Genomic DNA, 53,615 nt, shown 5'->3' with positions numbered 1-53,615 from the left:
CGGCCGTGCAGGATCAGCCCGCCGCCGATACCGGTCGAGACCACCATGCCCATCAGGTTCTGCGCCCCCTGCGCTGCACCGATCCACTGCTCGGCGAGCGTGATGCACAAGCCATCCATGCGCATCGTCACCGGCGCATCCGTCACCACGGACGTGATGGATGCTACGAGCTCGACGAGCGGGTAATCGCGCCAAGCGGGAAGGTTCAGCGGCGAGACAAGGCCGGCCTGCTCATTGAGCGGACCCGCGGCGCCGATCCCGACACCGGCGATTTCGGCGCCATCCGGAACCGCGGCCAGAGCATCGCGGACGACGGACTCGACGCTCGCCGCGATGGCCGCCGAGTCGCTGTCACGCCCGGTCGGGCGGCGGAATCGGGTGCCGGCAAGCAGCATCCCGTCCGGGTCGACAAGGGCCGATTCGACCTTGGTTCCTCCGAGATCGATAGCAAGAGCTAGAGACTGCGCCATGTCATGATCCTAAAGTGGGCGGCGGCGCGTACAGTTGCGCGCATGGACGCCGTGGACCTCGAGTTCTCCCGCGAGTTCGGGGTGTCGCCGGTCGTTGTCTGGGACGCCCTCATCGACCCGGAGCTGGTCATCGGGTGGCTCGGCGAAGCGCGCATCGAGGCGGAAGTCGGCGGCCGCTACGACCTGGTCTGGCTGCACAGCCAGAGCTTTCCGCCGACCACCGGCACCATCACCCTGCTCGAGGAGCCGCGCGCGCTGACCGTCGAGTCCGACAATCGCGGTACGCTGCGCTACGGACTCGTGGCGACGGAGTTCGGTGCGCTGCTGCACGTGGGGATCTCGGTCGTGATCGAGCGCGCCTTCATCCCGCGCATCCGCGCCGACTGGCAGAGCAACCTCGACCAGCTCGAGGAGATGCTGCGCGGCCATCCGGTGGATTGGGCGAACTGGGACCGGGACCGCGCTCCGGTCTGGCAGCGCTATCTGCGGTCGTCCTGACCAGCGAGCCGTTGGCTACACGACCCCGAAATGCTCATATGAGCAATATCGGCAACGGATGTTGTCGTTTGCGCGTGCTCTGCCTACCCTTGAGGCGTGGCCGTTGCAGAGACTTTCGACACGCGAGCGCAGGACTCTGACCTGCTGACCGTGCGCGTCGCCGAGCTCTACTACGACGAGGACAAGACCCAGGACGAGATCGGCGCGCTCCTCGGCATCACCCGCTGGAAGGTTGGGCGCCTGCTCACTCGCGCCCGCGAGAGCGGCATCGTGCGCATTGAGATCGTGCACCCGCGAGCGAGGCGGCTCGGCCTCGAGCGCGACCTGAGGGAGCGCTTCGGCCTCAAGGACGCTGTCATCATCCCCGAATCAGCGGATGCGCGCGCGGACGTCGCGCAAGCGGCATCCGACTACCTGAGCGCGCTCCGGCCTGTGCCGCGCACGCTCGGCGTCAGCTGGGGCCGCACACTTGACGACGTCGCCGAGCGGCTGCCGAATGGTTGGGCACGTGGCGTGCATGTCGTCCAGATCAATGGGGGAGTGAGCCTCAACCGTCGCGCGAGCACGGCGGCGACGACGGCGGCGACCATCGCCCAGAAGTCATCCGGCGAGGCAACGCTGCTGCCGAGCCCCGCGATCCTCGAGCGGCTCGAGACCAAACGCGCCATCGAAGCCGACCGGACAGTTGCGGGTGTGCTCGAACTGGCGCGGGGAGCATCCGTCTACCTGTTCAGCGCCGGTGTCGCGGATGCCAGTTCCGTGCTGGTCGAGAGCGGCTACCTGACGGCGGACGACGTCGCGGAGCTCGTGCGTCGCGGTGGGGTCGGAGACGTCGTCGGGCGGTACATCGATGCCAACGGAAACCCGGTTGATCCCGGACTCAATGAGCGTACGGTGGGACTGGAGCTTGAGCAGCTGCGGTCCGCCGACACTGCGATCCTGGTGATCGCGGGCGAACAGAAGCATGACGTCGCGCGAGCGGTCGTCGCCAATGGACTGTGCAGCGTCGTCGTCACCGACGAGGGAACTGCGCGGACCCTCCTGGAGGAAGAGAAATGACAATGGAACAGTCAGCGGTGGCGCTCGCGCCGGCCGAGCGCGCGGTGAGCCTGCTCGGCGGCGACCTCACCGAGAAGAGCCTCAAGCTGCATCTGGATGGCCTCTCCGGTGTTGACGCGGTCGGCTTGGAGGCGCGTGCTGCCGGGCTGTCGACGCGCTCCATCAAGACCACGTCGAAGGCGTGGGCGCTCGACAAGATCATCAGCCTCATCGACCTGACCACACTCGAGGGTGCCGACACCCCTGGCAAGGTGCAGTCCCTCGTCGCCAAGGCGGTCAACCCTGACCCCACCGACCAGACCACCCCCCGGGTCGCGGCCGTGTGCGTCTACGGGGACATGGTCCCGATTGCGATCCAAGCGCTGGGCGCCCACCACGCGGCGGGTACCGACAAGGGCATCAACGTCGCCGCGGTGGCAACCGCGTTCCCCAGCGGGCGCGCTTCGCTGGCGGTGAAAATCGCCGACACCCGGGATGCCGTGCAAGCGGGCGCCGACGAGATCGACATGGTCATCGACCGCGGCGCGTTCCTCTCCGGTCGGTTCGGCATAGTCTTCGACCAGATCGTCGCGGTCAAGGACGCGTGCCGCCGAGTGGACGGAAGCTACGCACACCTCAAGGTGATCCTCGAGACGGGTGAACTCAACACCTACGACAACGTGCGCCGCGCCTCGTGGCTGTCGATCCTGGCCGGCGCGGACTTCATCAAGACGTCGACCGGCAAGGTCCAGCCGGCCGCGACCCTGCCTGTGACGCTGCTCATGCTGCAGGTCGTCGGTGACTGGTACCGCCTCACCGGCGAGAGGATCGGCGTCAAGCCGGCCGGTGGCATCCGGACGTCGAAGGATGCCATCCGCTACCTCGTGACGGTGGCCGAGACGGTCGGCGAGGAATGGCTGCAGCCGCACCTGTTCCGGTTCGGCGCGTCGAGCCTGCTCAACGACGTGCTGCTGCAGAGTCAGAAGACCAAGAGCGGCAACTACAGCGGCGCCGACTACGTGACCATCGACTGAGCCGAACGCTTACAAGGAGAACCCCATGAACTTCCTCGACTACGCACCGGCTCCCGAGTCGCGTTCGATCCTGAACCTGAAGCCCACCTACGGACTGTTCATAGGCGGCGAGTTCGTCGACGGCCACGGCACGCCGTTCACGACCATCTCGCCCGCCGATGAATCGGCGATCGCCGAGATCGCACACGCCAACGAGCACGACGTCGAGCTCGCGGTCACTGCCGCTCGCCGCGCGTACGACTCGGTGTGGTCGCGCATGTCCGGCGCCGACCGCGGCAAGTACCTGTTCCGCATCGCGCGTCTCATTCAGGAGCGCTCGCGTGAGCTGGCGGTCGCTGAAAGCCTCGACAACGGCAAGCCGATCAAGGAAGCGCGTGACGTCGACGTCCCACTGGTCGCGGCGTGGTTCTTCTACTACGCCGGATGGGCGGACAAGCTCGACTACGCCGGGCTGGGCCCGGCGCCGAAGTCGCTCGGCGTCGCCGCGCAGGTGATCCCGTGGAACTTCCCCCTGCTCATGCTGGCCTGGAAGATCGCGCCCGCACTCGCATCCGGCAACACCGTCGTGCTGAAGCCGGCCGAGACCACGCCGCTGTCCGCGCTCATCTTCGCGGAGATCCTGCAGCAGGCCGACCTGCCGCCGGGTGTCGTGAACATCATCACCGGAGCGGGGGAGACCGGGCAGGCGCTGGTGAACCACCCGGATGTCGACAAGGTCGCATTCACCGGGTCGACCGCTGTCGGCCGCGCGATCGCCCGGTCCACCGCAGGCACCGGCAAGAAGCTGACCCTCGAGCTCGGAGGCAAGGCCGCGAACATCGTGTTCGACGACGCGCCGCTGGACCAGGCGATCGAGGGCATCGTCAACGGCATCTTCTTCAACCAGGGCCACGTGTGCTGCGCCGGATCGCGGTTGCTCGTGCAGGAGAACATCCACGACGAGGTGCTCGACCGGCTCAAGCAGCGCCTGTCGACCCTGCGCCTGGGGGATCCGCTGGACAAGAACACCGACATCGGTGCGATCAACTCGCAGGAGCAGCTCGACCGCATCAAGCAGCTGACCGCCGTCGGCGAGCAGGAGGGCGCCGACCGCTGGACCGCCGATTGCGTCATCCCTGACCGCGGGTTCTGGTTCGCACCGACGATCTTCACCAACGTCGCGACGAGCCACCGCATCGCGCGGGAGGAGATCTTCGGACCGGTGCTGTCGGTGCTGACCTTCCGCACCCCGGCTGAGGCGATCGCGAAGGCCAACAACACGCCGTACGGCCTCTCGGCTGGAGTGTGGAGCGAAAAGGGCAGCCGCATCCTCGGCGTCGCCGACAAGCTTCGCGCCGGCGTCGTGTGGGCGAACACGTTCAACCGGTTCGACCCGTCGAGCCCGTTCGGCGGGTACAAGGAGTCCGGCTACGGGCGCGAGGGTGGCCGTCACGGGCTAGCCGCTTACCTGAACCCGGCTGGCACGCCCGCCCGGTCGGCCGTGACGGCAGGCAAGCCGTCGCCGGTCACCGTGAAGTCGACTGACACGCCCGTGATCGAGGGCATGAAGCCGAGCTCACCGCGCAAGACAACGCGGGCAAAAACCAAGAAGGCCACTACCAAGGGAGCAACCAAGTGACCCCGACCCGTCTCGCCGTCCCGAAGACCTACAAGCTCTACATCGGGGGCGCGTTCCCGCGCAGCGAATCCGGCCGCACCTACGAGGTCGCCGCTCGTGACGGCTCGTTCCTGGCGAACGCGGCGAAAGCCAGCCGGAAGGACGCGCGGGATGCGGTAGTCGCCGCTCGCAAGGCGCAGTCCGGCTGGGCGGGTGCCACCGGGTACAACCGCGGCCAGGTGTTGTACCGGATCGCCGAGCTGCTGGAGGGGCGTCGCGCGCAGTTCGTCGACGAGCTCCGCCGCAGCGAGGGGCTGACGGATGCGCAGGCGAACGCGCAAGTGGACTCGGCCATCGACGTGTGGGTCTGGTACGCAGGCTGGGCCGACAAGTACCTGCAGGTCGCGGGCAACGGGAATCCGGTCGCCGGGCCGTACTTCAACATCTCCACACCGGAGCCGACAGGCGTTGTCGCCGTCATTGCGCCGCAGGAGTCGTCACTGCTCGGGCTCGTCTCGGTTGTCGCCCCGGCCCTGGTCACGGGCAACACGGTTGTCGTGGTGCCGAGCGAGCAGGCACCGTTGAGCGCCATCAGCCTCGGTGAGGTGCTCGCGACCAGCGACGTTCCGGGCGGTGTCGTGAACGTGCTGACCGGGTCGCCCGCCGAGCTCGCTCCGTGGCTCGCGGCGCACGCCGACGTCAATGCGCTCGACCTGACCGGCGCGGGTGACCTCGACTGGGTGGACCTGCAGATCACGGCTGCGGACACGCTGAAGCGCGTTCTCCCGCCCGAGCCGGGTGTGCCTGCGCCATCCGTTGATCGCATCACGTTCTTCACCGAGACAAAGACGGTGTGGCACCCGAAGGGCATCATCTAGCTCGCTGGAGTTTCGGATGGCGGCTGGGGAAGGCCAAGGTCACCGGCAACTACAAGCGCGGCAACGAGCGCTGAAAACCTCCGCCTTAACCCGTTTCAAGGAGATTTGACTGAGTCGACTTGGCTCTATTCGGATTCAACCGGTCTAAGCCCGGATCTCCTTGAGACGGGTTGCGCGCGAGGCGACGTTGCCTCAAATGAACCGATTTCCCAGCATCGCCCGCGTTAGCATCCCCTGATGGTTGATGCAGCACTCACCGCAAGTCCGCACGCGCAAAACCGCCGGGGGTCAGCTCGCTGGACCCGACGCGCTCGCCGCTGGATAGCGGGTGCGGTTGCCGGACTGGTGGTCGCTGCTGGCGCGGTGTTCGGGATCGCGGACCCGGCATCCGCGTACGACGAGCCGGCGATTCTCTCTCACGCGAACCAGAGTCGGGCTGACGCCGGGCTCGGGCCGCTTCGAATGAACTCGTCGATGAACTCTGTCGCCCTCGCGTGGGCGCAGCAGATGGATGCGGCCAACTCGATGTCGCACAATCCCAGCTACTCGTCGCAGATCCCGGGGGGCTGGAGCAAGGCGGGCGAGAACGTCGCTCACGGTTACGCGACCGGCGCCGCGGTGCACGCGGGCTGGATGAGTTCGCCCGGTCACAAGGCGAACATCCTCGGCGACTTCACTGACATTGGCATCGCGCACATCTCCGGAGCCAACGGAACCTGGTCGGTGCAGGTCTTCGCGAAGTATGGGGCCACGGTGCCGCCGCCGGCGCCGCCCGCACCAGCACCTGCGGCACCGGCTCCGGCACCGGCTGCGCCGGCACCGGCCCCCGCGCCACCGGCGGCCGATCCGGAGCCCGCGCCCGCTGCCGAGCCGGAGGCGACGCCGACACCAGAGCCGACCGCGAGCGCAACTCCGCGGGACGACGCCGCCGCCGAGCGAGACAGCACTGCCCGCCAGGCGGGGGACGCTGCGGATGACGACGTCACGACGCTCGACGACGCTGAGCGAGTGGACGCATCCTGGCTGTGGCCGGGCATGGCGATTGTGTTCCTCGCGGTCGCGGCGATTGCAGCGGTGCTGGTGATTCTGATCCGGCGGAAGCGACGCGGGTAGGGATCCGCGCTGGGCGCGTGAGCGGAGACGGCGAGACGAGGATCTCGCGTGCTGGCGAATAGGTAACAAAACGGTAACGAACTCGCTATAGTGAGCGGAACCGCTTCGGCGGCGATGGTTCCCGTTACCCGATTTGGCGGTGTCAATGTCGACAACGCGTCGCGGCCTCTTGGCCGCCGCAGCCGTGTTCGCGTTCGCGTTCAGTCTTGTCTTGCCCCCGGAGTCGTCGAGTGTTGACGCCACTGGCCTGTTTGGCGCTCGCGGTCCGGGGGACGCCGGCTTCGTTGCCGGCCACCGTGGTGATCGCACTTCCGCTCCGGAGAACACGCTCCCGGCGCTTCGGGCCGCAATCGAAGGTCCGATGGACGTCGTGGAAACCGATGTGAGACTGTCAGCCGATGGCGTCCCGGTGCTGTTCCACGATCATTGGCTGGATCGTACGACCGATGGTTCTGGTCGGATGAGCGACTTCACGCTGGCCGAGTTGCAGGGGCTCGATGCCGGATCCTGGTTCTCGGAGGAGTTTGCCGGTGAGCGAATCCCGACCCTCGAGTCGTTCCTTGAGCTTCTTGCGCGTAGCGATAAGCGCAGTCTGATCGAACTGAAGGCGTTTTGGACGCCGGAGGAGGCGACGATCGTGACGGACCTCCTTCAGCGTTACGGTGTCGCAGAACGGGTGATCGTTGCTGCGTTCGACCGCCACACACTGATGAGCGTGGAGTCGGCGGATCCTACGATTCGGCGTGCGCTTCTGGCGTCGAAGCTTCCGAACGACCCGGTCCAGCTAGCGGAACGGTTCGGTGCGGTGGCGATCGTGACGAGTTTCGCGGAGGTGCGAAAGAACCGGTGGATCGTGGAACGCACGCGCAGAGCCGGTATCGGGCTGATCTTGTACACGTTGAACAGCGAGGAGCGTTGGGAGACGGCCTTAAAGCTTGGTGTGGACGGAATCGTCACCGACAAGCCGCTGAAGCTCGGTCGGTGGCTGGATGCGGCGACCTCAGCCTCCCGCTGAAACCTCCGGCGGTTGAGCGCCGAACCACCCCTGCGGGTCAGAAAGAGGCCTTAAAGCTCACCTGAAGGGCTGTTTGCGACCCCTCGGAAGAAACGCGCGCCGAGCTACGGCAGGTTCACACCCGGCTTGAGCCGCACCAGGCGGGTCTGGTTGCTTTCGTCCAATTCGGCAACGTCTGCGCGCGACTTCACGAACTCGGAGAACGACTTGAAACCCAGCGCCGACTCCTGGAACGACGGGTCCATACGCTTCATCTGGGTCTTCACGGCCGAGTTGTGCAGCCAGTCCTCGTCGTCCTTGGCATGCCCCAGTCGGAGCGCCCGCACGAGCAGATCAGTTGCGGCTCGCTGCGGGTCGGCTGGCGCATCCGCGTCGGCCTTAGCCGAGGCATCCGGCGTCTTCTTCTTGGTCGCTGCTGGTTTCTCTTTCTGCTCGTCGGCGACGGTGGGGCGCGGCGCCGTCGGGTTCTTCCGCGGCTTGATTCCCGGCAGCGCGTCGTAGTCGGCGAACTCGTCGCAGGCTGCTGCGAGGGAGCGACTGGTGCCGCCCGCTACTCCGATCCCGACGACGTAGCGCCCGAGCCTTTTGCTCTTCTGCGCGAGGGCGATGTAGTCCGAGTCGCCCGCGACGATCACGACGTGAGTGAGGTCGGGCAGGCGGAACAGGTCCTCGACGACGTCTACCGAGAGCCGGATGTCCGCACCGTTCTTGATGCCGGCTGTGGTCGGGAAGAGCTGGGTGAGGTCCACCGCGCGCTCGATCAGCTGCTTCTGATAACCGGCGTTCACCGGCACGGACCAGTCCGCGTACGCGCGGCTGATGACGATCGAGCCGAAGGATGACGCGAAGTCGATGATCGCGCCCACATCGATCGTCGCATCGTGCAGTTTCGTCGCCACCTCCGACTTGGAGCGCGCCGGTGAGAAGTTGCGCGCCTTGTCTCGATGGAAGCGCTGGTCGCCGTGCAACTGGTCGTAGCGGGAGATGACGATGTTGTCGAAGTCGATGTAGACGGCGACACGTGAGTCGCTGGGTTCAGCCATGCGCCCAGTCTGTCGCTAATCGCGCGGCTTGAGTAGTGCCGGATGCCTGTGGCGACCGCCTCGCGCGGGTCGACCTTCCACGCGCGCGTCGAATCAGACCCGCGCTGGGAAGTTCGACCCGCGCGCGACCCCTAAATCCACTTGATCGAATCCTCCGAGATGAGCCACACAAGCGTCACGAGCGCCGCCACGTTCAGCACGACCGTCCACCAGAACGCCGCCCGGAAGCTGGCCTTCTGAGTCTTGTGCCGGAAGGCGAGTTGCGCGATGAGGCCACCGGGCCATCCGCCCAGCAGTCCCAGGCTCAGCAGCGTCGATTCTGGGGTGCGCCACCCGCCGGCGCCGGCCGCGCGCTTGTCCTTCCAGTAAGCGACAAAGCAGAGCAGGCTGGCGATCGCGTAGGCAGCCGGGATCCAGGTCGGCAGTGGCATCAGGGGGGCGGCGATCGCGTACGCTCCGGCGAAGACGACGAGCGGGATCAGGGTCGCGGCGCTGGCGTAAGGCGCCACCGAGGGCGTCCGAGTCGCTGGCCGAACGGCAGCAGCGCCATCCACCAGCACACGCTCCGCCCGAACCCGGCCATCCGGTGCATTCCCCACCGTGAACGTCATGGTGTCGCCAACCTGCGGCCGACCGACACGCGCGTCGAATGCGCTGATGTGCACGAAGACGTTACGGCCGCCATCCGTTGGCGAGATGAATCCGAAGCCGCGGTCGTCATTCCACGACGTCAGCGACCCAGCTACTCGTTCACCCCTCGAAGGCATGGGCCAATGATATTGACATGGCGGTGCCGCTATCCGGGTTCCGCGGAATGATCCGGAGCACAATTCGCAGCGGGCAGGCTAGTTGGCCGCTAGAGCAGTTCTTGATGCTCCCTGCGGCGTGCTTTCGTCGTCTGTGGGGGGAAGATCCTGATCTTGCGAGGACAGCGCCGCGGAACCCAGCGACGGGCTGACAGAGGGATCGAGGATCACCTCGTCCTCCGAGCGAACTCGTGGGGGAGAAGCCGTCCAGGCCTTCAACCGTTGTCCAATATCGCCGTAAGTCGAATCGATTCCGTTGAGAACCGAATCGATGAATGATCCGCGTCCCACTCCGCGTTTGGTGCCGAGCGGATGCGATTGTGCAACACGGAACGACCTAATTTCCTTGGCCGGGTCGACGACTAGCTTCACCGGACTCTCGCGGACGTCCTTGAGTAGTTCGGCAGCGCCTTCTCGTGATCTGGCGGCGAAAGCTTCAACACGCACTGACTCCGGAGCATCCTTGAGCTGTCGAAGGAGCCAGTTGACCCGAGTGGTGGCTTTGCCTTCCTTGGGGGCGTCTAGATCGATGTGGCACGTGACCTTGTTCGACCTGAGGTTGGCACTGATCTCGATCGGGGCGATCGTGTTCGGTACACGGATCGCTGCGAACAATGTGCCGTTGTCCACCAGCGAACGGACGAGCTTGGAGGTTCTTACCCCTGGATCGTTTCGTTCTTCTCGGTTCAATACCGGAGTGACTTCTGTGCCGAGCTTTCGCCCTAGCTGCAGGCAAGCGAAACGAATCAAGGCATCAAACCGACTAGCGACCTCGCCAGCAGACTTGTCAGTGGGGCGCAACGTGCCGGCCGCAACCGCCTCGCGCACGCTCACCCAATTTGGTCCCATGTCATCGAACGACAGCGCGCCCGATCGCGGATGCTCGAGATAGCGAATGAGTTCGCCAAGGATCCACGCTTGATCAGGGTCCGCTACACCCCGAAACTCCTTCTGCATGACCGCGTGAGTGAGTACCTCACTCCACGACCAGTGGTGAAGGGCGACCTTCTTCAATTTTCGTTTGTCGACTGAAGTGGGATGCTGACCAACTGCCGGTGGAATCTCGTTAGAAATGGTGATCAGTGCGTTGAATGAGTGCTCGCGCGCCACGTCTAGATAGTCCCCGAGCTGCTCAGCGGCGAGCGCGTTCGTGCCGGTCTTCACCTCGACAAGCGCCGTCCACACTCTTGACCCGCGACGAACGCGGATAAGCCCGTCCGGAAATACTTTTCGATCACCGAGAACAAAGGGCACCTCGATATACGTGTCCAACTGTCCCGCCGGAGCTCCGAGAGGGGTTGTCAACACACGCCCAAACTCCTTCACCGAAGCCATAACGGAGAGCAGGGCAGAGGTTGCACGGCGTTCCTGCTCGTCGGCTCCGTTGATGCCGGACGTGGGTATGAGTCGCGCAACATGCCAGGACTGTTCGGTCACGTATCTACTCCTCCAGAGCGTGGACCCATTTCGATACACCGTATCTAGAAGGTCCTCAGACTCGGGGACGACTCGCATGGTTCTCCGCGTAGCGGCTCATAGGCCGCACCGAGTTCCGGATGCGCCGTTCGCTCGCTGACTAAGTCGCCGGGTCTACAGGCCGCCGCAGAGGTGACCCCACTGACCGCCGGTGCCGGGGAGCCCCCACTGCAACAGATCGACCACGCTCGAACCGGTCGTCAGCGCGAAAACGTACTTGCTGTCGCTGTCTGGATCTTCGACCGTAATCGTCGTGAGGTCACCGCGAGTTATGTCGGCGTACGTGCCAACCACCGCATCCGGGTACGCGGCAACGACCTCGGCCTGAGTGCTGCCGAGTCCGACGCCCTCCGCGTTGCGTGGGAAGTGCGAGGCCGGGTCAGCGATTCCAATCTCGGAGTAGAACAGGAACGTGCCGGCAGCCATGTCGGAGCTGTCCATCATCGCGTGCGTGTACATTGTGTCGGTCTGCCAGACGACGCCGTAGTGCGGGCAGACCTCGTAGCCGGTGACCGGATAGTTCAACTGGTCGCTCATCTGGGCCCAAGTCGCGCCGATCTGCGCCTCCTCGAAGAAGGTGAAACCGAAGTCCGGTCCTTCTCCGGGCTCTTCCGGCGCAGGGGTCACGGTCACCGTGACAGTGGGGGCAGGATCTGCGCCCGGATCGCCCGCAGGAGTGGGGGTGCACCCGCTCACCAGGAACGCGGCCGCCACCGCGATGACTCCGACAGACACGAGCTTGTTCACGGGCTTCTCCTCTGCTCTTGCCGAGAAAACTAGCAGAAGGCGAGTTATCATCGCGGGATGCGCGACGCTTTCCTTTTCAGCGCGGAACTCTGGCAGTGGGAGGGCAAGAGCGCCTGGCACTTCGTGTCGGTGCCGCCAGACGAGTCAGAGGAGATCCGCGAGCAGCCGCGCATGCCGCGAGGGTTCGGCTCCGTTCGGGTCAGCGTGCGGATCGGCTCATCGACTTGGAAGACCTCGATCTTTCCCGATTCGCAGCGCGGCAGCTACCTGCTTCCCGTCAAGAAGTCGGTGCGGGAGTCCGAGGGAATCAGCACCGGCGACGTAGTGCAGGTCGAGCTCAAACCGCTCGAGTGATCGGCGCCCGTCCAGCGTCGACTGACAGAATTGGATCCCGATCAAGGAGCAGCAAATGGGACTCTTCGACAAGATCTTCGGCCGGCCCGAGCAGCCTCCGCAGCGCCGCAACGAGGATGAGGTCGCGGTCGAGCGGTACGAGTACCTCCTTCGCACGGCTCCACCAGAGACCATCGAGCAGGTCCACACCGAGGCGTTTGCCAAGTTGACGCCCGAGCAGCGGGACATTTTGTTCCAGAAGCTGACCGAGTCTGCACCCGAGGGCGAACGGCCGGCCGACAACCAGCCGAGCACGCTGGCCCGCACCGCGACTCGCACAGAGCTGCGTCAGCCGGGAACGCTCACGCGTGCGCTGGGTGACGGCGATCAGCGGGGCGGCCCCAGCTTCGGCGCGATGTTCGGCAGCTCGCTGCTCGGCACGATCGCCGGTTACGTGATCGGCTCCGCGATCGTGGGCTCGTTCTTCGATGGCGGCGGGGCGGATGCCGGTGCTGACCCCGGCGCGGATGCCTCGGGCGACGCCGGTGCAGACGGCGGGGACTTTGGCGGCGGTTTCGACGGTGGAGGCTTCGACTTCGGCGGGTTCTAGCAACGCCTGAGGAGCCAGCAACCGCCCTTCCCGTGCAGCAGGAAGGACGGTCACTGACCCCTCGGGACTGTTAGACGCTCGGCGTCACCGACAGCACGATCTTGCCGCGCGCGTGGTTTGAGCCGACGTGGCGGAGCGCATCCGCCGCGGCCTCCAGCGGATAGACGGTGTCAATCAGCGGTCGCAGCGCTCCCGCTTCGACGTGCCGGCGCAGCACTTCGAGGTCGTCCTTGCGCACCATCGCGAACATCCCCAAAAGCCGCTGCTTCACGAAGGGCGCCTGGGCAGCGATGGTGAGGTTGCGCGTCACTGCGCCGAGAATGTTCCCTCCACCCTCGCCGCCGACGAGCACGAGCGCGCCACGCTCGGCCAGCATCCGCCGCAGGACTGACACCGACCGGCTGCCGGCAATGTCCAGCACCAGATCGAAGTCGTGCGCGGTCGCCTCCAGGGTCTGTGTCGTGTAGTCGATCACCTCGTCAGCGCCGAGTGCTCGCACGCGCTCTATATTCCTGGTGCTGCATACGGCCGTCACGGTGGCGCCCATGCTCTTGGCGAGTTGGACGGCGAACGAGCCGACGCCTCCGGATGCCCCGATCACCAGCACCCGCTGGCCCTCCTCGAGCTTCCCGTTGCGGAGCGCCTGGAGTGCCGTCACCGCTGACGTTGCGATGGTGGCCGCCTCCTCGAAACTCACGCTGGCGGACTTGCGGACCAGCCACCGCTCCTTCGAGACGGCGTACTCGGCGAACGAGCCGGTCGCGACGCCGAAGACCTCGTCGCCGACCGCGAACTCCGTGACGCTTGCGCCGACCGCGACGACTGTGCCGGAGACATCCGAACCCCGCGTCTTCTGCTTCGGGCGGGTGAAGCCGACGCCGAACAGACGCATCAGGTAGGGCTTGCCCGTCATCAGGTGCCATGCTCCCGGGTCGACGCCTGCGGCGTGCACCTTCAGCAGCACGTCCTCGTCACCGACCTCCGGCACCGGCACGTCGCTGATCGTGATCACATCGGCGTCGCCGTAGCGATCCTGTGTTGCGGCTTTCATCATCCGCCTCTCGTGGCGCTCGGCATCTGGCTTCTTGTTCGTGGTCGAGGTGTTCATTGCAATTCTCCTTACGTGGTGGGGTACTGGAACACGTCGTCGAGCGGGATGCCGAAGACATGCGCGATCTGGAATGCCATCTCGAGTGAGGGGGAGTACTTGCCCTGCTCGATGGCGATGATGGTCTGGCGGGTGACGCCGATCCGTTTCGCCAGGTCGGCCTGGGTCATTTCGCCGTGCTCGAAGCGCAGCTGCCGGATGCTGTTCGTCACGAGCGTCGGTTTCACCATTGCTGGAACCCGCCCCGGTAGGCGACGATCCGCGCGGTGCACGAGGTGATGGCGGAGAGCGTGAACGCGAGGTAGAGCGCGTTGGCGATCCAGAAGTAGTCGACCTCGAACGCTGCCATGAAGATTGAGCCGAGTGCGCCGGCGATCAGCCAGCCGTGTCCGATGAACTCGCCGTACCGGAAGATCTCGCGGTCGCGCCGGTCTTTCTTGCCGCCATCCCCGGACACGATACTGGCGATGATATTCAGCACGATGGCCGAGACGATGGAGATGCCGATCGTCCACAGCATCGTGACGAAGTAGTCGACTTGCGTGATGGGGGTGACTGCCGCGCGGGACAGGATGATGATCAGGTAGGCCGAGTAGGTGACCACAGATACCAATGCTTGGATCCACGTTTCTTTTTCTGCGGATGTCATTTTGCTTGTTCTCCAATGTCAATAAGTCTTTACACGAGAAATGTAAAGCAGCATTCACACCGTGTCAAGCAAACTAGACATCGACTTTCACCGGGCACACCAGGGATGTTCTGCATAACAGGGCGTGTCAGTCGAACTCGGCGGCCCGCTCGCGAGCACGATCTGCCGCGGCCGCAGCTCGTTCCGCGTCGCGCTCGGCTCGCTCCCGCCGGTGCTGCAGGGTGGTCGCATCCCTGGCGGAGGAAGCCAGTTGCTCCTCGAGCTGATCCAGCCGGGCGATCAGCTCCTCCCGCTGCGCCTCGAGCCGGTCGCGCGCAGCAAGCGCCTCGTCGGCCTCACCCTCAAGCCGGTCGAGCTCGTCCTGCACCTCACGCGCCGCGGCCTCGGCTTCTTCCGCCTTCTTCCGAGCCTGATCCTTCAGCCGCTTCACCGGCTTCGCCGCCGCCGCGCCGGCTGACGGCTTCCGCGCTGGGGCGGCGGGCGCATCCGGCTCCCCGCCGGCAACGGCTCCGCTCAGGTCGACCGACTCGAGGCCGGCGAAGGCCAAAGCCCGCACGAGCCTTCCACTGCGCACTGCCGCTGCTGCTGCAGGTTCGGCGAGCCCCGCCTGCAGCGTCTGCTCGACCTCATCGCGGGTTGCTCCGCTGATCGGATGCCCGGCCTCCTCGGCGAGATCCGCGGCAGCCCGCCCGAGCGCGGCGATGACCTGCCGGCGCTGCCTGGTCAGCTCCCGCAGCGATTTCGCATCGAGATCATCCTGCGCTTCCCGAAGCGCCGCGCCCAACGCGAGGACCTGCTCGAGCTCATCCCCGCGCCGTGCAGCCAGCAGGTTGACCGCCCACGCAGCGACCGACGGCTTCTTGAACGCCTTGACCTCCTTGCCGATGGCCGGGTCCGCCTTGGCTCGGTCGTTCCGAGCCGCCGTGAACGCGTCGGGCGGCAACGCGTAGAGCTCTCGAGCGACCTCGGCGATGGCATCCCGACTCGGCGTCATCGGCGCATGTACCTCGTGCGGAGGAAAAGGTAGAGCCCGTGCGCGATGAACCCCAAGGCAATGATGCTAAGCGGCCACACACCGGTTGGCAGGCTGAGAAGGTAGTGCACTGCGCCGTCAAGACCGGTTGTCCAGCTGGAGTCGCTCACGAATGCGCCGCCGACGAAGAGCACCCCGACGAGCACGAGCGCAATTCCTTTTGCCGTGTGCCCGACGATCCCGAGCCAAAGCACCGCGACGCCGACGGCGCCGTCTGGGAGCGTGATGTCTTCCATGAACCGCCGGGAGACGCCGCGCACGGCATAGAACACCCCGACGCTCGCGACGGCGACACCGATCGCGCCGAGGAGGAAGATACCTCCCGGGATGTTGATGAGCGTCGAGCTGACCGTACGGGTCTGCTCCGCCGCATCCGGTTGCCCGCCTGTTGCGAAGACGACCGCGGCCAGCCCGATTACGACAAAGACAACAGACTTGGCGCGATCCCGCCACTTGTTGGGGACCACGCCTTCCGGCCGCGGAGCGATCGGCCCGGTCCACTGCCAGATGGCAAGGCCGAACAGTGACAGTGCGGCGATCCACAGCGCGATGACCCCGCCGGGTGTGTCCGCGACCGCCTCCAGGGCGCCGCTCTGGTCAGCGTTGTGGTCCAGCCCATAGACCACCCCGATCGCGATGATGCCGATCAGCACGTGCAGGGCACCGCTTGCGATCAGACCGGCGCGGGCGAAGACGCGGGCGGGGCGGCTGTCAGCGGCGCGCCGGGCCGCTTCCTTGGCATCCTCTGCCTTGCCCTTGGCAGCGGCGGAACTGGCATCCACGTGCCATTGATACCACGTCGAGGTGGGGCGAAGTCTCGCCCCTGTCTGGCGCGAGTCGTACGATTTCGCATCATGAGACTGTGGTCGCTGCATCCGCGCTACCTCGACAGGCAAGGGCTGACGGCGTGCTGGCGCGAGGGTCTGCTGGCTCAGGCAGTCATCGGCAGGACCTCGGGCGGGTACAGCAACCACCCGCAGTTGCAACGGTTCCGCGGCAGCGACGACCCGCTCGCCTCGATCGGCTCCTACCTGCACGGCATCGTCGACGAAGCGGATGCGCGCGGCTACCGGTTCGCGCGGGACAAGATCCAGCGACCGGGCAATGTCTCTGGGCTGCCGGTCACCGACGGCCAGCTGGACTACGAGTGGCACTGGCTGGGAGCCAAGCTCGCGTCACGCAACCCGTCGTGGAAGCAGCGCCTTTCCCACGTCGAGACACCGGATGCGCATCCGCTGTTCGTCGTCATCCCCGGACCGGTAGAGCCGTGGGAGCGCGTCGAACGGTGACGTGCCGGTGCTCGTGTGAACTTCCGCAGAGTGTCACCCCAGGGGTTGCAGTCGTCGCCGGGTCCGAGAAAAGTCGGGTACTTGCACACGATCGAAAGGACTCACCCATGCTCACTCTGACTGACACCGCAAGTGTGCTGATCAAGAACCTCACCGACCAGACCGCGAGCGACGAGGCGGGCCTGCGCATCAGCGCGGCCGAAGGAACCCCGAACCTCACGGTTGATGTCACCGCCTCGCCAGAGCCGAATGACACGGTGGTTGAGCACACCGGGGCTCGCGTCTTCCTCGAGGAGACCGCCGCTGCTGCCCTTGACGACAAGGAACTGGACGCTCAGGTCGATGAGGCCGGTGCCATCCGGTTCGCGATCAACGACCAGAGCTGACCGCGTCTTCGGCTCTCACTGCCCTCTCCACCGCGGCGAGCGAGTCGGAGACGTCATCCGCGTCGGTGGACCAGTTGCTGACCGAGATGCGCAGGATGTCGCGCCCCGCCCAGTTCGAGCCGGACATCCAACTGGTGCCGTCAGCGATCAGCCGCTCGGTGATGTTGCGGGTGCGTTCATCGTCACCGAAGCTCACGCTGACCTGCGTGAACACGACGTCGTTCAGCACCTCGACACCAGGCATAGCGAGCAGCCCGGCAGCGAGCGCGCGAGCGTTGGCGGCGAGCCGGTCGACGAGCGCGGTCACGCCATCCCGACCAAGGGATCGCAGCGCCGCCCAGACCGGCACGCCGCGCGCCCGTCGAGACAACTCGGCGACCTTGTCGTACGGGTCGCCGGGCCCGTGTTCATCGGTGATCAGATAGCTGGTGTGCACACCGAACGCCTTGCGCACCACTTCCGGCCGCGACACGATCGACACGCCACAGTCATACGGGACGTTCAGCGTCTTGTGCGCGTCGGTTGCCCACGAGTCACAGGTCTCCCAACCCCGCGTCTCTTCGGCGAATCGGCCACTGGCGGCCGCCCACAGCCCGAAGGCGCCATCGACGTGTGCCCACGCCCCGTGCCGGTGGGCGATCGCGGCAGCATCTCCGATCGGGTCGAACGCGCCAGAATGCAGGTTTCCGGCCTGCAGGCAGACGATCGCGGGGCCCGACGTCGCGTCGAGTTCACGCTCGAGCGCATCCGCCAGCATCCGTCCCTGATCGTCCGCCTCGACCTCCACCGGAGCCGGCAGTCCGAGGTAGCGCAGCACCAGGTCGATCACAACGTGCCGCTCCCGGCCCGCGAGGACGGTGATGGGTGGGGAGCCGGCCAACCCATTCGTGGCGAGGTCCCAGCCGACAGCGTCGAGCACGTGCTGCCTGGCCGCCGCGAGGCCGACGAAGTTGGCCATCGTCGCGCCGGTGGTGAAGCCGACATCGGCGCCGGCGGGCAGGCCGAGCAGATCGAGCAGCCACGTGCCCGCCGCTTCTTCGATCGCCGCCGTCGCCGGTGTCGCGTAACGCATGCCGCCGTTCTGGTCCCACGCGCTGACCAGCCAGTCCGCGCCCATAGCGGCGGGCAGGGTGCCGCCGATCACCCAACCGAAGAAGCGTCCGGATGGCATGCCCATGAGGCCGGGCTCGGCGAGCTCTGCCAGTTCGTTGACGACGGCATCGGGCGGCAGCGGCCCGTCCTGAAGCGGGGGAGCGAACCGCTCGTAGAGCTCATTTGCGCTCGCTCGCGGACCGACGGGTCGGGTTGGGAGGGACTCGAGCCATTTGATTGCATTGACGTGTGCCGCGTCCAGTGCATCGCGGTACGCGTCTGATGACGCGGACATGCGAGACATGCTAGACCCGCCGGTCAGCCGTTGGGCGAGAGTCGGGTCGCTTTCTCAGTCAGGTGTGCCCGCAACGCAGACTCGGTCGTCAACGAGATGGCTTTCTCGTAGGCGGCGGATGCCTCGCGAGTCGCCCCCGCTTCGGCCAGCAGGTGCGCGCGGGTCGCCCAGGCCGGTTGGAACCGTTCGGCACCTTCAATCGCCTCGAGGGCAGCGAGCCCGGCATCCGGACCATCGAGTGTCCCGATCGTTGCGGCCAGGGAGACTCGGGCACCGAGCGTCGGAGTGAGTTCTACGAGCGCCGTGTAGAGGGTCCGGAGCGCCCACCAGTCGGTCAGGCCGGTGCGAGCGCGTGCCGCGTGCACCGCCTGGATCGCCGCCTCGAGCTGGAATCGGCCGAGGCGCTGCGCCCGTGCGGCTCGCCTGAGCCAGTCGTCGCCGCGTGCGATGAGGGTCGCATCCCACCGGGTCGTATCCTGCTCCTCGAGCGGCACAAAGCGGCCGTCCGCGCCGGTGCGTGCCCGGGCCCGCGAGAACGAGAACGCGATCAGGGCGGCCAGCCCGTACGCTTCCGGTTCGTCGTCGAGCAGCGTCGCGAGCGTTGAGGCCAGGTACAGCGACTCGGCGGCCAGCGATTCCCGTTCGCCGGAGACCAAGAGCCAGTCGATCGCGTACGCGCCGTAGATCGCTTCGAGCACAGCGGGCAGCCGCTCGGGCATGTCGGCGCGGGTGGGGACGACGAACGGGATCCTCGCATCCCGGATGCGCCGCTTGGCGCGCACCAGGCGTTGCGCCATAGTCCCTGTCGGCATCGCGAACGCACGCGCGATCTGCTCCGCTTCGAACCCGAGAACGGTCTGCAGCATCAACGGCGTGCGGATGCCGGGGTCGACTGCGGGGTGAGCGCACACGAACATGAGTTCAAGCCGTTTGTCGGGGATGGCATCCGGATCGACCTCGTCGAAGACCTGGGGTTCCGCGGCCAGCGGCGCGGAGGTGCGCTCGGCTGCGGACTTCGCGCGGTCCCGCTGCCGGTTACGTGCGACGGTCATCAGCCATCCCTCCGGGTTGGCGGGGACGCCGCTCGCCGGCCACGTGCTGAGCGCCTGCACGAACGCGTCGCCCAGCGCATCCTCAGCTCCGGGGATGTCGCCGGTGCGCGCGGCGAGCAGCGCGAGCAGGCGACCGTACGAAGCGCGGGCGACCACTTCCGCCCGCGCCTTCGCGGTCAGATCGTCCCGTGCCATGCCCCGTCTTCGAAGTGCACTGCGGTCGGTCGGATCTCGATCGTGCCGTAATACGCGGCCGGGCATTTCTCGGCCCAGGCGAGTGCGGCATCGAGGTCCGGAACATCGATCAGGAAGATCCCGCCCAGTTGCTCCTTGGTGTCGGCGAACGGGCCGTCCTGGACCTTCAGCGCGCCGTCGCGCGCGGTTAGCGTCGTTGTGCTGGCTGACTGCTGGAGCACCTCGGCCGCCAGCAGCACGCCGGCCTCATTGAGCGCCTTGGCGTAGTCATCGAAGGCCGCCTTGCCCTCGTTCATCGCCTCAGTGCCGAGGTCGGCCTCAGTCATCTCGGGGTAGTGCATGATCAGTGAGTAGCGCATCTGTCTGCCCTTCTTCTCGTACCGTAGCGGCCACGCGGTGTGACCGACATACCCCTATGACGATTGAGCGTGCAGCCAATCGACACCGGATTTCGCTGGCCCGGGGATCGCGCAGCGATCGTCTCGAAACCTACCCGGCATGATTCTCGGCGCACACTGCTTTACTGCATCATGCAGATCACCGCTTCCGCCATCTCCCTGAACGTCCCTGACGCGGCGACCTCGGGTGACTTTCTCCAGCAGTACTTCGGATTCGATGTGGACATGTCGTCGAATGGCTTCGTGTCGCTGAGTCGTTCGGATGCCGCCATGAACGTCATCTTTCTCGACGCCGGCCTCGGCAGCTTCAAGCCTGCGTCGCACGCGGGGGTCGCTCGCGACGGCATCCTGATCGTGTTCGTCGTCGACGACATAGATGCCCAATGGGAGCGGCTCAAGGACGTGGTTGAGATAGCGACACCGATCGAGACCGAGCCGTGGGGCGAGCGCTACTTCCAAGTGCTCGATCCGAACGGCGTGATCCTTCAGTTGGTGCAGTGGGTTGAGCCGGAGTGGCCCGCGGGAGAGTAGGCGCTCACCGATCGGGCGTCGTCACCGCCGGCTCGACCCCCCCGAGTGCTGGGCCCAGACCGATGTCCACGAGCACAATCCGCCCCGCGAGCCGGGAAGCGGGATCGAGCAGCAGCCCGGCCTTGCACCCGCCGAAGGTCACGGTGACGTCCGCTGGCAGCACTGTCGGGTCCGGGACGGAGCCGTCATCCGGGTGGATGCCGCTCGGGATGTCGACGGCGACGACGAGCGGCCGCTTCGGCTGGGCGAGCACCGGCAGCACCAAGGCGACCACCTCACGCGCGGTGTCGCGCAGCGCGGGGGAGCGGCTGGCCCCGGTGCCGAGGATGCCGTCGAGAACGACATCGGAGACCTCCGCGGCCTGAGCGGCCATTCGCGGCTCGATGACGTTTGCGCCCGCGACCATCGCAGCGGCGGCAGCGCGTTCGTGCATCGTGCTGCCGGTTTGGATCACCGACACGTCGGCGCCGTCCGACGCCAGCTCGGCCGCCGCGAACAGTGCATCGCCACCGTTGTCTCCCGACCCGGCAAGCACGAGGATGCGACCACCGCCATCCGGAAGCAGCGCGCGGAGCTCCCGCGCGAGACCCGCCGCGGCGCGCGCCATCAGGGGAACGCCGTGCTTCAGAAGTGGCTTTTCAGCGGTCCGGATCTGGTTTGCGGTGTAACCGTGCATCCACCCATCTTGCTTGTCGCAACTGTTGACAGCACGGAAATGTCGTTCTAGTCTATATTCAACCAAATGGTTGATAAATGAATTGGTTGACGATGACGAGCGACAGAGACGAGTGGCTGGACCGGGCGTTCCTGGCCCTCGCGGATCCCGTGCGACGCGGAATCGTTGCGCGGTTGTCTCGCGGACCGGCGACGGTCAACGAGCTCGCCGAACCGTTCGACATCACGAAGCAAGCGGTCTCCAAGCACATCCAGGTGCTCGAGAACGCTGGGCTGATCACCCGGAGTCGAGACGGTCAGCGCCGCCCGGCTCACCTTGACCCGGCCGGGCTCGAGGAGCTCACCGGCTGGATCGACAAGTACCGGCTGGACGCCGAGCGGCGCTATCGCACACTCGACGCCCTGTTGGAGACCATCAAGGAGAACTGAAATGAGCAACGCACTGAAGCTCGACGTGCCCGAGGGCGTGCCGTTCATCGACTTCGAGCGCGAATTCGACGCGCCGGTAGAGGCGGTGTTCCGCGCCCACTCGGATCCCAAGCTCATCAAGCAATGGCTCGGCCCGCGCGGGTACGAGATGACCGTGGAGCGGTTCGACTTCCGCACCGGCGGCAGCTACCGCTACATCCACAAGGCCAATGGCGAGGAGTACGTATTCAACGGCGTCTTCCACGTCGTACGTCCGAACGAGTTCGCTATCCAGACCTTTGAGTTCGAGGGCTACCCGGATGTCGTGAGCATCGAGTCGATGAGGTTCGAGGATCTCGGAAACGGACGCACGCGTCTCGTCGGACACTCGGTCTACCCGACGCAGGAAGCGCGCGACGGGATGGCTGCCAGTGGCATGGAGACGGGCCTGTCCGAAGGCTACGAGCGTCTCGACGAACTGCTGGCGGCTGGCGTCGCAGCCTAGCCGGCCGCACGCGAAAGAGCCGGGCCCGCGGGGCCCGGCTCTTCGAATGCGCTTGTTGGATAGACCGTTACTCGCCGGTCCTCTTGGAAGCCTTCGCCTTCTTGTCGGCGCGCTTCTCTTTCAAGGACTTCGAAGCAGCGGTCTTCGTGTTCGCGCCCTTCTTCGGTGACTTGTTGGGCATACGGCACTCCCTCCGTCGGAAGCACTAGGGCTTCTGTGTCTTCGAGGCTACCCTCGCCCTGTCCCCGAGTCGAGAATCGGGGGTTTCCCCGATGGCGCCGCACGGCCTCCTGCGTGAGGGTTGAAGCATGACAACACTCAGCAGACCACGCACCGATCGGGTCATCGCCGGAGTCTGTGCAGCGATCGCCCGCCGCTTCGGATGGAAGGTGACGGCTGTGCGCATGCTTACCGCGCTCAGCATCCTGCTCCCGGGCCCGCAAGTGGTCGCCTACATCGTGCTGTGGGTGCTCATTCCGTCGGATTCTGACGTCGTCCGGGTAGGTTGAGGTCCTCCGGATCCACCTCGACATCGCCGACGTCGTCCGGACCCCCCGTGCCGGGCAGTAGGTTGACGTCACCCTCGTCGATCTCAGGGTCGTCAGTCGCGCGGCTGGAGGCTGGACTCTCCTGACGTTCCTGCGTCTCGCTTTCGCTCCCAGGCGTGTACGCCATGTCCTTCTCGAGCTGCTCTTTCTCATCGCGTTCGGTCATGCTGCGAAGTTAGGCGCGGACGCTGGGACACGCCTGACGGAATACTCATGGTCGGCACACCGTTCTGGGGTTAGATTCGTTCGCACACTCAGCGGAAGGCCACCCCCGTGACCCAGCAACTGCAACTCGGCCTCGACACGTTCGGAGATGTCACTCTCGACGTCGATGGCGACCCGATCAGCCACGCCCAGACCATCCGGAACATCGTCGAGCAGGGTGTGTTCGCCGACTCGCTGGGCATCGACTTCATCGGGGTGGGGGAGCACCACCGCGACGACTTCGCAGTGTCATCGCCAGAGATGGTGCTGTCGGCGATAGCGAGCCGCACGTCGCACATCCGACTCGGCTCGGCGGTGACCGTGCTGAGTTCAGACGACCCGGTGCGGGTCTTCGAACGGTTCTCCACCCTCGACGCGGTGTCGAACGGACGGGCAGAGGTCATCATCGGGCGCGGCTCGTTCACCGAGTCGTTCCCGCTGTTCGGCTTCAAGCTGGCCGACTACGAGCGGCTGTTCGAGGAGAAGATCGAACTATTTGCCGAGCTGTTGAAGGGTGGCCCCGTCTCCTGGTCGGGTTCGGTGCGCGCACCGCTCACCGACCAACTGGTATTCCCGCCGGCCGAGTCCGGCAGCATCACCACCTGGGTCGGCGTTGGCGGTACACCGGAGTCGGTCGTGCGCGCCGCGCATTATGGCTTCCCGCTCATGCTGGCCATCATCGGCGGTGACCCTCTGCGCTTCGAACCGTTCGTCGGCCTGTACAAGCGCGCACTCGGCCAATTCGGCAGGCCAGAGCTGCCGATCGGCGCACACTCGCCCGGGCATGTCGGCAAGACCGACGAGGATGCGCTCGAGGAGCTCTACCCGCACTTCAAGAAGAACCGCGACCGCATCGGCGCCGAACGCGGCTGGCCGCCGGTCACCCGCCCGGAGTACGAGAACGAGGCGAAGAGCGGTGCCCTGTTCGTGGGCTCACCAGAGACGGTCGCCCAGAAGATCGCGCGAGCGGTCAAGGGGCTCGGACTGTCACGTTTCGACCTCAAGTACTCCAACGGCTCGATGCCGCACGAACTGTTGATGTCGAGCATCGACTTGTACGGCAACGAGGTCATCCCGCGGGTGCGGGAGCTGGTGGCAGCGTGACTGGCGGTCCCGGCTCGTTCAGCGGTCAGCGCGGAGCGCGTCGAACTGCTGTCGCCATGGCTCACGGAGCTTCGCGTACCGTTCGTCCCAGTCGACGCCCGGTGTGCGCTCCGGATCCGTGACGGATGCGGCGGCAGCGCCAAGCAGGTCGTCGAGCCGCTCGAGATAGGTCTGCCAGCCCGGCCCATAGTCGATCGACTGCACGCTGGTGTGCACAAGCCTCATTCTGGCGCCATCCGGCGTCTCGTCGACCGTCACGGTGAGCTCGGTCGGCTGCTCCTCGATCGCATGCCAGGTCGTCGTGAAGGTGTGCGGTGGGTCACACGCAGAGACGGTGCCGGTGACCCACACGCTTCCGTCGTCGCTCAGCCCTTCCCAGGTACCGCCGAGCCGGAGTTCGCCGCGGTACGGCGCCATCCAGCGGGCAAGCCGTTCCGGGTCGGTCACCGCGGACCAGACGTCGGCCACATCGGTGTCGAACAGTCTGACGAATTCGAGATCGAACCCGTTCGCTGCTGTGGTCAGGTCGCCGAAAATCCTGGTCATTGTGCTGTCCTTCTCTCGCGCTTGCCTCGCGCGATCTCGGTCTCGAGGGCGTCGAGACGTTGGTTCCAGAGCGTCCGGTAGCGGTCGGCCTGGTCCTGCAGTTGGGTGATCACGCGCTCGTCGAGCCGGTAGATGCGACGCGATCCCTCTGGCCGCACGCGCACGAAGCCCGCTTCGCGCAGAACTCGCAGATGCTTGGCCACCGCGGGCTGGCTGATGCCGAATTCGCTCTCGACAACGCGCGACACTTCGCCAGCCGACTGGTCCCCGCTCGCGAGGAGTTCGACGAGCCGCCGGCGCACCGGGTCTCCGAGAACGTCGAGCGCGTGCATGCCCCTCAGCATATAACCGAGTGGTTATAACCACAATAAGCGGGAAAAGTTTTGCGGCAAATCCCTGCTTCCCTTTTCCCTTGTCGGTGGCTGGTGCAAGGCTTGACGGGTAGCAGTCGCCACGTGCGGACCATCGTCGAGGGGCCGAGCGGGAGAGCCCATGAGAATCCCCAACGCAGCGAAACCGTTCCTTGTCGCGCAGTACCGCATCCTGGTCGCCGCGCTGACGCTTTCCATGTTCGGCACGGGCGTGTGGCTGATCGCGGTCGTCTTCCAGGTCATCGATCTTGGCGGCGGCCCGGTGGAGCTCTCCTGGGTCGTGCTGGGCTCATCACTCGGGCTCGTCGCCGCGGTGCTGTTCGGTGGAGTGGTCGCCGACCGGGTCCCGCGCCGCACCATCCTCGTCGCGGTCGAATCGACTCGCACCGCAGGTGCCGCGGTCGCCGCGACGCTGTCGCTCACTGGCAACCTTGAACTCTGGCACCTGGTCGTCATCGCGACGGTCCTCGGCTGCGCCGACGGCTTCTTCTACCCGGCGTATTCGGCGCTCCTCCCATCGGTGCTCCCGGACGAATTCCTCCTGGCGGCGAACGGTGTCGAGGGGATGCTTCGGCCCGTCATCATGCAGGCGGCCGGCCCGGCCGTTGCAAGCGCGATCATCGCCGTTTTCTCGCCCGGTGTGGCGTTCGCCGTGGTTGCCGCGTCCCAGGCGCTCGCGGTCGGCGGCCTCGTCATCATGCGCCACATCCCGGTCGAGCGAGAGCCGCGGGACGGGCATCCGGTTCGCTCAATGCTCTCCGATCTCGGTGCAGGCTTCGTCTACATGGTCCGCACGCCGTGGCTGTTCGGCACGCTGCTGTACGCGAGCGTGCTGGTGTTCCTGATCATGGGGCCGATCGAGGTGCTGCTGCCCTTCGCAATCCGCGACGTCGTCGGCGCGGACGATGCCGCGGCATCTTACGCGCTCGCGCTCGCGTCGTTCGGGATCGGCGGCGCGGTCGGGTCGCTCATCGTGGCGTCGCTGCGCTTGCCGCGACGTTACCTGACGATCATGGTGCTGCTGTGGGGTGCGGGTGGCGCACCGTTGGCGATCATCGGCTTCGCCCAGCAACTGTGGCTGATCATCGCCGCGATGTTCATCGTCGGCTTCTCCTACTCGGCGGCGAGTGTCGTGTGGGGAACCCTGTTGCAGCGCCGCGTGCCGTCCGCCATGCTCGGGCGGGTTTCGAGCCTGGACTTCTTCGTCTCGCTCGTGTTCATGCCCATCTCGATGGCCCTCGCCGGACCCGTCGGCGTCGCGATCGGCAACGCTCCGGTGTTCCTGATTGCGGGACTGGCGCCGGTGGCGCTGGCGGTGCTGACGATCGTCATCTTCCGAATGCCGAAGGACGAGCTCGCGCATCCCCTCGATCAGGTGCCGGAGCCGGTCGAACGCACCGAATGAGCGCTGCACACTTGCATCTCGGTCGAACATATGTTCGAATAGGGGAATGCGGTGGAGCGGCCAGCAGATCGACCAGGAGCAGCCGGATGCCCTTCCGGGTCTCGCGCGCCTGAACAACCTGGTGCGCACGGTTCGCACACCCGACTTCGACGGCGTGACGTTCTACGAGGTGCTGGCAAAGAGCGCGCTCAACCACATCCCGAAACAGACGGCGATGCCGTTCGGATGGACCATCAACCCGATGCGCGGCTGCCTGCACCGCTGCACCTACTGCTTCGCGCGGCCAACGCACCGCTACCTCGACCTGGATGCCGGCGACGACTTCGACACGCAGATCATCGTCAAGGTCAACGTTGCCGAGGTGCTCGCGAAGGAACTTTCGAAGCCGACCTGGGGGAGGCATCCTGTCGCCCTCGGCACCAACACGGATCCCTACCAGCGGGCAGAGGGCCGCTACCGGCTCATGCCCGGGATCATCTCCTCGCTCGCCGCCAGCGGAACCCCGCTGTCGATCCTGACCAAGGGAACGCTGCTGCGGCGCGACCTTCCGCTGCTTGCGGAAGCCAGCAGGGTGGTGCCGGTCGACCTCGCGATGTCGATCGCGATCTACGACGACGAACTGCAGCAATCGGTCGAACCGGGAACTCCGACGGCGAAAGCGCGGCTCGCGACCGTCACCGCGGTGCGCGAGGCGGGTCTGGAGTGCTCGGTGTTCATGATGCCGATCCTCCCGTTCCTCACCGACAGCAAGGAGCATCTCGACCTCGCACTTCGCCAGGCGAAGGCGGCCGGTGCCAGTTCGGTGCTCTACACCGCGCTGCACTTGAGGCCGTTCACCAAGGAATGGTTCATGCAGTGGCTTGAGCGCGAGCATCCGGAGCTCGTCGCACGCTACGTCGCGCTCTACGGCGACAAGGCATACGCGCCCACCGGCTACCGCAAGTGGCTCGCCGCGCGCATCCGTCCGCTGATCCGCGCGCACGGCCTCGATCGCGGCAGAACCGATGCCTCAACCGGTGGGGTGCGATCGAGCGCTCTCGGGATGCTCCGAGGCGACGACGGTGAGCGCTCCCTCATCGCAGAGGAGCTGCCGCCGGGCATGGCCGCGCACCTGGAATCCCAGCCCACCCTCTTCTAAGCCAGCTATTCATCCGGATACCCCGTGAAGTTCATGGGAAGCAGGCGTCGGCAGCGGGCCGCCACCCTAGCATCGGCCTCAACAGTCGGGCGTTTGTAGGGGAGCAGGTTCGCTTGTGTCCAGGTCAGGGGAGCAGTCGAAGTCAGCCGCGGCGCTGGCGACTGGACCGATAACTCAGCCCGCAGCCGTGACCTCCGTGGGGAATGCGGGACTGACGGCCGTGATTCAGTACGGCGGACGGCGTTTCCAATGCAAGCCGGAGATGGCGCGGATCTTCCTGAAGCGAGCCCGAGCAGTGATCGAATGCGGCGAGCATGAACTCGTGCCTCTGCTCCACAGCGAGGGCGTCGAACTGCTCTTGATCTCGCGAGCTACGCCTTATTCGCTGCTAGAGAACTAGCGGCTACAGCGCAAACTCGAAAATTTTCGGGCGTTTTCGTCCGCTTCACGGACCGTGCTCACATCCGGAGATCCCTGCAATGACGGGCAAGTAGCGGCCCCTGCGCGGCGTAGGTAGAACGTTCCCTCTTGAGAACGGTTCGCAAGTTACTCAGGTAGCGCGGAGGTTCGGCAATCAGGATCGTTTCTGGCACTTCTCCTCGCGGGTTGAGTGTTGGCGTGTTTGATCCGCCGACTGGTCGACCTGGACAGGTGCCCGGATGCTCGCCCCCCGAGTTCCGTGCGCCGCGTGTGCCCCGCCGCATCGACGTTCCACCACGCGTTCCCTAGACGCCTGACCCGGAAGACACAACTACCCCCTTGCTGATCGAGAAGATGCGTGCCGCCATCAAGCACGCCACACCCGAAAAAGCCGCAAACCAGAAGCCCAGTGGACGCCGACGCGGCGTCGCCAAGGGTGGCGTCCGCCATTTCACGGCGCGCTACCTCGGGGAACTCGGCCTCGGCATCGTCGCACTCGCCGTGATCGTCGGTGCCGGAGTAGGTGTGCCGGCCTACGGTGACGCTCTCGTCGTCGCTTCCGACATGACGCCAATGGAGCAGGTCTCGGAGCAGGATCTCGCCCCGCAGGCAGTCGAGGTCGACAAGAAGGCTCCGAAGCAGGCCGTGCACCGCGACACCTACGGTGCAACCGAGGCGCCGCCGGAGGTCGTCTGGCCGGTCGGCTCGGGTGCGACCATCACGAGCGGGTTCGGTGCCAGAGCCGGATGTTCGATCGGTTGTAGCTCCAACCATGAGGGCATCGACTTCACGCCCGGCGCCGGCGCTCCGATCGTGGCCGCCGCCGACGGCGTCGTGACCGCTGCCAACACCGGTGGCGCATACGGCGTGCACGTGCGCATCAAGAGCGTCGTGGCCGGCCAGGAGGTCGAGACCATGTACGCACACATGCAGCACGGCTCGATGGCCGTCAGTGTTGGCCAGAGCGTCACGGCCGGTCAAGTCATCGGCGCAGTCGGCAGCACCGGCGTCAGCACCGGCCCGCACCTGCACTTCGAGGTTCACGTGGGTGGAGGCCCCATCGAGCCGCTCGGCTGGTTGCGCGCAAACTCGGTCTGAGTCCGCGAGGGGACACCGGCTCAGGACGGCCACAGGCTAGCCTGAGCCGGTGCCCTCGAACCCAACGACAGTGTCGATCGTCATTCCCGCCTACAACGAGGAGGCGTCGATCAAGGGGTGCGTGCTGGCTGCTGTCCTGCAGACCAGGCCGGCCCACGAGATCATCGTCGTAGACAATCGCTCGACCGATCGCACCGCCGAGATCGTGAAGGGGCTGCAAGCGGAGCATCCGCAGCAGTCGATCATCTACGTTCAGCAGAACGACGTGCAGGGCATCATCCCCACACGCAACGCGGGCCTCGACGCGGCGACCGGAGACGTGATCGGCCGAATCGACGCGGACTCCGTCATCGAACCGACCTGGGTCGAGGAAGTCCAGAAGGCATTCGCCGATGAGTCGGTCGCCGCAGCGACCGGCCCTGTCCTCTACTACGACATGCCACTTCGACGGTTCGGACTGAAGGCCGACGACCGCCTGCGCCGGGTCATCCTGAGCCTGTCCCGGGACTACCACTTCCTGTTCGGCAGCAACATGGCGATTCGGCGTCAAGCGTGGGAGGCCATCCGGGCCGACACCTGCCTTGATGAGAAGGATGAACTGCACGAGGACATCGACTTGTCCATCCACCTCGCGCAGCACCGGCTGCGCGTCGCCTACGTGCGCTCGATGGTGAGCGGGATGTCGGCCCGCCGAGTCGAGGACAGCCCGCGCGAGTACAGCTACTACGTCGGGCGCTTCGAGCGCACCTACGCGCGACATGGCCTCATGAACCCGCTGTTGCGTGCTCCGATGGTCGTCTTCTTCGCCGTGTACCCGCTCGCCAAGGCCATCCGCACCCTCCGCAACCGCAGGCTCTTCCTGGACCACGCGCCGGGCCGCTGACGGTCGGTCGCCGGGGTTAGCCTGATTGCGTGGGCAAACAGGACGGCAGTGACCGGCAGGTCAGCGCCGAGGACATCGACAGCAGTTCGGCGCCCATCCTGCACGTCGACCTTGACGCGTTCTTCGCGTCTGTCGAGTTGCTTGAGCACCCTGAGCTCGCCGACAAGCCGGTGGTCGTCGCCCACAATTCGGCGCGCTCGGTGGTCACTGCGGCGAACTACCCGGCGCGCAAGTACGGGGTGCGCTCGGCGATTCCGCTGGCCAGGGCGCTGCAGCTCTGCCCGAAGGCGATCGTGCTCGAGCCGCACTTCGACCGGTACCGGGCGCTGTCGCGGCAGGTGATGGCCATCCTCGACGACGTTTCTCCGACTGTGGAACGGCTCGGCATCGACGAGGCCTTCGTCGACGTGTCCGGCGCGGGCGCGGTGATCGGCTCACCGGCTGAGGCAGCGGAGTTGATCCGCGGCCGCGTGCTCGCAGAGACGGGGCTCACCTGCTCGGTCGGAGCTGCGGCGACCAAGTTCGTCGCCAAGCTTGCCTCCGGGCGTGCCAAGCCTGACGGGCTGCTGGTGATCCCTCGCGACGAGACGCTGGCGTTCCTGCATCCGCTCCCCGTCGGTGCACTATGGGGAGTCGGGGCGGTCACCGAGAAGACGCTTCTGGACCGCGGCCTCGGCACCATCGGCGACGTGGCGGCGGCGCCACTGGCGACGTTGCAGCGGGCGCTCGGCGAGGCATCCGGTCGCAAGCTGCACGAACTCGCGAACGGCATCGACCCGCGGCCGGTCGACACGAACTCGGTGGAGAAGAGCGTCGGGCACGAAGTCACGTTCGAGACGGACGTCACGGATGGCGACCTGCTGCGGCGCGAGTTGCTTCGCCAATCGACTCAGGTGGCCGCGCGGCTCCGCGACGCCGGACTAGCCGGCCGAACCGTCGCCCTTAAGCTGCGCTTCTCCGATTTCACGACCATCACGCGATCGCGCACGCTCGCGGATCCGACCGACCTCGGTCGCCGGATCTACGACGAGGTGCGCTCGATCTACGATGCCCTCGACAACCGGAGGCCCGTGCGGCTCATCGGTGTGCGCGTCGAACAGTTGACCGGTGATGAGGCTCAGCCGGCGCTGTGGGACACCGACGACAGCTGGCGGGAGGCGGAGCGCGCGATCGACGGCGTCGCCGACCGGTTCGGCCGAGGGGCGCTGCGTCCAGCTGCGCTGCTGAAGCCGACGGCACCCATCCGCCCGTCCGGTTCTTGATTCTCGAGGTTCACTGCGAGTCTTGAGCATGCGGGACGTACGGTTGCGTCATGCCAACAGTCGCAGAGGAACTCGCGGAGTCCGTGCCCAAGCGCGGTGTGAAGCTCGCCTACGGTGAAGCCGTCGTCATGGGAGACACGACGCTGGTGCCCATCGCGATGGTCACCTATGGCTTCGGCGGCGGTGGGGAGAGCGGCAAGGGCGGTGGTGGCGGGGGCGGCGCGACGATGCCGCTCGGCGTCTACGTGACGCGCGGCGCCACAACCAGTTTCCGGCCCAATCCGGTCGCGCTGCTCGCGGTGTCCATTCCGCTCGTGTGCGCTGTCGGCTGGGCGATCTCTCGCATCGTGAAGGCGATGCGCTAGACCCAGCCGAGCCGGCGCCTGACCGCCTGTGCGCCGCGGTGTGGGAAGGCGTCCCAGCCGGGGGCGAGTTCCTCCTCGGCGAGTTCGAGCAGCAATCGAGCGCATGTCTCGACGTCCCGCTCCTGCGCATCGGCGACGCGCGCGGCGAACTCCGGATGCACCAGCTCGATCCTGCGCAGAACGTCGAACGCGTCGAGCCGCTCCGATCCGATGCCGGGTTGCCTCAGCACCAGCGCCTCCAGCAGTGAACGCACAGCGACCGAGCGCACGCCCTCGCCGGCGATGAGCTTTTCGCCCCTCCGGTACCGGCCGACCCCGATCAGCAGCACCGCGATGAACAGCAGGATCTCCTGCTCGGCGTCGACACTCTCCCGCGGACTCTCCCGCGACACCATCGCTTCGATCGCCGGGCCCACTCCACCGCGATCGAGGACCACCAAGGCGGTCTTCCCCTGCCAGACGGCCAGGTCGTCAACGGATGCGACTCCGAACTCGAGCACATGACCGTTGTCGTAGATGACCTTGCGGCCGCCCTCGTGCTCGGGTGCGGCCACCGCGATGCGTTCATGCTCTGGCAGCCAGTCGAGGTTCCGCTTGTACTCCTCCTGGCGGCCCGGTTGAACGACGAGCGCGAAGTCGTGGTCAGACCACTCATCGGCTCGGGAGCGGTCAGCTGCTGAACCCATGAACACCAGCCCGATGACATCCGGCCGGTCCGAGACACTCGCAAGCAGCCGGTCGCTGTATGCCTTGAACTCGTCGCGCCGCACTGTGCTCTACCCGACCTGCGGGACGATCTCGGTGGCGAAGAACTCGAGCTGGTCCAGGTCCTGCAGGTCCAGCAGCTGCAGGTAGACGCGAGTGACGCCGAGTTCGGCGAAGGCCCCGAGCCGATCGACAACCTCGATGGGCGTGCCGACGATCCCAGTGGGTCGCATCCGGTCCAGATCCCGCCCGATGGCCTCCGCCCTGCGCTGGGCGTCAGCGGTGCTCGCGCCGACAGCGATGGTGCCCCCGATCGACAGGATCGGCACCTCGCGTTCGGCGGCCTCGCTCGCCTGGCGAACCCGCGCCATCCGGGCGCGGTGCTCAGCCAGGTCGACGAACACCGAGTTGTACTCGGTCGCGAAGCGCGCCGCGAGGGCGGGCGTGCGCTTCGGCCCACCGCCGCCGACGATGATCGGCACGCTGGATTGAGTGGGCTTGGGCAGCCCGGGTGCGTTCTGCAACCGGTAGTGCTCACCCTCGTACGAGAACCGGTCGCCGACCGGCGTTGACCACAGCCCGGTGATCAGCTCGAGCTGCTCTTCGAGCATCCCGAACCGCTTCGCGGGGAACGGGACACCGAGCGCGGTGTGCTCCTCCTCCATCCAGCCGGTGCCGAGCCCCAGTTCGACCCTGCCGCCGGACATCTGGTCGACGCCGGCGACCTGGATCGCGAGGATGCTGGGATGCCGGAAGGTGACCGAGGTCACGAGCGTGCCGAGGCGGATGCGACTGGTCTCCCGGGCGAGGCCGGCGAGCGTTGTCCATGCATCCGTCGGCCCTGGCAGCCCGTCGCCGCCCATTGACAGGAAGTGGTCGCTGCGGAAGAAGCCGTCGAAGCCGAGCCGCTCTGTCGCTTGCGCGACGGCGAGCAGATCGTCGTAGCTCGCACCCTGCTGGGGCTCTGTGAACACGCGGAAATCCATCGTCCCACCGTATCCGCACTAGAATGGGTGCCGAACACGGGAGTCCGGTGAGCCGGGCTGAGAGGAAGCTGATCGAAGCTTCGACCGTCGAACCTGATCTGGATAATGCCAGCGCAGGGAGGGCCAAATCTCTACTCCCGTGCCTATTTCAACCACTGAAAGGGCACGAACAGTGACCAGCACTTCAACAACCAAGCAACCCGTCGTCCGCCGTAATCTTCGCTGGCGCGTGGTCGACATCGTGGTGGCGAGCGTCATCGGCGTCGCATCCGGCGCGGTCTTCCTGGTTTGGAATGTCGCCTCCGAGCCCGTCACCGGGCCGCTCGGCGCGCTGCTGCCGGGTCTGCAGGCGCTCGGCCACGGCTTCTGGCTCTTCGCGGGCGTGCTCGCGGGGCTCATCATCCGCAAGCCGGGCGCGGCGCTGTATGGCGAACTGCTCGCCGCAACGGTGTCGGCGCTGGTCGGCAACCAGTGGGGCGTAGACACGCTGGTCAGCGGCGTCGTGCAGGGTCTCGGCGCGGAACTGGTGTTCGCGGTGTTCCTGTACGCCAATTACCGCGTCTACGTCGCGATGCTCGCTGGCATGGGCGCCGGGCTCGCGATGGTCATCCACGACCTGATCGTCTGGTACGCGGGCGCCGACACGCTGTTCGCCACGGTCTATGCGGTCTGCGGGATCATCAGCGGTGCAGTCATCGCCGGGCTGCTGTCGTGGCTGGCCATGCGTGCGCTCGCCCGGACGGGAGTGCTCAGCCGGTTCGCGGCCGGTGAGTCGGCCAAACGGGTGTGAGCGCGTCGACGCGGGTGAGTGCGCCCGCGCGCGTCACCGCTCGCGGCTGGGGTTGGAGACACTCCGGCCGCGAGAGGTGGGCGGTGGACGGTATCGACCTCGACATCCGGCCGGGGGAGCGGGTTCTGCTGCTCGGGCCATCAGGGGCCGGAAAGTCCACCCTGCTCTCGGCGCTCGCCGGCGTGCTCGGCGGTGCGGATGAGGGCGAGCAGCACGGCGAGCTGACGATCGACGGCCGCGAACCGGATCCCGCACACGGGAGGGTCGGCTTAGTGCTGCAGGATCCGGAGTCCCAGGTCATCATGGCAAGGGTCGGCGACGATGTGGCCTTCGGATGCGAAAACCTTGGGATTGAGCGTGAGGAGATCTGGCACCGGGTCGGCGAAGCGCTCGATGCGGTCGGCCTCGATCTTGCACTCGACCGTTCAACCGCGGCGCTCTCCGGCGGGCAGAAGCAACGGCTCGCGCTGGCCGGGGTGCTCGCGATGCGACCGGGTCTGCTGCTCCTGGATGAGCCGACCGCGAACCTGGACCCGGACGGCGTGCTCGAGGTTCGCGACTCTGTGAGCAGGGTGCTCGAGGCCACCGGCGCAACGCTCGTGGTCGTCGAGCATCGAGTCGACGTGTGGCTGCCTGTCGTCGACCGGGTCATCGTGCTCTCGCCCGAGGGCGGGGTGATTGCCGACGGGGACCCCGATGCTGTGCTCGTCGACCACGGCGAAACGCTCGCCGCGAGCGGCGTGTGGGTGCCCGGTCGCGAAGCCTGGAGTCCGGAGCGGTTCGCGCGACCGGGGGAGGCGCTGCTCACCGCCGACTCGCTCAGCGTCGGCCGGGCGGGTACCGTGGTCCGCTCGGAAATCGACCTCGAGTTGCGCGAGGGCGTGGCGACCGCGCTCAGCGGTGCGAACGGATCCGGGAAGACCACGCTCGCGCTCACCCTTGCCGGGCTGCTGCCGTCGGTCGCCGGCGAGGTGGCGGCATCCGATGCTCTGCGCGCCGGTATCGGCCCGCATCCGTACCGCTGGAAGTCGCGCGACCTGCTCACCCGCATCGGAATGGTGTTCCAGGAACCGGAGCACCAATTCCTCGCGTCTACAGTCCGCTCCGAGCTCGAGGTCGGGCCGAAGGCGCAGCGGCTGCCGGAGCCCGAGGTGCGCGACCGCGTCGACCAGTTGCTGCAGCGGTTGCGGTTGGAGCATCTGGCCGAGGCAAACCCCTTCACGCTGTCCGGTGGGGAGAAGCGCCGGCTCAGTGTTGCAACCGCGCTCGCTACCCGTCCGCGCCTCCTGGTGCTCGACGAGCCGACGTTCGGTCAGGACGCGCGCACCTGGCGGGAGCAGGTGGCGTTGCTCGCCGAGCTGCTCGATGAGGGCAGCGCGGTGCTGTTCGCAACGCACGATCGGGTGTTCGTCGAGGCGCTCGCCGATCAGGAGGTGTCGCTGTGACCGCGTTCGCTCGGGTGAACCCGGTGGCCAAATTGGCCGCGGCCCTGCTGCTGGCGGCGTGCCTCGTCCTGACCATCGATCCGGTGTCCGCGGCGACGGCGCTCCTGCTCACCGGCATCGCACTCCCGTTCATCGGGCCAGGGTGGCGAACGTTCTGGGCGCGAACCTGGCCGGTGTGGGTCGCCGCCCCTCTGACCGGGTTGACGATCCTGCTCTACGGGCAGGCATCCGGAACCGTGTATGTCGAGTTCCTGGCGGTGCGGATCAGCGACGGGTCGATCGAATTGGCGGTGGCCACGACCTTGCGCGTGCTGGCGATCGGGCTGCCCGCGGTGGTGCTGTTCAGCTCGGTCGACCCGACGGATCTCGCCGACGGTCTGGCACAGGTCTGGCGACTGCCCAACCGCTTCGTGCTCGGCGCCCTGGCCGGCCTGCGGCTGGTCGGCTTGTTCATCGACGATTGGCGCTATCTCGAGCTCGCGCGTCGCGCGCGTGGCGTCGGCGACACCGGGCGGATCCGCCGCATCCCCGGGCAGGTGTTCGCACTGCTCGTGCTGTCCATCCGGCGCGGGACGAAGCTTGCGACCGCGATGGAGGCCAGGGCGTTCGGCGGAGCTCATCGCACCTGGGCGCGTGAATCGCGGTTCGGTGCCGCCGAGTGGCTGGTGGTCGCATCCGGCGCCCTGGTCGGTGCGGCGGCTATCGTTGCTGCCGTCGTGACAGGGGAGTGGAACTTCATTGCTGGTTGATCGGATTCTCATCGACGGTCGGAGCGGATCCGGCAAGACCAAGGTGGCTCACGGGCTGCTGGAAGCGATGCCGGATGCCCAACTGGTGCGCCTCGACGAGCTCTACCCGGGCTGGGACGGGTTGGAGGCGGGCAGCCGACACGTTCACGACTTCATCCTCGCGGCAGAGCGGCCTCGCTGGAGACGCTGGGACTGGCTTGCCAACGAGCCAGCCGAGTGGCACGAACTGAACCCCGCCCGGCCGATCATCATCGAGGGGTTCGGCGCGCTGTCCCGGGAGAACCGGGCGCTCGCGACCCTCGGCATCTGGGTCGAGTTGGATGCCGAGACGCGCAAGCAGCGTGCGCTCGCTCGCGACGGCGACACCTACGCGCCGCACTGGGACCGCTGGGCGGCCCAGGAGGACGCGTTCATTGCGCGGGAGCATCCGCAGGACCTGGCCGACCTGGTGATCGACGGCTGATTCTCAGGCCCAGCCGAGCTCGTGCAGCTGCCGGTCGTCGATGCCGTAGAAGTGGGCGATCTCGTGCACGAGCGTCACATGGATCTGATCCTTGAGCTCGTCGAGGTCCTCGCTGATGTCCAGCAGCGGCTCGCGGTAGAGCACGATCCGGTCCGGCAGCTCGCCGAAACCGTAGTTGCCGCGTTCGGTCACCGCCACCCCGTCGTACAGTCCGAGGAGATCGAGGGAGCCATCCTCCGGGCGATCCTCGACGACGAAGACCACATTCTCGAGTCCGTCGACCATGTCATCGGGCAGCTGATCGAGTTCGTCGACGACGAGCTGCTCGAACTCGTCCGCCCCGATGTCATACACATCGACAGCCTGTCATGAGTCGAGGACCTCGACGAGCGAGTTCTGCACGAAGCCGAGCCAGTCGTAGAGGTCCTGAAGCACGATGTCGGCGCTGCGGTCGTCTTCGCGCTCGATGCCGAGCCGGGAGGCGAGGGTCAGACGGATGTCGGTGAGCGCCTTCATCCAGGCGAGGGTCTCGCCCGGGTTCAGTGAAAGTTCCCCGCTGTCGACGGCCGCGGACAGGGTCGTGGTGACCAGGGTCGCGTTGTGCAGCTTCCGTTCGACGAGCCCATCCTGGGTGAACCGGCGGAACTCAGCCGATGCGTCCGCGTCATCCGGGTAGGCATCGGGGAGCAGCCGGATGACCGCCGGATCGCCGTCATCCGGGGACTGGAGGAGGGTCGCCAGCTGGGAGGCGAGACTCTGCAGCAGCAGTGCTTCGTCGCGGTCGATTTTCGCGCTGATGCTGCCGTCCTGGTGGCGCTCGAAGCCGCGCATCAGGCATCCGCCTTGCCGAGCGTCGCCCAGAGCCCGAAGTCGTGCATCGCTTCGACGTGCCGCTCCATCTCCTCGCGGCCGCCGGTGGCGACGACCGCTTGGCCGGTGAGGTGGACCTGCAGCATGAGACGCTCCGCCTCGGCGGCTGCGTAACCGAAGTACGAGCGGAACACCCACGCGACGTAGGACATGAGGTTCACCGGGTCGTTGAGCACGATCGTGACCCAAGGCACATCGATCGACTCGCGCTGGCGCGTGTCAGTGGATTCGATGGTCTGGGGCATGGTTCCACCCTTGCACACCGCGCGGCGACGCACAGTCTCCAACGATCGCTTCCGCGCGACGCTGCTTCAGTTTGTTATCGATGCGCCTGCTACAGCGGCCGCATCGATAACAAACGGGCGCATGGTTGAACGCGCTCGACTCAAGACGAGTAATTGGGGTGATCGACGGGACTCGAACCCGCGGCATCCGGCACCACAAGCCAGCGCTCTACCAACTGAGCTACGACCACCATGTGCGACCGAGAAGGTCGCAACGACACACCATCCTATTACAGGCGCGCACCGAATTCTTGCACGACCGAAAGGCCGACCGCTTGGGCCTCGTCGCTGTTCGGGCCGGGAGGGGCGACAAACGCCGCACGCCGGTAGTACTCGAGTTCGCGAATCGACTCCAGGATGTCCGCCATCGCGCGGTGCCCGCCGGCTTTCGGCGGCGCGTTGAAGTACACGCGCGGGAACCAGCGCTTGGCGAGTTCCTTGATGGAGGAGACATCGACATTGCGGTAGTGCAGGTGAGCGTCAACCCGCGGCATATAGCGCGCGAGGAAGGTCCGGTCGGTCCCGATGGTGTTGCCGGCGAGGGGAGCCTGCTGCTGCACCGGCACGTGCTTCAGGATGTATTCGTTGACTGCGAACTCGGCATCGGAGAGCGACATCCCGTTCTCCAGTTCAGCCAGCAGGCCGGACTCGGTGTGCATGTCGCGCACGAAGTCCGACATGTTTGCGAGGGCGCTTGGGTCCGGCTTGATGACCACCGTGATGCCTTCATCGAGCACGTTGAGGTCGAAGTCGGTGATGACGACCGCAACCTCGATCAGCTCGTCGACGGAGATGTCAAGTCCCGTCATCTCGCAGTCGATCCAGACGAGTCGATCGGAGCCGTTTGCCATCCCACGAGTCTAACGGCGCACGTGAAGACGTGATTCTTTCCAGCACTTACCGCCGTCAGTCGTCAAGTGGTAGTAATGGGCTATGACCGATCAGACCCCAGACCTGAAGCGCGGCGACGAGTACATCGTCTTCTATAAGGGCGGCCCCAACGACGGTCGCATCGACCGTCGCATCAGCACGGATGGTTCGTGGGACGAGGAGCTGACTGTCGTCGCATCGATCGACGGCAAGGAAACCCTCATCAACTACAACTTCGAGTCGTGGCGCGAGCTCGGCGACCAGTACCAGGTCGAGTACATCTACGACCCGAAGGACAGCGACGAGCTTGAGGACCCAGAGGACCGCAACGACCTCTGACGATTCGTCAATTAAATGCCGGGTGCCGTATGGGTGCTGCGGTATCGTGGTAGCGCGTTTTCGCCCTCGTAGCTCAGCGGATAGAGCAGGAGCCTTCTAATCTCTTGGTCGCAGGTTCGATTCCTGCCGAGGGCGCGTGTGAGTTGACCCGCCAATTCGGAAAACTGCCAGCTAGTTCGGAAATCCCTCTCCGGAACTGAGGGCGAAACTGACGTCAGGTATCTGTTCCGGAGGCGCCGATGCGAGCCATGGCCGGACCGCAGTCTCGAGGTCTTCGAGAACCGCTGCGCAGAACCCTTCGTGTCGTCATCGGTCTGATGGTGTGTGTCGCTGTGGCGGCGTCCGCCGTCGCGTTCTGGGCGATGTCTGGCGGTGTGCAGGCAGAGGTCGTCGCAAAGTATCCGGGGCCCGCAACGCGCGTGGTGCAGGGTTCCGCGGAGGTCCATGTCGTGTTGCAGGTCGGATGGTTCAACCGCCAGAGGAACTTCGACATCGTGCTCACCGGGTCAGGCGGCGAGATCGTCGATGGACGCAATGTCCAGAGCAACACGGGGGTGCTGTCCTTCACGCCCGAGGTGCCCTTGAGTGCGGGGACGTATGGGGTGGAGGTACACCATCGCGAGTCACCGTCGTCGAAGGACAATGTCATCGATTCGTGGCCCATAACAGTCGAGCCTGCGCCAAGTCTCTCCGACGGATCGGGCGGCAGCATACTCGTGGTGGCGCGACAGGGGACCAGGGACGCCTATCTGGCAGAGATCCTGCGGGCCGAAGGATTCACAGGATTCGACACCGTGACTCCGGAGGAGCTCCAAAGCGACCTGCTCGCAAGCCATCCAGTCGTCATCCTCGGCGCCATGAGCTCGACGGGGCCGCACCTTGCCCAGGTGGAGTCCTGGGTGATGGGCGGCGGTGAACTGATCACGATGAAGCCGGAGGGCGGGCTGGCCGAGCTGGCTGGACTTGAGCCAACCGGGCTGGCGCTCGAGGATGGCTACCTGGAGATCGACACCACACAGGCCCTTGGGGTCGGCCTGACAGCCGAGGCCATGCAGTTCCATGGTGGCGCGCTGCTGTACACGACCGGGTCGGAAAGCCAAACCATCGCGACCCTATCCCCTGACCGGGAGCGCTCCGGCCCGCATCCCGCGCTGACCTTGACCGAAGTTGGCAATTCCGCTGGACACATCGCCGCCTTCAGCTACGACCTGGCGACTTCGGTCATCTACACCAGGCAGGGACATCCGGATGCGGCGGGAAGCGAGCACGACGGCTCGGCGCCCATCCGGCCGAATGACCTCTTCATCGGAACAACCGATGAACCGGACTACCTGGATCAGTCCAACATCGGGATCCCGCAGGCCGATGAGCAGATGCGCCTACTGAGCAACGTGCTGGTGGAACTACACGGAGACACGTCCCCGCTGCCGCGGTTCTGGTATCTGCCCAACGGTGAGAAGACCGCCTTGGTGATGACAGCAGACGACCATGGGACCGAGGACGGGACCAGACAGTCCTTCGAGCGGATGCTGTCCTTGGCCGAGCCCGGATGTGATGTCGAGCGGTGGGAGTGTCCGCGCGCGACGTCCTGGCTGCATCCGCCGACCCCACTCGCCGCAGAAGACGCTGAACGCTACTGGGACCTGGGGTTCGATCTGGGGGCTCACGTCTCCACGGGCTGCGCGGACTGGACCGAGGAGTCACTCGACGCTGCGTTCGCCGCATCCATGCTGCAGTTCCGCAGCAGGCATCCTGCCCTTCCCGACCAGACAGGCCACCGCCTCCACTGTGTCGCCTACAGCGACTGGCTGGGCCTGCCGACCGAGGAGCGCCAGTGGGGCATCCGCCTCGACATGAACTACTACAACTGGCCACCGGACTGGATCCGGGACCGGCCCGGTTACATCACCGGGTCGGCGCTGCCCATGCGGTTCAGCGACGAGGACGGCCGGATGCTGGACGTCTTCCAGCAGGAGACACACCTGGTCAATGAGACCTGGATGGGTTCCACTGCCGGTATCGACGAGCTGATCACCGCGGCGGAGGACGAACGCGGCTACTACGGGCTGCTCGGCACACACTACGACTTCAGCGATGACTTCGATCAGAAGCTGATGGACGTCGCCGTCCGCAGGGACATTCCGATGATCTCCGCTGGGCAGCTGCTCGACTTCACCGAGGGGCGCCAGGCTTCAACGTTCACGACCGTGGACAGCACCGGCACGGGCGACGTGGCGTTCGAGGTCCAGGTGGACCCACGCGTCGACGGCCTGCTCACCGGCATGCTTCCGGCGGACTTTGGAGAGAGGGTATTGACGTCGCTGACGGCTGACGGCGTAGCGGTCGACTACGACGTCAAGCGCATCAAGGGGATCAGCTACGCCTTCTTCCAGGTGGATGACCTCCGTTACCAGGCCGGGTACCGCTGAGCCGGACCTGCCGGCGAACGGTTGCTCAGCCGTAGTGCTCGCCGTCGTCCGGAGCGATGCGCTGACGAACCGTGCTCGCCGACTTCGGCATCGGTGTCTGCTCAAATGCCTTCGTGTCGTCAGCAATCCCGGCCGAGTCGTCTGCGGGGGAGTCGCCGGCGGAAGCGCCGGGGGCGGCTGGCATGGCGAACGCACCGGACTGTTGACGGAGCGGCGCACGCTGCGGTTCGATCGGTCGCGCGACCGCTTCTGAACCCTGCTGCACCGGGGTGGCGGGGGTGGTGAAGACACTCGGCGGGTTGTCTTCGACGACGGGCTTGGAGCTGGCTTCACCGGCCGCCTGCTGCGCCGCCCAGGCCTGCTGCTGAGCGATGAGTTCCTGATCGGTGAGCGACGCCTCGTAGGCCCACGAGTCGAGATCGTTCTTGAAGAGCTTCTTGGCGCGACTCGGCTTGTCCTGCCACTCGAGCATCCGGCTGCGGAATTCGATCAGCGATTGCTCCGCCTGGAAGCTGAACGACACGGCGTTCTTCTTCATCTCGGCGATCTCGTGGATGGCCCAGTCGGCAGCCATCGCCGCCCCGGTCACCGGCAGGAGGCGAACCTGCACGTCGGCCTCGAGGGCGACGTGCTCAGCGTGCTGCTGCTCGGGAGCGGACAGCGAGTTCCAACGGGCCGCGCGACGAGCGGATGCGATGAGCGCGGTGATCGCCGCAGCGCGCTTCTCCCGCTCGTGCAGTTCGACTATGCGCTTGGTGGCTGCTCGCCCGATGAGGGCGGCGATGATTCCGGCCACCAGTATCGCGAGAGCCGGGATTATCGCGGTGGTCATCACCTGCTGCCCGGCCTCTGAATTGAACCAGTCAAGGAAGTTGTTCCACCACTGCATGGCTGAACCTTACCCACTGTTGGGGGTCATTCACCTGAAATTGCGGGCGAGTCTCGCGCTCCGCGACGCTGGGTCAGCGCAAGGCGTCGACGGCCTCATCGAACGCCCAGAACTCGCCGACGACGAGGAAGTGCTGGGCGCGCGCGACGAGCCGCTTGGCGCGGAATCGGATGCCGCGGGGGTCGCTGAACTGCTCGACGTAGCCGAGCACCTCACCGTCGGGGCGGGTCACACGCCACAGTTCGCTGTGCAACTGCATGCAGCGGACGCCGAAGCGATCGCGTGTCGACGTTCCGGCGTAGTCGAGTCGTGCCATCCGTTCTCCTCGTGTGCAGCCGGCCGCTGTGGTCTCGGGATGCTACCGACGTTACGGTGGACCACCGACATCGCCTCAGGTGATTCGCGCTTCCTGGTCGATGATCGCGAGGTCGGGGTCGACCACCTTGTTGATGCGAGCCGTCTGCGCGAGCACGATGCCAACCAGGACGACGGCAGCACCGACCAGCTGTAACGGTGTCAGCAGTTCACCGAGCCAGACCCAGGCGAACGCGAAGGCGAAGATCACCTCGGCGGATGCGGTGATGCCGGCCGCGGTGGCCGTCAGGTAGCGCAGGGCGAGCAATGAGAGCAGGAACGGGGCGAACGAGCCCAGCACCACATTCCAGGCGACCAGCATCCAGAGCGGCACCGCAACCGCTTCGAGGTGACCGCCGAGCGGGACCGCCTCACCGAGCCCACTCACGTCGAGCGAGCCGAGGTCGCCGAAGATCACCCAGAACAGCGCTGCAAACGACATGGACCAGAACCCCACCGCCATCGGTGAGGACTTGCCCACTTCGCGTTCACCGAGCAGGAAGTACAGCGCAAGGGCGACCGCCGCGCACGACGCCATGAGCACGCCCAACGGGTTGAGGTCACTGTTCCAAACCCGCGCCACAAGCGCCAGACCGATCAGCACGAACCCGATGGCGACCCACAGGCGCGCCCGCACCCGTTCACGCAGGACGAAGAACGCAAACAGCGCGACGATGAGGACCGCCATGTACTCGATGAGCAGCGCGATGCCCACCGGCACGAGGCTCACCGCGACCGCATATGTGAACTGCAGCAGCGCCACACCGAACACGCCGAGGACGGCGAGCACCGCTGCCTGGCGAAGCGTGATCCTGAATGCCTTACGGTCGCTGACCAGCAGCACAATGGCTGCGATCAACGCGGTGCCAGCGACACGGAACAGCGTGACGTGCGCCGCGCTCAGCCCGCCCTCGACGAGCACCTTGGTGACGCTTCCATTCACTCCGAAGAGCAGCGCCGCAAGCAGCGCCCAGAAGTAGCCCACCGCTAGTGAAGTCCGGTGCCGTGCACCGCGTACGGCTCGATAGCGGCGATCTCGTGCGCCTCGAGCGGCGGCGAGTGCAGCGCATCCAGGCTGTCATCGAGTTGCGCGACGCTGCTCGCGCCGATGATGGCGCTGGTGACCTCACGCTGCCGCAGCACCCACCGGAGCGCCAGTTGCGCGAGGGTCTGACCGCGGGAGTCGGCGATCGCCTGCAACGCCGTCGCACGCTCGAGGTAGCTGGAGCTGACGTTCTCGGCGTTGAGCCAGCGGCCCTCGGCGACGCGTGATCCGGCCGGGACGCCCTTCAAGTACCGGTTGGTCGCCAGTCCCTGGGCGAGCGGGGAGTAGACGACGCAGCCGACGCCGAGTTCGCCCAGCGTCTCGAACAGCCCGTCTTCCGGCGTGCGATCGAACAGGTTGTAGCGGGGCTGGTGGATCAGCAGCGGGATGCCGTGACCTGCGAGCGCCTCGTACGCCGCCCGAGTCTGCACCGGGTCATAATTCGAGATCCCCGCGTACAGTGCCTTCCCCTGCTTGATCGCGGTGGCGATGGCGCCCATGGTCTCGTGGATCGGCGTATCCGGATCCGGTCGATGCGAGTAGAAGATGTCGACGTAGTCGACGCCCATCCGCTTCAGCGACTGGTCCAAGGACGCGAGCAGGTACTTGCGCGAACCCCATTCGCCGTACGGGCCCGGCCACATGTTGTGACCCGCCTTCGTCGAGATGATGAGCTCGTCACGGTAGGGCAGCAGGTCCTGCCGCAGGATCGTGCCGAAGTTCGACTCGGCGGCGCCGGCTGGTGGGCCGTAGTTGTTCGCCAGATCGAAATGCGTGACACCGCGATCAAAGGCGCGCCGGATGATTGCGCGCTGGGTCTCGAGCGGACGGTCATCGCCGAAGTTGTTCCACAGCCCGAGCGAGATCTCGGGCAGCTTCAGGCCGCTCATTCCGGTGCGCACGTACTGCGTACGCTGGTAGCGATCCCGGGCAGCCTCGTAGTTCATGGCGTTAGCCTAGAGCCATGGAGACATACGTTCTGGCTGGCGGTTGCTTCTGGTGTCTCGACGCGGTTTACCGCACTCTCACCGGTGTCGAAGACGTCGTATCCGGATACACGGGTGGCGCGACGGCGAACCCGTCCTACGAGGCGGTGTGCACCGGAACCACGGGGCACGCCGAGGCCGTCGCGGTGACGTTCGACCCCGCGCAGATCCCCGGCGACGTCATCCTGGACGTGTTCTTCACACTGCACGACCCGCGTCAGCTGAACCGCCAGGGCAACGACATCGGAACGCAGTACCGCTCGGCGATGTACTACGCGAACGACGAGCAGAAGGCGCTGTTCGAGAATGCCATCCGGAAGGCCGATGAACTCTGGGACGGAGGCATCGTCACCCAGCTGGAACCGCTCGGTGAGTTCTACCGCGCCGAGGAGTACCACCAGGACTTCTTCGCCAAGAATCCGGGGCAGGGCTACTGCCTCGCGGTCGCGGTGCCCAAGGTCAACAAGGTGCGCAAGTCGTTCGCGCCGTACGTGAAGGCCGCCTGACCGCTCACGCGCAGTCGGATGGAGGGCGCCATGGCAGAGGAAACCACCGAGAAGACCTGGGTCGCCTTCGGGCCGGCGGGTGCGATCGGCAGCGTCCACCGCGTCGAAGGCGAGTACACCTTCAAGCTGCTGACGGATGACGCGCCACGTGGCCGCTATCCGTCGCTCGAGGTCGCGAAAAGTGCGCTGTTCGCGGCGTTGCCGCCCGGCTCGGACTGGCCGGAGTTCCGCGAGCACTGAGCTTTCCTGTCCTCACCAGCGCAACAGGCTTCCTTCGGTACAACCGCTGTTCGCATCCCCTCGCGAGATCGTCGGATGACGCCCCCACACTGATTGCATGAGCGACATCATCACGATCAGGGGCTTCGTCGCCACGGAGCCGAGGCACATCCGAAACGACTCGTTAGTCATCACCGACTTCCGAATCGCGACAAGCCAGGGGTATTGGAATCGGACGAAGAAGGAGTGGGTCGAGCAGGACTCCAACTTCTACTCGGTGAGCACCTACGGGGACCTCGCTGAGAACGTGAACGGATCGGTCCACAAGAGAGAACCCGTCATCATCACCGGCAGGTTGCGAGTCAAGGAATGGGTGAGTGGTGAGAAAAAGGGCAAGGACGTCGAGATCGTGGCTGATGCCATCGGCCACGACCTGAGTTGGGGCGCGTCGCAGTTCAAGCGGACGCGGAATGTAACCGTGAACCAGGAGGCGGACAATGCCTTCCCCAGCGCTCCGGATACCTCGGCCGAGCCCGCGACCGACGTCGGACAGGCATCGCTGCCCATCCAAGATGAGCGCGAGGAAGTCGCCACACCGTTCTGAACTCCACCGCTTGGCCGCACACCCTTAGAATCGTCGGCGTGACGAACTGGTGCCGGCAAAGCCCCGCTGCTTCCGGCATCCGGAGCCGGCTGTCCGTCGCGGCCGTGCTGCTGGCCGGCAGTCTCGCGCTCACCGGGTGCGTCGCCGGGCAACCAGCCGAGGTCGAGGTGACCAGAACGTCCGAGGCGAGCGCGAGTGCTCCGCCGAAGCCGGAGCGTGATCCCGAACTTCTTCCCGGTGGCAGTGCGCTCGCCAACCGGGACTACTTCGACTTCGTCAACGAGCGACTGCTCGAGCGGGCGCCGGATGCACAGGGCAAGGCGATAATCGACAACCTGGTCGCGGCCGGGTTCGAGAAGGCCGCGATGCAGGTGACACCGGATGCGACGCCAGGCGGGCTTGCGGTGGACTCGATCGAGTTCTCCGTGCTGGCGGGTGAGGACTGCCTGATCGGTCAGGTCCGCAGCGCCGATTACACGAGCACCATCGCGCCGATGTTGAGCAACGGCGCGTGCCTCGTCGGAAAGACGCGCGTCATCGACTGGTGATCCCGCGTCAGCCGAATTGGCGCCCAGCCTGGCCTCTCTGAGCCACATTCAGAGTGGAGATTCTGTCGGTCGGAAACCACCCCTAACGGCGCCTCCGTGCGCTGCCGTTGGTTTGTCGCAATGAAGGTGACGAGTTCGGTACGCTACGGACGGAAGCCCATCGCGATGACCGCGTAGGCGCACTGATCGATGGGGATTCATGGGAGAGTTGATACTCGCGCGCGTAGGTGACGCTCAGGCGCTCCTCGCCGAGGCGATTCGGACGACCGATAGCACGCCGGAGTCCATGCTGGACCGATTCATTGAGATTCGACCAGGAGTTGAACGCGAGCTACTGGCGAAGACGAATCACTTGCTCACCGGTCGTCGTGGTGTAGGCAAGTCAACGTTGTTGTTTAGGGCGCGCGTCTCGCTACGAAAAGTGGGCACGCCGGTGGTATCCATTGACATGGAGTCCTTCAAAAATCGCGCTTACCCCGATGTGCTGATTGAGATTGTGCTCCGTGTGCTGTCGGAGACAACGGCGCTTGTGAGGCCATCCAAGTGGATTGCCAGGATGGCCCTCTTCCGTACACTCAAGCCGCTGTTTGCGGAACTCAATCAGATCCTCGGGGATCCGCTGGTCGTCCAAAATCAGGTGACGCGAGAGCGCTCAAAGACAAGCGAAGGTGGGCTCGGAGGCACGTTTGCCATCCCAGCAGATGTGCTCAAGCTGAGCGCGACATTCAAGTCTCGCCGGATCAATCACACGGGCGCGGCACAAAGGGCCGAATATGAACTCAGCAAAGATGAACGCATCCGTGCTCTAATCCCTCAGTTGAACTCTGCCTTTCGTCGCCTCATTTCTGAGTCCGGCAAGGAACACGGCCTAATCTTCCTTGACGATTTCTATTACGTGGGTCAGGCCGATCAGGCAATGGTCTTGGACTTCATTCACAGGGCGGTGAAGGGTTCTGGCTACTACCTGAAGGTGGGTGGTCTTGGGACGCGACTGCAGCCATTCAAAGACGGCGACCCGCCAATCGGGATGCAGGTGGGCCACGACATTTCTCGGTTGGCGCTGGATGTAACTCTGACGGACTTCAATACCGCGAAGCGCTTCCTTGAGGACGTTGTCGAAGGCATTCTGGCCCCGCTCGGCGTCACTGTCGGGCACTTGCTAACAGATGACGCCCGAGACCGGATGGTTCTTGCTTCAGGCGGTGCGGTGGCGCGCGACTATATAACACTCTTGAAGGGCGCCCTAGAGAAGACCATCGAGCGTCTCTCGCAGGATGGCCCTCTTTCCGCGGACGCCGCTGTACGCGTGCGTACGGCGGACGTTCAGAAGACAATGAGTCTGCTGACCACTCTGCGTGAGGAAGACTCCTTCAAGGTGGATGCTCTTTCTGATGCCGATGCTCTACGAGAACGGTGGCGGCATATCGCGCGGTTCACTAAGAACGCCGATACTGTGTTTATTCTCGTGCCACAGGCTGTGTTGGATGATCGGCGGATTGGCAGAGAAATCAGTCAGCTCGAACAACTCCGACTACTTCATCGAATCAAGGAAACCACCGCAAATTCCGTGAAGTGGAAGGGGCAACCGATGGTTGCCTACATGACGGACTTGGGAGCCGCTGCTCAGCAACGGCTTCGCGTCGACATTCCCCCGTTCTGGCGCAGCAATGCAGAGAGTGAAAAGTTGCGTCGGGCAAGTTGGGTCTACTCCCCAGACTTGGGATGAGCTTTGAGCGGAGCCTGTTCTTCGGGATGGTGGCTTGGTCGGGGCCAAGACGATCCTCAAAGCCTCTTGCCCGGTCTCAGGCGTCGACGAGCACCATCGCGCCAGTGTTGAGCAATGGCGCGTGCCTGGTCGGGAAGACGCGCACCATCGACTGGTGACCCCGCGCCAGCCGAATTGGCCCCCAGCCTGGCCTCTCTAGAATGGGGTCATGGCCGAATACATTTACTCGATGGTGCGCGCCCGCAAGGCGGTTGGCGACAAGCTCATCCTTGACGACGTCACGATGGCGTTCCTGCCGGGCGCGAAGATCGGAATGGTCGGCCCGAACGGTGCCGGCAAGTCCACGATCCTGAAGATCATGGCGGGTCTGGACCACCCGAGCAACGGGGAGGCGCGCCTCTCGCCCGGCTACACCGTCGGCATCCTGATGCAGGAGCCCGAACTGGACGAGTCCAAGACCGTGCTCGAGAACGTGCAGGAGGGCGTTGCCGAGATCAAGGGCAAGCTCGACCGGTTCAACGAGATCTCCGCCGCGATGGCCGACCCCGACGCCGACTTCGACGCGCTGCTCGCCGAAATGGGAACCCTCCAGGAGGACATCGACGCCGCCGACGCGTGGGACCTCGACTCCCAGCTCGAGCAGGCGATGGATGCGCTGCGGACGCCGCCGGGGGACTACTCGGTCGAAAACCTTTCCGGTGGTGAGAAGCGCCGGGTGGCGCTGACCAAGCTGCTGCTGCAGAAGCCCGACCTGCTGCTGCTCGACGAGCCCACCAACCACTTGGACGCAGAAAGCGTGCTCTGGCTCGAGCAGCACCTGCAGAAGTACGCCGGCGCCGTCATCGCGGTCACCCACGACCGGTACTTCCTCGACCACGTCGCCGAGTGGATCGCCGAGGTCGACCGCGGCCGCCTCTACCCGTACGAGGGCAACTATTCGACCTACCTGGAGAAGAAGGCCGAGCGCCTCCAGATCCAGGGCAAGAAGGACCAGAAGCTCGCCAAGCGACTCGAAAGCGAACTCGAGTGGGTGCGCAGCAACGCCAAGGGCCGTCAGGCCAAGTCGAAGGCGCGTCTCGCCCGCTACGAGGAGATGGCAGCCGAGGCGGAGAAGACCCGCAAGCTCGACTTCGAGGAGATCGTCATCCCACCGGGTCCGCGACTCGGCGATGTCGTGATCGAGGCCCGCGACCTGCGCAAGGGCTTCGAGGACCGGATGCTCATCGACGACCTCAGCTTCACCCTGCCACGCAACGGCATCGTCGGCATCATCGGCCCGAACGGTGTCGGAAAGACGACGCTGTTCAAGACCATCGTCGGTCTCGAGCCGCTCGATGACGGTGACCTGAAGGTCGGCGAGACCGTGAAGATCTCCTACGTCGACCAGTCGCGTGCCGGCATCGACCCGAACAAGACGCTGTGGGAGGTCGTCTCCGGCGGGCACGACTTCATCGAGGTCGGCAAGACCGAGATCCCGTCGCGCGCCTACGTGAGCAAGTTCGGGTTCAAGGGACCCGACCAGCAGAAGAAGGCTGGAGTGCTCTCCGGCGGTGAGCGCAACCGGCTGAACCTCGCGCTGACCCTCAAACAGGGTGGCAACCTGCTGCTCCTCGACGAGCCCACCAACGACCTGGACGTCGAGACGCTGTCCAGCCTGGAGAACGCGCTGCTCGAATACCCCGGTTGCGCCGTGGTCATCACCCACGACCGGTGGTTCCTCGACCGCATCGCGACCCACATCCTCGCCTGGGAGGGCACCGAGGAGAACCCGGCCAAGTGGCACTGGTTCGAGGGCAACTTCGACGCCTACGAGGAGAACAAGATCGAGCGTCTCGGGCCGGAGGCGGCGAAGCCGCACCGGTCCACGTACCGCAAGCTCACGCGCGACTGATGCGCGTCCACGTTCCCATACACCTGCGATGGGGCGACCTCGACGCGTACAACCACGTCAACAACGTCACGATGCTGCGGCTGCTCGAGGAGGCGCGTGTTCGCGTCTTCTGGGCGCCGGAGTCAGCGGATGACGTCCCCCCGCCGACCGCGATCATCGAGGCCGGCGCAGGGTCGCCGACATTGACGCTGATTGCCAGTCACCAGATCGAGTACGTGCTGCCGATGGAGTACCAGCGAAAGCCCATCGACGTGCAGCTCTGGATCGGACGGATCGGCGGCGCGAGTGCCGACCTCTCCTACGAGGTGTACGCCAAGGGCCAACTACACGTGAAGGCGACGACAACGATGGTGTTCATCGATGCAGCCACGGGCCGGCCGCGCCGGGTGAGCGACGCGGAGCGGGAAGCGTGGGCTCCGTACATCGAGGAGCCCGTCTCCTTCAAACGTCAGTAGCTGAAGCCGCTATCCGGCATGTCGGTGATCTTCTCGCCCGAAGGGTCGACCACCCACCACACGTCGTTGAACGCCTGACCGGCCACATCGCCTGGCCCGGAGTCGTCCGCGTACGTGTACAGCGGCCATCCGTTCAGAGTCACCTGCTGACCGCCCTCGATCGCCTCGATCGTGCCGACCGTCCCTGTGACTCCTTCGACCGTCGGAGCATCCGACTCGGTTATGACCGCCGGCCACAGCGCAGCGCACGCGTCTTCGCACGCCGACCGGTCGGTGCCCTGGGTGTCGTTGTCGAAGACGTAGACGGTCATCCCCTCGCCATCAACGACGATCTCTCCCAGGTCGCTGGTCGCGACCGCGAGCTCGGCTCCCTCGGTCACAGTGCCCGGCTCATCCGTTACCGGCGGCGTCTCGGTCGGGCTGCACCCGGCCAGCAGCAGCAGGGCGACTGAAACGCCGGCGGCTGCGCTGATTCCCTTCCTCATGACTGACCTTCTTCTCTGTCCGGGCGCGTTTGGCGTCCCGACGTTAAGAACGAAAGCGATGGCCGGATGGTTCAGTCAGAAGTTGCCGGTCCAGACCGAGGCAGCGCCCGCCTCACCGATGATGGCGACCATCACCACTGAGCCGACGGCCGCGACGACTACAACGAAAGTGATCAGAAGGCCGCCGACGATTCGCGGCCCGCCGTTCAGACGATGAGATGTCCGGTGCCAGATGTACTGCCCAACGGTGGCGACGAACAAGCCGATCACCCACCACAGCATCAGCGGTCCGAGCGCCGCGTGGTGCTCGACCAGCGGAGTAGGTGCAACGCGTTCCTGCAGCCATTGGCCCGCCCAGATCGTCACGGGGACGACCAGCAGGGCGACGAGCGCCAGCAGCGGGGTCACAATCCCCAACCGCCGGCGAGCCGCGGGCCAGAACGCGGCGAGCAGCGCGCACAGGGCGGCCAGCGGGATGATCACGACAGTCAGATGCACGATCAGCGCGTGCACCGGGAGGCCACCCACGACCCAGTCGATCACGACGTCACCACCGCTCCATCCACCACCTCAACGTCGATCTTCGCAAGCGGCTCTGGGGCCGGCCCGTTGATGACGGCTCCCGTCGCCGCGTCGTAGCGCGACCCGTGGCACGGGCAGTCGTACGACGTCTGCATCGCGGCCACGGTGCATCCTTGATGCGTGCAGATGGCACTGAATGCGACGACCTCGCCCTCTGTTGGCTGCGCCAGCACGATCGGGGCGCCGCCCACTTTCGCCGAGGCAGTGCCGCCGACAGGGATGTCGGACAGCTTCACGAGCTCGGTCCCTGCCTCGAGCGAGCCGTTCCCAGTGGTGCCGCCCGGTGAGGTGGGCGTGCAACCGGCCAGTGCGAGAACACCCACACCCAAGGCGGCCGCGCCGCCGTTAGTGATCAGCGCTCGACGGCCCAGTGTCGGAAGGTTGTCCACGATTCTTTCCCCATCGTCGGTGTCGGAAGTGTCAACTGTGTCACGGCCACCGCGTCGGATCGGTTCAACGTGCGGTGAACTTTTTTCGACGGGCGTACGTTGTAAGTCATAGGAGGAAACGTCGGATGCCCGATCAGCAGGCCCAGTTGCTTCGTGCGCTGCACGATGAGCACGCCGCCGCGCTGTGGCGGTACGTGCTGTGGCTGTGCGGCGACCGGCAACTCGCCGAGGACATCGTGCAGGAGACGCTGTTGCGGGCCTGGCGGCGCCCGAAGGTGCTCGATCAGAGCGAGTCATCCGCTCGCGCGTGGCTGTTCACCGTCGCCAGGAACCTGGTGATCGACAACTACCGCAGCGCGCGTGCTCGAAACGAGTTGGGCGCCGCTGAACTGCCGGAGCGCGCCGTCGACGATGGGGTCGACGCGGCGCTGGACCGTTGGTTGGTGGCGGATGCGCTCGCCGGGCTGTCCGAGGAGCATCGCGCCGTCGTTGTCCTGTCCTATTACCGGGGACAGTCGATCGCTCAGATCGCCGACGCGCTGGAGTTGCCGCAGGGCACAGTCAAGTCGCGACTGCACTACGCGCTGCGTGCCCTGCGGCTTGCTCTGCAGGAGAGGGGGGTGACCGGATGACTGACATCTACCGGGACTGGGATGCCGCGTATGTTCTGGGTTCGCTGTCTCCGGCACAGCGGCGCGAGTTCGAGGATCACCTGACCGAGTGCGCCACCTGTCGTGCCGCGGTCGCAGAGCTCGCGGCGGTTCCCGGGTTGCTGTCTCGTGTGCCGCTCGATTGGGCAGAGGGCGAGGGGAATCGGGTCCCCGAGTCGCTGATGCAGGGGCTGGCGCACGCGGCGCACCGTCGCCGTCGCATCCGGACGATTGGCGTAAGCCTCGCCGGAGCGGCAGCGGCGGCCGCCCTCACCTTCACGCTCGTCGCACCGGGGTTCATCGGCGAGCGTGAAGGTGTAGCGGAGTACTCGCTGTCGCAGGTGGCAGCGAGCCCACTGGAAGCGGATGTCAAGCTCACCCCGCACGAGTGGGGGACGACGATCGACATGGAGTGCCGGTACACCGACGGGAAATCGTACGATGCGCCGGCCGACTACGCACTGTGGGTCACGGATGCCGAAGGCAACGAGGTCGAACTCGCCACCTGGACGGCGCGGCCGGGCGGAACGACCGAGCCGACCGCATCCACCAAGCTGTCAATCGAGGAGATTCAGCGTATCGACGTGAGATCCGTGGACACCGGCGCGGTCCTCCTTGCCGTCGAGCCATGACCCGCCGCATCACCCATTGAGTCGGGGGGGGGGGGGGGGGGGGGGGGGGGGGGGGGGGGGGGGGGGGGGGGCGGGGGGCGGGGGGGGGGGGGGGGGGGGGGGGGGG

Annotated in this window: 67 protein-coding genes, 2 tRNA genes and 1 riboswitch (1 of these 70 running past the window's edge); of the genes, 38 read left to right on the top strand and 31 right to left on the bottom strand. The window is 65.9% G+C overall.

Features of this window, described 5'->3' with window-relative positions:
- A protein-coding gene (locus tag IRG63_RS08415) for an ROK family protein (protein WP_193509852.1) crosses the window boundary here: on the bottom strand, positions 1-470 show its 5' end (the start). Its footprint begins 472 nt before the window's first position; the window shows 470 of its 942 coding nt (coding positions 1-470); the start codon lies at positions 468-470; its stop codon lies off the left edge, out of view.
- A gap of 42 nt (positions 471-512) precedes the next feature.
- Here IRG63_RS08415 and IRG63_RS08410 point away from each other — a divergent pair, with 42 nt between their 5' ends.
- From IRG63_RS08410 to IRG63_RS08380, 7 genes are all read left to right on the top strand, one after another.
- On the top strand, positions 513-968 hold the full coding sequence (locus IRG63_RS08410; protein ID WP_193509851.1) for an SRPBCC domain-containing protein: 456 nt from the start codon (positions 513-515) through the stop codon (positions 966-968).
- Between the two features lie 96 nt (positions 969-1,064).
- On the top strand, positions 1,065-2,027 hold the full coding sequence (locus IRG63_RS08405; RefSeq protein WP_193509850.1) for a sugar-binding transcriptional regulator: 963 nt from the start codon (positions 1,065-1,067) through the stop codon (positions 2,025-2,027).
- On the top strand, positions 2,024-3,040 hold the full coding sequence (gene deoC / locus IRG63_RS08400) for a deoxyribose-phosphate aldolase (protein WP_193509849.1): 1,017 nt from the start codon (positions 2,024-2,026) through the stop codon (positions 3,038-3,040). Before IRG63_RS08405 ends, deoC begins: the two co-directional genes overlap by 4 nt.
- 25 nt (positions 3,041-3,065) lie before the next feature.
- Complete coding sequence (locus IRG63_RS08395) at positions 3,066-4,658, top strand: aldehyde dehydrogenase family protein (RefSeq protein WP_168626751.1); 1,593 nt, start codon at positions 3,066-3,068, stop codon at positions 4,656-4,658.
- Positions 4,655-5,515: an aldehyde dehydrogenase family protein gene (locus tag IRG63_RS08390; protein ID WP_168626752.1), complete on the top strand. Its 861-nt coding sequence runs from the start codon at positions 4,655-4,657 to the stop codon at positions 5,513-5,515. Before IRG63_RS08395 ends, IRG63_RS08390 begins: the two co-directional genes overlap by 4 nt.
- Before the next feature lie 237 nt (positions 5,516-5,752).
- A complete protein-coding gene (locus IRG63_RS08385) occupies positions 5,753-6,628 on the top strand; it encodes a CAP domain-containing protein (protein WP_168626753.1) in 876 nt (291 codons plus the stop codon).
- A 145-nt stretch (positions 6,629-6,773) separates the two neighbouring features.
- Entirely contained in the window at positions 6,774-7,643 is an 870-nt protein-coding gene (locus IRG63_RS08380) for a glycerophosphodiester phosphodiesterase family protein (protein ID WP_193509848.1), read from the top strand.
- 104 nt (positions 7,644-7,747) lie between these two features.
- Here IRG63_RS08380 and IRG63_RS08375 read toward each other — a convergent pair whose 3' ends face one another.
- From IRG63_RS08375 to IRG63_RS08360, 4 genes are all read right to left on the bottom strand, one after another.
- On the bottom strand, positions 7,748-8,686 hold the full coding sequence (locus IRG63_RS08375) for an NYN domain-containing protein (protein ID WP_193509847.1): 939 nt from the start codon (positions 8,684-8,686) through the stop codon (positions 7,748-7,750).
- Between the two features lie 131 nt (positions 8,687-8,817).
- Positions 8,818-9,453, bottom strand: coding sequence for a DUF1294 domain-containing protein (locus tag IRG63_RS08370; RefSeq protein WP_193509846.1), 636 nt, complete (start codon positions 9,451-9,453; stop codon positions 8,818-8,820).
- Between the two features lie 78 nt (positions 9,454-9,531).
- Positions 9,532-10,929 (bottom strand): hypothetical protein, encoded by a 1,398-nt coding sequence (locus IRG63_RS08365; protein ID WP_193509845.1) that lies wholly within the window; start codon positions 10,927-10,929, stop codon positions 9,532-9,534.
- Between the two features lie 153 nt (positions 10,930-11,082).
- Positions 11,083-11,715: a hypothetical protein gene (locus IRG63_RS08360; protein WP_193509844.1), complete on the bottom strand. Its 633-nt coding sequence runs from the start codon at positions 11,713-11,715 to the stop codon at positions 11,083-11,085.
- 57 nt (positions 11,716-11,772) lie between these two features.
- Here IRG63_RS08360 and IRG63_RS08355 point away from each other — a divergent pair, with 57 nt between their 5' ends.
- Both IRG63_RS08355 and IRG63_RS08350 read left to right on the top strand, forming a co-directional pair.
- Positions 11,773-12,069, top strand: a complete 297-nt coding sequence (locus IRG63_RS08355; RefSeq protein ID WP_168626759.1) for a DUF1905 domain-containing protein — start codon at positions 11,773-11,775, stop codon at positions 12,067-12,069.
- Positions 12,070-12,124: 55 nt separating this feature from the next.
- On the top strand, positions 12,125-12,658 hold the full coding sequence (locus tag IRG63_RS08350) for a hypothetical protein (protein ID WP_193509843.1): 534 nt from the start codon (positions 12,125-12,127) through the stop codon (positions 12,656-12,658).
- A gap of 70 nt (positions 12,659-12,728) precedes the next feature.
- Here IRG63_RS08350 and IRG63_RS08345 read toward each other — a convergent pair whose 3' ends face one another.
- The 5 genes from IRG63_RS08345 to IRG63_RS08325 form a co-directional block, all read right to left on the bottom strand.
- A complete protein-coding gene (locus tag IRG63_RS08345; protein ID WP_227411975.1) occupies positions 12,729-13,766 on the bottom strand; it encodes an NAD(P)-dependent alcohol dehydrogenase in 1,038 nt (345 codons plus the stop codon).
- 11 nt (positions 13,767-13,777) lie between these two features.
- Positions 13,778-13,996 (bottom strand): helix-turn-helix transcriptional regulator, encoded by a 219-nt coding sequence (locus IRG63_RS08340; protein ID WP_193509842.1) that lies wholly within the window; start codon positions 13,994-13,996, stop codon positions 13,778-13,780.
- Positions 13,990-14,370 carry a hypothetical protein gene (locus IRG63_RS08335; protein ID WP_210422626.1) on the bottom strand — a complete coding sequence of 127 codons (381 nt, stop codon included), beginning with the start codon at positions 14,368-14,370 and terminating at the stop codon, positions 13,990-13,992. The genes IRG63_RS08340 and IRG63_RS08335 overlap by 7 nt, the downstream gene beginning before the upstream one ends.
- 172 nt (positions 14,371-14,542) lie before the next feature.
- The gene (locus IRG63_RS08330) at positions 14,543-15,409 is read right to left on the bottom strand and encodes a transposase (RefSeq protein WP_193509840.1); all 867 of its coding nucleotides are present in this window, start codon (positions 15,407-15,409) and stop codon (positions 14,543-14,545) included.
- The gene (locus IRG63_RS08325; RefSeq protein WP_168626764.1) at positions 15,406-16,230 is read right to left on the bottom strand and encodes a DUF1206 domain-containing protein; all 825 of its coding nucleotides are present in this window, start codon (positions 16,228-16,230) and stop codon (positions 15,406-15,408) included. Before IRG63_RS08325 ends, IRG63_RS08330 begins: the two co-directional genes overlap by 4 nt.
- A 72-nt stretch (positions 16,231-16,302) precedes the next feature.
- Between IRG63_RS08325 and IRG63_RS08320 the strand changes: the two genes are divergently transcribed.
- The gene (locus tag IRG63_RS08320) at positions 16,303-16,737 is read left to right on the top strand and encodes a pyrimidine dimer DNA glycosylase/endonuclease V (RefSeq protein ID WP_193509839.1); all 435 of its coding nucleotides are present in this window, start codon (positions 16,303-16,305) and stop codon (positions 16,735-16,737) included.
- A 107-nt stretch (positions 16,738-16,844) separates the two neighbouring features.
- Complete coding sequence (locus IRG63_RS08315; RefSeq protein WP_168626766.1) at positions 16,845-17,123, top strand: iron-sulfur cluster assembly accessory protein; 279 nt, start codon at positions 16,845-16,847, stop codon at positions 17,121-17,123.
- Here IRG63_RS08315 and IRG63_RS08310 read toward each other — a convergent pair.
- The 3 genes from IRG63_RS08310 to IRG63_RS08300 are packed head-to-tail and all read right to left on the bottom strand — an operon-like array spanning position 17,107 to position 20,116.
- Positions 17,107-18,510: a pyridoxal-dependent decarboxylase gene (locus IRG63_RS08310; protein WP_168626767.1), complete on the bottom strand. Its 1,404-nt coding sequence runs from the start codon at positions 18,508-18,510 to the stop codon at positions 17,107-17,109. The two genes, IRG63_RS08315 and IRG63_RS08310, sit on opposite strands and share 17 nt — an antisense overlap.
- Before the next feature lie 23 nt (positions 18,511-18,533).
- Entirely contained in the window at positions 18,534-19,757 is a 1,224-nt protein-coding gene (locus IRG63_RS08305; RefSeq protein WP_193509838.1) for an RNA polymerase sigma factor, read from the bottom strand.
- Positions 19,739-20,116: a YciI family protein gene (locus IRG63_RS08300; RefSeq protein ID WP_168626769.1), complete on the bottom strand. Its 378-nt coding sequence runs from the start codon at positions 20,114-20,116 to the stop codon at positions 19,739-19,741. The genes IRG63_RS08305 and IRG63_RS08300 overlap by 19 nt, the downstream gene beginning before the upstream one ends.
- A gap of 171 nt (positions 20,117-20,287) precedes the next feature.
- Here IRG63_RS08300 and IRG63_RS08295 point away from each other — a divergent pair, with 171 nt between their 5' ends.
- A complete protein-coding gene (locus IRG63_RS08295) occupies positions 20,288-20,686 on the top strand; it encodes a VOC family protein (RefSeq protein WP_193509837.1) in 399 nt (132 codons plus the stop codon).
- 4 nt (positions 20,687-20,690) lie between these two features.
- On the opposite strand, the gene IRG63_RS08290 is transcribed toward IRG63_RS08295, so the two are convergent.
- Positions 20,691-21,362, bottom strand: coding sequence for an NAD(P)H-hydrate epimerase (locus tag IRG63_RS08290; protein WP_193509836.1), 672 nt, complete (start codon positions 21,360-21,362; stop codon positions 20,691-20,693).
- A gap of 92 nt (positions 21,363-21,454) precedes the next feature.
- On the opposite strand from IRG63_RS08290, the gene IRG63_RS08285 reads away from it, so the two are divergent.
- From IRG63_RS08285 to IRG63_RS08275, 3 genes are all read left to right on the top strand, one after another.
- Entirely contained in the window at positions 21,455-21,790 is a 336-nt protein-coding gene (locus IRG63_RS08285) for a helix-turn-helix transcriptional regulator (RefSeq protein ID WP_193509835.1), read from the top strand.
- 1 nt (position 21,791) lies between these two features.
- The gene (locus tag IRG63_RS08280) at positions 21,792-22,274 is read left to right on the top strand and encodes an SRPBCC family protein (protein ID WP_193509834.1); all 483 of its coding nucleotides are present in this window, start codon (positions 21,792-21,794) and stop codon (positions 22,272-22,274) included.
- Positions 22,275-22,582: 308 nt separating this feature from the next.
- Positions 22,583-22,783, top strand: a complete 201-nt coding sequence (locus IRG63_RS08275; protein ID WP_193509833.1) for a PspC domain-containing protein — start codon at positions 22,583-22,585, stop codon at positions 22,781-22,783.
- Here IRG63_RS08275 and IRG63_RS08270 read toward each other — a convergent pair.
- The gene (locus IRG63_RS08270) at positions 22,746-22,988 is read right to left on the bottom strand and encodes a hypothetical protein (RefSeq protein WP_168626774.1); all 243 of its coding nucleotides are present in this window, start codon (positions 22,986-22,988) and stop codon (positions 22,746-22,748) included. The two genes, IRG63_RS08275 and IRG63_RS08270, sit on opposite strands and share 38 nt — an antisense overlap.
- 107 nt (positions 22,989-23,095) lie before the next feature.
- Between IRG63_RS08270 and IRG63_RS08265 the strand changes: the two genes are divergently transcribed.
- The gene (locus IRG63_RS08265; protein WP_193509832.1) at positions 23,096-24,130 is read left to right on the top strand and encodes an LLM class flavin-dependent oxidoreductase; all 1,035 of its coding nucleotides are present in this window, start codon (positions 23,096-23,098) and stop codon (positions 24,128-24,130) included.
- Positions 24,131-24,148: 18 nt separating this feature from the next.
- Here the strand turns inward: IRG63_RS08265 and IRG63_RS08260 are convergent, their stop codons facing one another.
- Together IRG63_RS08260 and IRG63_RS08255 are read right to left on the bottom strand one after the other, a co-directional pair.
- A complete protein-coding gene (locus IRG63_RS08260) occupies positions 24,149-24,676 on the bottom strand; it encodes an SRPBCC family protein (RefSeq protein WP_168626776.1) in 528 nt (175 codons plus the stop codon).
- A complete protein-coding gene (locus tag IRG63_RS08255; RefSeq protein ID WP_168626777.1) occupies positions 24,673-25,008 on the bottom strand; it encodes a helix-turn-helix transcriptional regulator in 336 nt (111 codons plus the stop codon). Before IRG63_RS08255 ends, IRG63_RS08260 begins: the two co-directional genes overlap by 4 nt.
- Before the next feature lie 160 nt (positions 25,009-25,168).
- Here IRG63_RS08255 and IRG63_RS08250 point away from each other — a divergent pair, with 160 nt between their 5' ends.
- From IRG63_RS08250 to IRG63_RS08225, 6 genes are all read left to right on the top strand, one after another.
- Entirely contained in the window at positions 25,169-26,452 is a 1,284-nt protein-coding gene (locus IRG63_RS08250) for an MFS transporter (protein WP_193509831.1), read from the top strand.
- Between the two features lie 46 nt (positions 26,453-26,498).
- Positions 26,499-27,590 (top strand): Rv2578c family radical SAM protein, encoded by a 1,092-nt coding sequence (locus IRG63_RS08245; RefSeq protein WP_193509830.1) that lies wholly within the window; start codon positions 26,499-26,501, stop codon positions 27,588-27,590.
- Positions 27,591-28,349: 759 nt separating this feature from the next.
- Positions 28,350-29,108, top strand: a complete 759-nt coding sequence (locus tag IRG63_RS08240; RefSeq protein WP_227411973.1) for a M23 family metallopeptidase — start codon at positions 28,350-28,352, stop codon at positions 29,106-29,108.
- A 49-nt stretch (positions 29,109-29,157) separates the two neighbouring features.
- Positions 29,158-29,991: a glycosyltransferase family 2 protein gene (locus tag IRG63_RS08235; protein ID WP_349236156.1), complete on the top strand. Its 834-nt coding sequence runs from the start codon at positions 29,158-29,160 to the stop codon at positions 29,989-29,991.
- Positions 29,992-30,020: 29 nt separating this feature from the next.
- Complete coding sequence (gene dinB / locus IRG63_RS08230; protein WP_193509829.1) at positions 30,021-31,253, top strand: DNA polymerase IV; 1,233 nt, start codon at positions 30,021-30,023, stop codon at positions 31,251-31,253.
- A 50-nt stretch (positions 31,254-31,303) separates the two neighbouring features.
- The gene (locus IRG63_RS08225) at positions 31,304-31,618 is read left to right on the top strand and encodes a hypothetical protein (protein ID WP_193509828.1); all 315 of its coding nucleotides are present in this window, start codon (positions 31,304-31,306) and stop codon (positions 31,616-31,618) included.
- Here IRG63_RS08225 and IRG63_RS08220 read toward each other — a convergent pair.
- A complete protein-coding gene (locus tag IRG63_RS08220) occupies positions 31,615-32,388 on the bottom strand; it encodes a hypothetical protein (RefSeq protein ID WP_168626782.1) in 774 nt (257 codons plus the stop codon). The two genes, IRG63_RS08225 and IRG63_RS08220, sit on opposite strands and share 4 nt — an antisense overlap.
- A gap of 6 nt (positions 32,389-32,394) precedes the next feature.
- On the bottom strand, positions 32,395-33,309 hold the full coding sequence (locus IRG63_RS08215; RefSeq protein WP_193509827.1) for an LLM class F420-dependent oxidoreductase: 915 nt from the start codon (positions 33,307-33,309) through the stop codon (positions 32,395-32,397).
- Between the two features lie 26 nt (positions 33,310-33,335).
- Positions 33,336-33,446, top strand: a riboswitch (TPP riboswitch).
- Positions 33,447-33,538: 92 nt separating this feature from the next.
- On the opposite strand from IRG63_RS08215, the gene IRG63_RS08210 reads away from it, so the two are divergent.
- From IRG63_RS08210 to IRG63_RS08195, 4 genes are all read left to right on the top strand, one after another.
- Positions 33,539-34,099 (top strand): ECF transporter S component, encoded by a 561-nt coding sequence (locus IRG63_RS08210; RefSeq protein WP_349236157.1) that lies wholly within the window; start codon positions 33,539-33,541, stop codon positions 34,097-34,099.
- 83 nt (positions 34,100-34,182) lie between these two features.
- Positions 34,183-35,544: an ABC transporter ATP-binding protein gene (locus IRG63_RS08205; protein WP_168626785.1), complete on the top strand. Its 1,362-nt coding sequence runs from the start codon at positions 34,183-34,185 to the stop codon at positions 35,542-35,544.
- On the top strand, positions 35,541-36,293 hold the full coding sequence (locus IRG63_RS08200; RefSeq protein WP_168626786.1) for an energy-coupling factor transporter transmembrane component T: 753 nt from the start codon (positions 35,541-35,543) through the stop codon (positions 36,291-36,293). The genes IRG63_RS08205 and IRG63_RS08200 overlap by 4 nt, the downstream gene beginning before the upstream one ends.
- Positions 36,283-36,756 carry an ATP-binding protein gene (locus tag IRG63_RS08195; protein WP_168626787.1) on the top strand — a complete coding sequence of 158 codons (474 nt, stop codon included), beginning with the start codon at positions 36,283-36,285 and terminating at the stop codon, positions 36,754-36,756. The genes IRG63_RS08200 and IRG63_RS08195 overlap by 11 nt, the downstream gene beginning before the upstream one ends.
- Positions 36,757-36,759: 3 nt before the next feature.
- On the opposite strand, the gene IRG63_RS08190 is transcribed toward IRG63_RS08195, so the two are convergent.
- From IRG63_RS08190 to orn, 5 genes are all read right to left on the bottom strand, one after another.
- Complete coding sequence (locus IRG63_RS08190) at positions 36,760-37,041, bottom strand: metallopeptidase family protein (protein ID WP_193509965.1); 282 nt, start codon at positions 37,039-37,041, stop codon at positions 36,760-36,762.
- An 81-nt stretch (positions 37,042-37,122) separates the two neighbouring features.
- Positions 37,123-37,587, bottom strand: a complete 465-nt coding sequence (locus IRG63_RS08185; protein ID WP_168626789.1) for a DUF2017 family protein — start codon at positions 37,585-37,587, stop codon at positions 37,123-37,125.
- Positions 37,587-37,871 carry an ATP-dependent Clp protease adapter ClpS gene (gene clpS, locus IRG63_RS08180; protein ID WP_168626790.1) on the bottom strand — a complete coding sequence of 95 codons (285 nt, stop codon included), beginning with the start codon at positions 37,869-37,871 and terminating at the stop codon, positions 37,587-37,589. Before clpS ends, IRG63_RS08185 begins: the two co-directional genes overlap by 1 nt.
- 154 nt (positions 37,872-38,025) lie before the next feature.
- Positions 38,026-38,101: transfer RNA gene (locus IRG63_RS08175), tRNA-His, on the bottom strand.
- Between the two features lie 39 nt (positions 38,102-38,140).
- Positions 38,141-38,761: an oligoribonuclease gene (orn, locus tag IRG63_RS08170; protein WP_168626791.1), complete on the bottom strand. Its 621-nt coding sequence runs from the start codon at positions 38,759-38,761 to the stop codon at positions 38,141-38,143.
- 82 nt (positions 38,762-38,843) lie between these two features.
- Between orn and IRG63_RS08165 the strand changes: the two genes are divergently transcribed.
- From IRG63_RS08165 to IRG63_RS08155, 3 genes are all read left to right on the top strand, one after another.
- On the top strand, positions 38,844-39,119 hold the full coding sequence (locus IRG63_RS08165) for an oligoribonuclease (RefSeq protein ID WP_168626792.1): 276 nt from the start codon (positions 38,844-38,846) through the stop codon (positions 39,117-39,119).
- A 62-nt stretch (positions 39,120-39,181) separates the two neighbouring features.
- A tRNA-Arg gene (locus IRG63_RS08160) sits at positions 39,182-39,254 on the top strand.
- 197 nt (positions 39,255-39,451) lie between these two features.
- The gene (locus IRG63_RS08155) at positions 39,452-41,548 is read left to right on the top strand and encodes a hypothetical protein (RefSeq protein ID WP_168626793.1); all 2,097 of its coding nucleotides are present in this window, start codon (positions 39,452-39,454) and stop codon (positions 41,546-41,548) included.
- Positions 41,549-41,573: 25 nt separating this feature from the next.
- Here the strand turns inward: IRG63_RS08155 and IRG63_RS08150 are convergent, their stop codons facing one another.
- The 4 genes from IRG63_RS08150 to IRG63_RS08135 all read right to left on the bottom strand — a co-directional run bounded on the left by IRG63_RS08150 (position 41,574) and on the right by IRG63_RS08135 (position 44,783).
- The gene (locus IRG63_RS08150; protein ID WP_168626794.1) at positions 41,574-42,437 is read right to left on the bottom strand and encodes a hypothetical protein; all 864 of its coding nucleotides are present in this window, start codon (positions 42,435-42,437) and stop codon (positions 41,574-41,576) included.
- 73 nt (positions 42,438-42,510) lie between these two features.
- Entirely contained in the window at positions 42,511-42,753 is a 243-nt protein-coding gene (locus IRG63_RS08145) for a hypothetical protein (protein WP_193509826.1), read from the bottom strand.
- Between the two features lie 75 nt (positions 42,754-42,828).
- Positions 42,829-43,776, bottom strand: a complete 948-nt coding sequence (locus IRG63_RS14085; protein ID WP_193509825.1) for an EamA family transporter — start codon at positions 43,774-43,776, stop codon at positions 42,829-42,831.
- 2 nt (positions 43,777-43,778) lie between these two features.
- Entirely contained in the window at positions 43,779-44,783 is a 1,005-nt protein-coding gene (locus IRG63_RS08135) for an aldo/keto reductase (protein ID WP_193509824.1), read from the bottom strand.
- A 17-nt stretch (positions 44,784-44,800) separates the two neighbouring features.
- Between IRG63_RS08135 and msrA the strand changes: the two genes are divergently transcribed.
- From msrA to IRG63_RS08100, 7 genes are all read left to right on the top strand, one after another.
- Complete coding sequence (msrA, locus tag IRG63_RS08130; protein WP_193509823.1) at positions 44,801-45,328, top strand: peptide-methionine (S)-S-oxide reductase MsrA; 528 nt, start codon at positions 44,801-44,803, stop codon at positions 45,326-45,328.
- A gap of 30 nt (positions 45,329-45,358) precedes the next feature.
- On the top strand, positions 45,359-45,568 hold the full coding sequence (locus IRG63_RS08125) for a methyltransferase (protein ID WP_168626799.1): 210 nt from the start codon (positions 45,359-45,361) through the stop codon (positions 45,566-45,568).
- Positions 45,569-45,665: 97 nt separating this feature from the next.
- Positions 45,666-46,151 carry a single-stranded DNA-binding protein gene (locus IRG63_RS08120; RefSeq protein ID WP_193509822.1) on the top strand — a complete coding sequence of 162 codons (486 nt, stop codon included), beginning with the start codon at positions 45,666-45,668 and terminating at the stop codon, positions 46,149-46,151.
- 38 nt (positions 46,152-46,189) lie between these two features.
- On the top strand, positions 46,190-46,699 hold the full coding sequence (locus tag IRG63_RS08115) for a hypothetical protein (protein ID WP_193509821.1): 510 nt from the start codon (positions 46,190-46,192) through the stop codon (positions 46,697-46,699).
- A 199-nt stretch (positions 46,700-46,898) separates the two neighbouring features.
- Positions 46,899-48,425, top strand: coding sequence for a hypothetical protein (locus tag IRG63_RS08110; protein ID WP_193509820.1), 1,527 nt, complete (start codon positions 46,899-46,901; stop codon positions 48,423-48,425).
- A 208-nt stretch (positions 48,426-48,633) separates the two neighbouring features.
- Positions 48,634-50,316 (top strand): energy-dependent translational throttle protein EttA, encoded by a 1,683-nt coding sequence (ettA, locus tag IRG63_RS08105; RefSeq protein WP_193509819.1) that lies wholly within the window; start codon positions 48,634-48,636, stop codon positions 50,314-50,316.
- Positions 50,316-50,771, top strand: a complete 456-nt coding sequence (locus IRG63_RS08100) for a thioesterase family protein (RefSeq protein WP_168626803.1) — start codon at positions 50,316-50,318, stop codon at positions 50,769-50,771. Before ettA ends, IRG63_RS08100 begins: the two co-directional genes overlap by 1 nt.
- On the opposite strand, the gene IRG63_RS08095 is transcribed toward IRG63_RS08100, so the two are convergent.
- The 3 genes from IRG63_RS08095 to IRG63_RS08085 all read right to left on the bottom strand — a co-directional run bounded on the left by IRG63_RS08095 (position 50,765) and on the right by IRG63_RS08085 (position 52,227).
- Positions 50,765-51,256 carry a hypothetical protein gene (locus IRG63_RS08095; RefSeq protein WP_193509818.1) on the bottom strand — a complete coding sequence of 164 codons (492 nt, stop codon included), beginning with the start codon at positions 51,254-51,256 and terminating at the stop codon, positions 50,765-50,767. The genes IRG63_RS08100 and IRG63_RS08095 overlap by 7 nt on opposite strands.
- Before the next feature lie 75 nt (positions 51,257-51,331).
- Positions 51,332-51,799 carry a DUF2231 domain-containing protein gene (locus IRG63_RS08090; protein WP_193509817.1) on the bottom strand — a complete coding sequence of 156 codons (468 nt, stop codon included), beginning with the start codon at positions 51,797-51,799 and terminating at the stop codon, positions 51,332-51,334.
- Entirely contained in the window at positions 51,796-52,227 is a 432-nt protein-coding gene (locus IRG63_RS08085; protein ID WP_370566213.1) for a ubiquinol-cytochrome c reductase iron-sulfur subunit, read from the bottom strand. Before IRG63_RS08085 ends, IRG63_RS08090 begins: the two co-directional genes overlap by 4 nt.
- A gap of 125 nt (positions 52,228-52,352) precedes the next feature.
- On the opposite strand from IRG63_RS08085, the gene IRG63_RS08080 reads away from it, so the two are divergent.
- Both IRG63_RS08080 and IRG63_RS13975 read left to right on the top strand, forming a co-directional pair.
- Entirely contained in the window at positions 52,353-52,859 is a 507-nt protein-coding gene (locus IRG63_RS08080) for a sigma-70 family RNA polymerase sigma factor (protein ID WP_193509816.1), read from the top strand.
- The gene (locus IRG63_RS13975; RefSeq protein ID WP_304505266.1) at positions 52,856-53,509 is read left to right on the top strand and encodes an anti-sigma factor; all 654 of its coding nucleotides are present in this window, start codon (positions 52,856-52,858) and stop codon (positions 53,507-53,509) included. The genes IRG63_RS08080 and IRG63_RS13975 overlap by 4 nt, the downstream gene beginning before the upstream one ends.
- The last annotated feature ends 106 nt before the right edge of the window (positions 53,510-53,615 follow it).

The organism is Cryobacterium sp. BB736 (assembly GCF_014980265.1).
Classification (GTDB): Bacteria; Actinomycetota; Actinomycetes; order Actinomycetales; family Microbacteriaceae; genus Terrimesophilobacter.
This window is presented reverse-complemented; position numbering and strand designations above follow the sequence as displayed.

Bases quoted from the DNA above. Each gene is read 5' to 3' on its own strand.
- IRG63_RS08165 (WP_168626792.1), top strand. From the start codon at position 38,844: ATGACCGATCAGACCCCAGACCTGAAGCGCGGCGACGAGTACATCGTC.
- IRG63_RS08275 (WP_193509833.1), top strand. From the start codon at position 22,583: ATGACAACACTCAGCAGACCACGCACCGATCGGGTCATCGCCGGAGTC.
- IRG63_RS08300 (WP_168626769.1), bottom strand. From the start codon at position 20,116: ATGCGCTACTCACTGATCATGCACTACCCCGAGATGACTGAGGCCGAC.
- clpS (WP_168626790.1), bottom strand. From the start codon at position 37,871: ATGCCCCAGACCATCGAATCCACTGACACGCGCCAGCGCGAGTCGATC.
- IRG63_RS08385 (WP_168626753.1), top strand. From the start codon at position 5,753: ATGGTTGATGCAGCACTCACCGCAAGTCCGCACGCGCAAAACCGCCGG.
- IRG63_RS08125 (WP_168626799.1), top strand. From the start codon at position 45,359: ATGGCAGAGGAAACCACCGAGAAGACCTGGGTCGCCTTCGGGCCGGCG.
- IRG63_RS08260 (WP_168626776.1), bottom strand. From the start codon at position 24,676: ATGACCAGGATTTTCGGCGACCTGACCACAGCAGCGAACGGGTTCGAT.
- IRG63_RS08345 (WP_227411975.1), bottom strand. From the start codon at position 13,766: ATGAACACCTCGACCACGAACAAGAAGCCAGATGCCGAGCGCCACGAG.
- IRG63_RS08305 (WP_193509838.1), bottom strand. From the start codon at position 19,757: ATGGCACGGGACGATCTGACCGCGAAGGCGCGGGCGGAAGTGGTCGCC.
- orn (WP_168626791.1), bottom strand. From the start codon at position 38,761: ATGGCAAACGGCTCCGATCGACTCGTCTGGATCGACTGCGAGATGACG.
- IRG63_RS08370 (WP_193509846.1), bottom strand. From the start codon at position 9,453: ATGCCTTCGAGGGGTGAACGAGTAGCTGGGTCGCTGACGTCGTGGAAT.
- IRG63_RS08135 (WP_193509824.1), bottom strand. From the start codon at position 44,783: ATGAACTACGAGGCTGCCCGGGATCGCTACCAGCGTACGCAGTACGTG.
- IRG63_RS08270 (WP_168626774.1), bottom strand. From the start codon at position 22,988: ATGACCGAACGCGATGAGAAAGAGCAGCTCGAGAAGGACATGGCGTAC.
- IRG63_RS08375 (WP_193509847.1), bottom strand. From the start codon at position 8,686: ATGGCTGAACCCAGCGACTCACGTGTCGCCGTCTACATCGACTTCGAC.
- IRG63_RS08350 (WP_193509843.1), top strand. From the start codon at position 12,125: ATGGGACTCTTCGACAAGATCTTCGGCCGGCCCGAGCAGCCTCCGCAG.
- msrA (WP_193509823.1), top strand. From the start codon at position 44,801: ATGGAGACATACGTTCTGGCTGGCGGTTGCTTCTGGTGTCTCGACGCG.
- IRG63_RS08095 (WP_193509818.1), bottom strand. From the start codon at position 51,256: ATGAGGAAGGGAATCAGCGCAGCCGCCGGCGTTTCAGTCGCCCTGCTG.
- IRG63_RS13975 (WP_304505266.1), top strand. From the start codon at position 52,856: ATGACTGACATCTACCGGGACTGGGATGCCGCGTATGTTCTGGGTTCG.
- IRG63_RS08315 (WP_168626766.1), top strand. From the start codon at position 16,845: ATGCTCACTCTGACTGACACCGCAAGTGTGCTGATCAAGAACCTCACC.
- IRG63_RS08285 (WP_193509835.1), top strand. From the start codon at position 21,455: ATGACGAGCGACAGAGACGAGTGGCTGGACCGGGCGTTCCTGGCCCTC.
- IRG63_RS08080 (WP_193509816.1), top strand. From the start codon at position 52,353: ATGCCCGATCAGCAGGCCCAGTTGCTTCGTGCGCTGCACGATGAGCAC.
- IRG63_RS08185 (WP_168626789.1), bottom strand. From the start codon at position 37,587: ATGCGCGGCTTCGAGCGCCACCAGGACGGCAGCATCAGCGCGAAAATC.
- IRG63_RS08380 (WP_193509848.1), top strand. From the start codon at position 6,774: ATGTCGACAACGCGTCGCGGCCTCTTGGCCGCCGCAGCCGTGTTCGCG.
- IRG63_RS08355 (WP_168626759.1), top strand. From the start codon at position 11,773: ATGCGCGACGCTTTCCTTTTCAGCGCGGAACTCTGGCAGTGGGAGGGC.
- IRG63_RS08110 (WP_193509820.1), top strand. From the start codon at position 46,899: ATGGGAGAGTTGATACTCGCGCGCGTAGGTGACGCTCAGGCGCTCCTC.
- IRG63_RS08245 (WP_193509830.1), top strand. From the start codon at position 26,499: ATGCGGTGGAGCGGCCAGCAGATCGACCAGGAGCAGCCGGATGCCCTT.
- IRG63_RS08330 (WP_193509840.1), bottom strand. From the start codon at position 15,409: ATGACGCCGAGTCGGGATGCCATCGCCGAGGTCGCTCGAGAGCTCTAC.
- IRG63_RS08190 (WP_193509965.1), bottom strand. From the start codon at position 37,041: ATGGTCGACGGACTCGAGAATGTGGTCTTCGTCGTCGAGGATCGCCCG.
- ettA (WP_193509819.1), top strand. From the start codon at position 48,634: ATGGCCGAATACATTTACTCGATGGTGCGCGCCCGCAAGGCGGTTGGC.
- IRG63_RS08145 (WP_193509826.1), bottom strand. From the start codon at position 42,753: ATGGCACGACTCGACTACGCCGGAACGTCGACACGCGATCGCTTCGGC.
- IRG63_RS08255 (WP_168626777.1), bottom strand. From the start codon at position 25,008: ATGCACGCGCTCGACGTTCTCGGAGACCCGGTGCGCCGGCGGCTCGTC.
- IRG63_RS08150 (WP_168626794.1), bottom strand. From the start codon at position 42,437: ATGCAGTGGTGGAACAACTTCCTTGACTGGTTCAATTCAGAGGCCGGG.
- IRG63_RS08320 (WP_193509839.1), top strand. From the start codon at position 16,303: ATGAGACTGTGGTCGCTGCATCCGCGCTACCTCGACAGGCAAGGGCTG.
- IRG63_RS08215 (WP_193509827.1), bottom strand. From the start codon at position 33,309: ATGGATTTCCGCGTGTTCACAGAGCCCCAGCAGGGTGCGAGCTACGAC.
- deoC (WP_193509849.1), top strand. From the start codon at position 2,024: ATGACAATGGAACAGTCAGCGGTGGCGCTCGCGCCGGCCGAGCGCGCG.
- IRG63_RS08395 (WP_168626751.1), top strand. From the start codon at position 3,066: ATGAACTTCCTCGACTACGCACCGGCTCCCGAGTCGCGTTCGATCCTG.
- IRG63_RS08120 (WP_193509822.1), top strand. From the start codon at position 45,666: ATGAGCGACATCATCACGATCAGGGGCTTCGTCGCCACGGAGCCGAGG.
- IRG63_RS08340 (WP_193509842.1), bottom strand. From the start codon at position 13,996: ATGGTGAAACCGACGCTCGTGACGAACAGCATCCGGCAGCTGCGCTTC.
- IRG63_RS08410 (WP_193509851.1), top strand. From the start codon at position 513: ATGGACGCCGTGGACCTCGAGTTCTCCCGCGAGTTCGGGGTGTCGCCG.
- IRG63_RS08280 (WP_193509834.1), top strand. From the start codon at position 21,792: ATGAGCAACGCACTGAAGCTCGACGTGCCCGAGGGCGTGCCGTTCATC.
- IRG63_RS08310 (WP_168626767.1), bottom strand. From the start codon at position 18,510: ATGTCCGCGTCATCAGACGCGTACCGCGATGCACTGGACGCGGCACAC.
- IRG63_RS08250 (WP_193509831.1), top strand. From the start codon at position 25,169: ATGAGAATCCCCAACGCAGCGAAACCGTTCCTTGTCGCGCAGTACCGC.
- IRG63_RS08290 (WP_193509836.1), bottom strand. From the start codon at position 21,362: ATGCACGGTTACACCGCAAACCAGATCCGGACCGCTGAAAAGCCACTT.
- IRG63_RS08225 (WP_193509828.1), top strand. From the start codon at position 31,304: ATGCCAACAGTCGCAGAGGAACTCGCGGAGTCCGTGCCCAAGCGCGGT.
- IRG63_RS08100 (WP_168626803.1), top strand. From the start codon at position 50,316: ATGCGCGTCCACGTTCCCATACACCTGCGATGGGGCGACCTCGACGCG.
- IRG63_RS08295 (WP_193509837.1), top strand. From the start codon at position 20,288: ATGCAGATCACCGCTTCCGCCATCTCCCTGAACGTCCCTGACGCGGCG.